63 protein-coding genes (1 of these 63 running past the window's edge) are annotated in these 57,671 nt (G+C 30.9%); 48 read left to right on the top strand and 15 right to left on the bottom strand.

All coding sequences use genetic code 11. The features are described 5' to 3' along the window. Nucleotides 1–535, top strand: partial view of a DUF4392 domain-containing protein gene (locus KPL51_RS10560; RefSeq protein WP_216160719.1) — the 3' portion only. The gene continues 356 nt to the left of window position 1, outside the view; 535 of the gene's 891 nt are visible here — the last part of the coding sequence; its start codon lies off the left edge, out of view; its stop codon occupies nt 533–535. A gap of 241 nt (nt 536–776) precedes the next feature. On the opposite strand, the gene KPL51_RS10555 is transcribed toward KPL51_RS10560, so the two are convergent. Beyond that, a complete protein-coding gene (locus tag KPL51_RS10555) occupies nt 777–1,292 on the bottom strand; it encodes a hypothetical protein (RefSeq protein ID WP_216160716.1) in 516 nt (171 codons plus the stop codon). Between the two features lie 281 nt (nt 1,293–1,573). Here KPL51_RS10555 and KPL51_RS10550 point away from each other — a divergent pair, with 281 nt between their 5' ends. Beyond that, nucleotides 1,574–1,765: a hypothetical protein gene (locus tag KPL51_RS10550; protein WP_216160713.1), complete on the top strand. Its 192-nt coding sequence runs from the start codon at nt 1,574–1,576 to the stop codon at nt 1,763–1,765. 306 nt (nt 1,766–2,071) lie between these two features. Beyond that, nucleotides 2,072–2,659 (top strand): hypothetical protein, encoded by a 588-nt coding sequence (locus KPL51_RS10545; RefSeq protein WP_216160710.1) that lies wholly within the window; start codon nt 2,072–2,074, stop codon nt 2,657–2,659. Between the two features lie 69 nt (nt 2,660–2,728). On the opposite strand, the gene KPL51_RS10540 is transcribed toward KPL51_RS10545, so the two are convergent. Further along, nucleotides 2,729–2,869, bottom strand: a complete 141-nt coding sequence (locus KPL51_RS10540; protein WP_216160708.1) for a hypothetical protein — start codon at nt 2,867–2,869, stop codon at nt 2,729–2,731. A 315-nt stretch (nt 2,870–3,184) separates the two neighbouring features. Between KPL51_RS10540 and KPL51_RS10535 the strand changes: the two genes are divergently transcribed. The 6 genes from KPL51_RS10535 (at nt 3,185) to KPL51_RS10510 (ending at nt 8,419) form a co-directional block, all read left to right on the top strand. Beyond that, nucleotides 3,185–4,027, top strand: a complete 843-nt coding sequence (locus KPL51_RS10535) for a 4Fe-4S binding protein (RefSeq protein ID WP_216160705.1) — start codon at nt 3,185–3,187, stop codon at nt 4,025–4,027. 294 nt (nt 4,028–4,321) lie between these two features. Next, the gene (locus tag KPL51_RS10530; protein WP_216160702.1) at nt 4,322–4,675 is read left to right on the top strand and encodes a hypothetical protein; all 354 of its coding nucleotides are present in this window, start codon (nt 4,322–4,324) and stop codon (nt 4,673–4,675) included. After that, nucleotides 4,665–5,855 (top strand): cation:proton antiporter, encoded by a 1,191-nt coding sequence (locus tag KPL51_RS10525; protein WP_216160698.1) that lies wholly within the window; start codon nt 4,665–4,667, stop codon nt 5,853–5,855. Before KPL51_RS10530 ends, KPL51_RS10525 begins: the two co-directional genes overlap by 11 nt. Before the next feature lie 77 nt (nt 5,856–5,932). Further along, nucleotides 5,933–6,442 (top strand): amidase domain-containing protein, encoded by a 510-nt coding sequence (locus KPL51_RS10520; protein WP_216160695.1) that lies wholly within the window; start codon nt 5,933–5,935, stop codon nt 6,440–6,442. Between the two features lie 100 nt (nt 6,443–6,542). Next, nucleotides 6,543–7,721: an MFS transporter gene (locus KPL51_RS10515; RefSeq protein WP_216160692.1), complete on the top strand. Its 1,179-nt coding sequence runs from the start codon at nt 6,543–6,545 to the stop codon at nt 7,719–7,721. A gap of 206 nt (nt 7,722–7,927) precedes the next feature. Continuing rightward, complete coding sequence (locus KPL51_RS10510) at nt 7,928–8,419, top strand: prolyl-tRNA synthetase associated domain-containing protein (protein WP_216160689.1); 492 nt, start codon at nt 7,928–7,930, stop codon at nt 8,417–8,419. 69 nt (nt 8,420–8,488) lie between these two features. Here KPL51_RS10510 and KPL51_RS10505 read toward each other — a convergent pair whose 3' ends face one another. Beyond that, nucleotides 8,489–8,701 (bottom strand): hypothetical protein, encoded by a 213-nt coding sequence (locus KPL51_RS10505; protein ID WP_216160686.1) that lies wholly within the window; start codon nt 8,699–8,701, stop codon nt 8,489–8,491. Nucleotides 8,702–9,007: 306 nt separating this feature from the next. Beyond that, entirely contained in the window at nt 9,008–9,523 is a 516-nt protein-coding gene (locus KPL51_RS10500) for a DUF2628 domain-containing protein (RefSeq protein ID WP_216160683.1), read from the bottom strand. Between the two features lie 436 nt (nt 9,524–9,959). Between KPL51_RS10500 and KPL51_RS10495 the strand changes: the two genes are divergently transcribed. Then, nucleotides 9,960–11,678, top strand: a complete 1,719-nt coding sequence (locus KPL51_RS10495) for a methyl-accepting chemotaxis protein (RefSeq protein WP_216160680.1) — start codon at nt 9,960–9,962, stop codon at nt 11,676–11,678. Between the two features lie 168 nt (nt 11,679–11,846). Here the strand turns inward: KPL51_RS10495 and KPL51_RS10490 are convergent, their stop codons facing one another. Then, nucleotides 11,847–12,287, bottom strand: a complete 441-nt coding sequence (locus KPL51_RS10490; protein ID WP_216160677.1) for a GNAT family N-acetyltransferase — start codon at nt 12,285–12,287, stop codon at nt 11,847–11,849. Between the two features lie 331 nt (nt 12,288–12,618). On the opposite strand from KPL51_RS10490, the gene KPL51_RS10485 reads away from it, so the two are divergent. The 4 genes from KPL51_RS10485 (at nt 12,619) to KPL51_RS10470 (ending at nt 15,216) form a co-directional block, all read left to right on the top strand. Next, the gene (locus tag KPL51_RS10485) at nt 12,619–13,080 is read left to right on the top strand and encodes a hypothetical protein (protein WP_216160674.1); all 462 of its coding nucleotides are present in this window, start codon (nt 12,619–12,621) and stop codon (nt 13,078–13,080) included. A gap of 5 nt (nt 13,081–13,085) precedes the next feature. After that, nucleotides 13,086–13,505 carry an HIT family protein gene (locus KPL51_RS10480; RefSeq protein WP_216160671.1) on the top strand — a complete coding sequence of 140 codons (420 nt, stop codon included), beginning with the start codon at nt 13,086–13,088 and terminating at the stop codon, nt 13,503–13,505. A 24-nt stretch (nt 13,506–13,529) separates the two neighbouring features. Continuing rightward, the gene (locus KPL51_RS10475) at nt 13,530–14,789 is read left to right on the top strand and encodes an MFS transporter (protein WP_216160668.1); all 1,260 of its coding nucleotides are present in this window, start codon (nt 13,530–13,532) and stop codon (nt 14,787–14,789) included. A 106-nt stretch (nt 14,790–14,895) separates the two neighbouring features. After that, nucleotides 14,896–15,216 carry a hypothetical protein gene (locus KPL51_RS10470; RefSeq protein ID WP_216160665.1) on the top strand — a complete coding sequence of 107 codons (321 nt, stop codon included), beginning with the start codon at nt 14,896–14,898 and terminating at the stop codon, nt 15,214–15,216. Between the two features lie 201 nt (nt 15,217–15,417). On the opposite strand, the gene KPL51_RS10465 is transcribed toward KPL51_RS10470, so the two are convergent. Continuing rightward, the gene (locus tag KPL51_RS10465) at nt 15,418–15,852 is read right to left on the bottom strand and encodes a putative immunity protein (protein ID WP_216160662.1); all 435 of its coding nucleotides are present in this window, start codon (nt 15,850–15,852) and stop codon (nt 15,418–15,420) included. 252 nt (nt 15,853–16,104) lie between these two features. Between KPL51_RS10465 and KPL51_RS10460 the strand changes: the two genes are divergently transcribed. The 3 genes from KPL51_RS10460 (at nt 16,105) to KPL51_RS10450 (ending at nt 18,351) form a co-directional block, all read left to right on the top strand. After that, on the top strand, nt 16,105–17,541 hold the full coding sequence (locus KPL51_RS10460; RefSeq protein ID WP_216160659.1) for a PH domain-containing protein: 1,437 nt from the start codon (nt 16,105–16,107) through the stop codon (nt 17,539–17,541). A 105-nt stretch (nt 17,542–17,646) separates the two neighbouring features. Further along, nucleotides 17,647–18,069 (top strand): hypothetical protein, encoded by a 423-nt coding sequence (locus tag KPL51_RS10455; RefSeq protein WP_216160656.1) that lies wholly within the window; start codon nt 17,647–17,649, stop codon nt 18,067–18,069. Between the two features lie 123 nt (nt 18,070–18,192). Next, nucleotides 18,193–18,351, top strand: coding sequence for a hypothetical protein (locus KPL51_RS10450; RefSeq protein WP_216160653.1), 159 nt, complete (start codon nt 18,193–18,195; stop codon nt 18,349–18,351). 57 nt (nt 18,352–18,408) lie between these two features. Here KPL51_RS10450 and KPL51_RS10445 read toward each other — a convergent pair whose 3' ends face one another. After that, nucleotides 18,409–18,987 carry a C40 family peptidase gene (locus tag KPL51_RS10445; RefSeq protein WP_216160650.1) on the bottom strand — a complete coding sequence of 193 codons (579 nt, stop codon included), beginning with the start codon at nt 18,985–18,987 and terminating at the stop codon, nt 18,409–18,411. A gap of 334 nt (nt 18,988–19,321) precedes the next feature. Between KPL51_RS10445 and KPL51_RS10440 the strand changes: the two genes are divergently transcribed. The 3 genes from KPL51_RS10440 to KPL51_RS10430 all read left to right on the top strand — a co-directional run bounded on the left by KPL51_RS10440 (nt 19,322) and on the right by KPL51_RS10430 (nt 20,453). Further along, entirely contained in the window at nt 19,322–19,477 is a 156-nt protein-coding gene (locus KPL51_RS10440; RefSeq protein WP_216160647.1) for a hypothetical protein, read from the top strand. Between the two features lie 129 nt (nt 19,478–19,606). Then, nucleotides 19,607–19,951: a DUF2628 domain-containing protein gene (locus KPL51_RS10435; protein WP_216160644.1), complete on the top strand. Its 345-nt coding sequence runs from the start codon at nt 19,607–19,609 to the stop codon at nt 19,949–19,951. Between the two features lie 31 nt (nt 19,952–19,982). Beyond that, nucleotides 19,983–20,453 (top strand): TM2 domain-containing protein, encoded by a 471-nt coding sequence (locus KPL51_RS10430; RefSeq protein ID WP_216160641.1) that lies wholly within the window; start codon nt 19,983–19,985, stop codon nt 20,451–20,453. Between the two features lie 248 nt (nt 20,454–20,701). On the opposite strand, the gene KPL51_RS10425 is transcribed toward KPL51_RS10430, so the two are convergent. Both KPL51_RS10425 and KPL51_RS10420 read right to left on the bottom strand, forming a co-directional pair. Next, nucleotides 20,702–22,792 carry a methyl-accepting chemotaxis protein gene (locus KPL51_RS10425; protein WP_216160637.1) on the bottom strand — a complete coding sequence of 697 codons (2,091 nt, stop codon included), beginning with the start codon at nt 22,790–22,792 and terminating at the stop codon, nt 20,702–20,704. A gap of 384 nt (nt 22,793–23,176) precedes the next feature. Continuing rightward, the gene (locus tag KPL51_RS10420) at nt 23,177–23,755 is read right to left on the bottom strand and encodes a nitroreductase family protein (RefSeq protein WP_216160635.1); all 579 of its coding nucleotides are present in this window, start codon (nt 23,753–23,755) and stop codon (nt 23,177–23,179) included. 179 nt (nt 23,756–23,934) lie between these two features. Here KPL51_RS10420 and KPL51_RS10415 point away from each other — a divergent pair, with 179 nt between their 5' ends. From KPL51_RS10415 to KPL51_RS10335, 17 genes are all read left to right on the top strand, one after another. Further along, nucleotides 23,935–24,291, top strand: coding sequence for a metallophosphoesterase (locus tag KPL51_RS10415; protein WP_216160631.1), 357 nt, complete (start codon nt 23,935–23,937; stop codon nt 24,289–24,291). Continuing rightward, nucleotides 24,242–24,721 carry a 5'-nucleotidase C-terminal domain-containing protein gene (locus KPL51_RS10410; RefSeq protein WP_216160628.1) on the top strand — a complete coding sequence of 160 codons (480 nt, stop codon included), beginning with the start codon at nt 24,242–24,244 and terminating at the stop codon, nt 24,719–24,721. The genes KPL51_RS10415 and KPL51_RS10410 overlap by 50 nt, the downstream gene beginning before the upstream one ends. Nucleotides 24,722–24,739: 18 nt before the next feature. Beyond that, entirely contained in the window at nt 24,740–24,997 is a 258-nt protein-coding gene (locus tag KPL51_RS24015; RefSeq protein ID WP_224854114.1) for a 5'-nucleotidase C-terminal domain-containing protein, read from the top strand. Between the two features lie 390 nt (nt 24,998–25,387). Continuing rightward, nucleotides 25,388–26,065 carry a VTT domain-containing protein gene (locus tag KPL51_RS10400; protein ID WP_216160625.1) on the top strand — a complete coding sequence of 226 codons (678 nt, stop codon included), beginning with the start codon at nt 25,388–25,390 and terminating at the stop codon, nt 26,063–26,065. After that, entirely contained in the window at nt 26,040–26,585 is a 546-nt protein-coding gene (locus KPL51_RS10395; protein WP_216160622.1) for a phosphatase PAP2 family protein, read from the top strand. Before KPL51_RS10400 ends, KPL51_RS10395 begins: the two co-directional genes overlap by 26 nt. Nucleotides 26,586–26,673: 88 nt before the next feature. Continuing rightward, nucleotides 26,674–27,690, top strand: a complete 1,017-nt coding sequence (locus KPL51_RS10390) for a phosphodiester glycosidase family protein (RefSeq protein ID WP_216160618.1) — start codon at nt 26,674–26,676, stop codon at nt 27,688–27,690. Nucleotides 27,691–27,736: 46 nt separating this feature from the next. Next, a complete protein-coding gene (locus KPL51_RS10385) occupies nt 27,737–28,765 on the top strand; it encodes a hypothetical protein (protein WP_216160614.1) in 1,029 nt (342 codons plus the stop codon). Nucleotides 28,766–28,862: 97 nt separating this feature from the next. Continuing rightward, nucleotides 28,863–29,846, top strand: coding sequence for a helix-turn-helix transcriptional regulator (locus tag KPL51_RS10380; protein ID WP_216160611.1), 984 nt, complete (start codon nt 28,863–28,865; stop codon nt 29,844–29,846). A gap of 289 nt (nt 29,847–30,135) precedes the next feature. Further along, nucleotides 30,136–30,711, top strand: coding sequence for a GGDEF domain-containing protein (locus KPL51_RS10375; protein WP_216160608.1), 576 nt, complete (start codon nt 30,136–30,138; stop codon nt 30,709–30,711). 379 nt (nt 30,712–31,090) lie between these two features. Then, nucleotides 31,091–31,273 (top strand): hypothetical protein, encoded by a 183-nt coding sequence (locus tag KPL51_RS10370; protein WP_216160605.1) that lies wholly within the window; start codon nt 31,091–31,093, stop codon nt 31,271–31,273. A gap of 157 nt (nt 31,274–31,430) precedes the next feature. After that, the gene (locus KPL51_RS10365; RefSeq protein WP_216160602.1) at nt 31,431–31,577 is read left to right on the top strand and encodes a hypothetical protein; all 147 of its coding nucleotides are present in this window, start codon (nt 31,431–31,433) and stop codon (nt 31,575–31,577) included. A gap of 216 nt (nt 31,578–31,793) precedes the next feature. Beyond that, complete coding sequence (locus KPL51_RS10360) at nt 31,794–34,874, top strand: PD-(D/E)XK nuclease family protein (RefSeq protein WP_216160599.1); 3,081 nt, start codon at nt 31,794–31,796, stop codon at nt 34,872–34,874. Next, complete coding sequence (locus KPL51_RS10355) at nt 34,864–38,289, top strand: UvrD-helicase domain-containing protein (protein ID WP_216160596.1); 3,426 nt, start codon at nt 34,864–34,866, stop codon at nt 38,287–38,289. Before KPL51_RS10360 ends, KPL51_RS10355 begins: the two co-directional genes overlap by 11 nt. Nucleotides 38,290–38,387: 98 nt before the next feature. Next, nucleotides 38,388–38,591, top strand: coding sequence for a hypothetical protein (locus tag KPL51_RS10350; protein WP_216160593.1), 204 nt, complete (start codon nt 38,388–38,390; stop codon nt 38,589–38,591). Between the two features lie 131 nt (nt 38,592–38,722). Beyond that, entirely contained in the window at nt 38,723–39,841 is a 1,119-nt protein-coding gene (locus KPL51_RS10345; protein WP_216160590.1) for a HipA domain-containing protein, read from the top strand. Nucleotides 39,842–40,045: 204 nt separating this feature from the next. After that, complete coding sequence (pknB, locus tag KPL51_RS10340) at nt 40,046–41,506, top strand: Stk1 family PASTA domain-containing Ser/Thr kinase (protein WP_216160587.1); 1,461 nt, start codon at nt 40,046–40,048, stop codon at nt 41,504–41,506. A gap of 163 nt (nt 41,507–41,669) precedes the next feature. After that, nucleotides 41,670–42,017, top strand: a complete 348-nt coding sequence (locus KPL51_RS10335) for a hypothetical protein (protein ID WP_216160584.1) — start codon at nt 41,670–41,672, stop codon at nt 42,015–42,017. Between the two features lie 153 nt (nt 42,018–42,170). Here KPL51_RS10335 and KPL51_RS10330 read toward each other — a convergent pair whose 3' ends face one another. From KPL51_RS10330 to KPL51_RS10320, 3 genes are all read right to left on the bottom strand, one after another. Continuing rightward, entirely contained in the window at nt 42,171–42,296 is a 126-nt protein-coding gene (locus KPL51_RS10330; RefSeq protein WP_216160581.1) for a MetS family NSS transporter small subunit, read from the bottom strand. 31 nt (nt 42,297–42,327) lie between these two features. Then, complete coding sequence (locus KPL51_RS10325; protein ID WP_216160578.1) at nt 42,328–43,869, bottom strand: sodium-dependent transporter; 1,542 nt, start codon at nt 43,867–43,869, stop codon at nt 42,328–42,330. A gap of 134 nt (nt 43,870–44,003) precedes the next feature. Beyond that, complete coding sequence (locus KPL51_RS10320) at nt 44,004–45,389, bottom strand: tryptophanase (RefSeq protein WP_216160575.1); 1,386 nt, start codon at nt 45,387–45,389, stop codon at nt 44,004–44,006. 474 nt (nt 45,390–45,863) lie between these two features. Between KPL51_RS10320 and KPL51_RS10315 the strand changes: the two genes are divergently transcribed. Continuing rightward, nucleotides 45,864–46,328: a GNAT family N-acetyltransferase gene (locus KPL51_RS10315; protein WP_216160572.1), complete on the top strand. Its 465-nt coding sequence runs from the start codon at nt 45,864–45,866 to the stop codon at nt 46,326–46,328. Nucleotides 46,329–46,333: 5 nt separating this feature from the next. Continuing rightward, nucleotides 46,334–47,212, top strand: coding sequence for a Gfo/Idh/MocA family protein (locus KPL51_RS10310; protein WP_216160569.1), 879 nt, complete (start codon nt 46,334–46,336; stop codon nt 47,210–47,212). 136 nt (nt 47,213–47,348) lie between these two features. Here KPL51_RS10310 and KPL51_RS10305 read toward each other — a convergent pair whose 3' ends face one another. After that, the gene (locus tag KPL51_RS10305) at nt 47,349–47,624 is read right to left on the bottom strand and encodes a hypothetical protein (RefSeq protein WP_216160566.1); all 276 of its coding nucleotides are present in this window, start codon (nt 47,622–47,624) and stop codon (nt 47,349–47,351) included. A 254-nt stretch (nt 47,625–47,878) separates the two neighbouring features. Between KPL51_RS10305 and spo0A the strand changes: the two genes are divergently transcribed. The 8 genes from spo0A (at nt 47,879) to KPL51_RS10265 (ending at nt 54,278) form a co-directional block, all read left to right on the top strand. Beyond that, on the top strand, nt 47,879–48,694 hold the full coding sequence (spo0A, locus tag KPL51_RS10300) for a sporulation transcription factor Spo0A (RefSeq protein ID WP_216160563.1): 816 nt from the start codon (nt 47,879–47,881) through the stop codon (nt 48,692–48,694). Between the two features lie 309 nt (nt 48,695–49,003). Next, nucleotides 49,004–49,147, top strand: coding sequence for a hypothetical protein (locus KPL51_RS10295; RefSeq protein ID WP_216160560.1), 144 nt, complete (start codon nt 49,004–49,006; stop codon nt 49,145–49,147). After that, nucleotides 49,144–49,401, top strand: a complete 258-nt coding sequence (locus tag KPL51_RS10290) for a hypothetical protein (protein ID WP_216160888.1) — start codon at nt 49,144–49,146, stop codon at nt 49,399–49,401. Before KPL51_RS10295 ends, KPL51_RS10290 begins: the two co-directional genes overlap by 4 nt. A gap of 516 nt (nt 49,402–49,917) precedes the next feature. Next, nucleotides 49,918–50,115, top strand: a complete 198-nt coding sequence (locus KPL51_RS10285) for an AAA family ATPase (protein WP_216160557.1) — start codon at nt 49,918–49,920, stop codon at nt 50,113–50,115. Nucleotides 50,116–50,921: 806 nt separating this feature from the next. Further along, nucleotides 50,922–51,062 carry a cell wall-binding repeat-containing protein gene (locus tag KPL51_RS24495; RefSeq protein ID WP_216160863.1) on the top strand — a complete coding sequence of 47 codons (141 nt, stop codon included), beginning with the start codon at nt 50,922–50,924 and terminating at the stop codon, nt 51,060–51,062. Beyond that, nucleotides 51,041–52,270: a cell wall-binding repeat-containing protein gene (locus KPL51_RS24280; RefSeq protein ID WP_312888576.1), complete on the top strand. Its 1,230-nt coding sequence runs from the start codon at nt 51,041–51,043 to the stop codon at nt 52,268–52,270. The genes KPL51_RS24495 and KPL51_RS24280 overlap by 22 nt, the downstream gene beginning before the upstream one ends. Nucleotides 52,271–52,300: 30 nt before the next feature. Beyond that, complete coding sequence (locus KPL51_RS10270; RefSeq protein ID WP_216160550.1) at nt 52,301–53,353, top strand: NAD/NADP octopine/nopaline dehydrogenase family protein; 1,053 nt, start codon at nt 52,301–52,303, stop codon at nt 53,351–53,353. 55 nt (nt 53,354–53,408) lie between these two features. Continuing rightward, nucleotides 53,409–54,278, top strand: a complete 870-nt coding sequence (locus KPL51_RS10265) for a DUF1002 domain-containing protein (protein WP_216160547.1) — start codon at nt 53,409–53,411, stop codon at nt 54,276–54,278. A 92-nt stretch (nt 54,279–54,370) separates the two neighbouring features. Here the strand turns inward: KPL51_RS10265 and KPL51_RS10260 are convergent, their stop codons facing one another. Next, a complete protein-coding gene (locus tag KPL51_RS10260) occupies nt 54,371–54,919 on the bottom strand; it encodes a biotin transporter BioY (RefSeq protein ID WP_216160544.1) in 549 nt (182 codons plus the stop codon). A gap of 15 nt (nt 54,920–54,934) precedes the next feature. Continuing rightward, complete coding sequence (bioB, locus tag KPL51_RS10255; protein ID WP_216160541.1) at nt 54,935–55,891, bottom strand: biotin synthase BioB; 957 nt, start codon at nt 55,889–55,891, stop codon at nt 54,935–54,937. 240 nt (nt 55,892–56,131) lie between these two features. On the opposite strand from bioB, the gene KPL51_RS10250 reads away from it, so the two are divergent. Further along, nucleotides 56,132–57,019 carry a fructose bisphosphate aldolase gene (locus KPL51_RS10250; protein ID WP_216160538.1) on the top strand — a complete coding sequence of 296 codons (888 nt, stop codon included), beginning with the start codon at nt 56,132–56,134 and terminating at the stop codon, nt 57,017–57,019. The last annotated feature ends 652 nt before the right edge of the window (nt 57,020–57,671 follow it).

Genomic DNA, 57,671 nt, shown 5'->3' with positions numbered 1-57,671 from the left:
ATTAAATAAATATAAACCTACACATATTGTTTCAATTGAGCGTCCAGGAAGAGCAGTGGATAATGAATGCTATAATATGAACGGTATAAAACTAACGGGATATGTTGCTGACTGTGATAATTTGTTTTTAATGGCACAAGAACAGGGTATAGTTACAATTGCAGTCGGTGATGGTGGAAATGAAATAGGCATGGGGAATATAGAAAATGATATAAAGAGGTATGTTAAAAATGGGGAAAAAATATGTGCAAAGAGTACCTGTGACTATCTTATTGTAGCGGGCACTTCTAACTGGGGTGCTTATGCAATTGTATCAGGGTTATCATTACTTTCGAATAAGAATATTTTTCATGACTATTATACAGAAATTAAAATGCTTGAAAAAGTAATTTCAGTAGGTGGGGTTGATGGATACACGGGCAAACCGAGTATGACAGTAGATGGCATAAAACTTAGTTACAATGTTCGGCAGGTGGTTAACTTTAATTTGATTGTAGAAAGTTATCTTTCATTAAATAGAAATAATGTAATTTAATTATAAAAAAAGGGCTGAAGCATAAAAACAAAAAAACTGTGACTATTAATCACAGTTTGTTATATTAAAGTAAAGGGGGACTTCGCTTTAATGAATATTTAATCTATATTTAAATAATAACATATAGTTGTGACAATAAAATGAATAAATTGTGTAGTATTTGTTAATTATTAAGAAATATCGGTTTTTATGGAAAAATAGCAAAAGTAACGTAAAAAAATGAGTACTCATTAATGAGTACTCATTTTTTTACATTAAATAATTTTTCTAAAATACCTTTTTTCCTATTTAGAACTACTTCTGCAGCTGCACTAACCCTTTGTCTTTCAAGAGTTTCAGTTAAGGTATTAAGCAATTGAATATCATGTTCTTTAATTGTTTCAGGTAATGATAATATGGCTTTATGTTTCTCTTGATCTTGTCTAAAAAGGACTTGTGTATTTTCTAATAATTTATTAATATCGTAGAGCTGTCCGTCTTTTACTGTTAACTGCTCTTTAAGAAACTCGATATTATTTTTAAGTATGTCAATCATATCTTCTTTTAATTGGGTTACTTCTGTAGCTGCAACTTCTTCTTCGGCTGTTTGATTATATTTTAGACATTGTTTAATTGCATCTAGGCCTTCGTCATCTACACATGTTTTCCCATTATGAAATATTAAAAAAGCTTTTATTTCAGGTAACTTCATCTTAGCATAAACAGTGACTGTACTTATTTTTAACTTTTTAGAAATTTTTAATGCATCATAGATCATGGTAATCGCCTCCTAAGTTTATTTAGAATATATTCTCCATATATTTCCAAATTCCTTTTTTTTTTGAAGTCAAATTTAATTAAATTCTTCTAAAATTTAATAAGAATTTAACTCAGCGATTAACTGAAGATATGGCAAACCTTTGAAACTATCAATTTTCATGGAGTTAAGGCTTGTTAATAATGTGTCAAATTTAATTGTTTTATTTATTATCAATATCAAAAATTATAATACATAAAAAAAGAGGTTTGTGGAAAAATAGCAATAGAGGAGTGATAAAAATGGAGATGAACACTAGAGACACTATTATGAAAAAATTATTAGATGCACAAGAAAATGTTAGAGACTATCAATCATTTTCAAGAGAAGTATCAGAAGAAGAAGTATGTAATACATTTAAAGAATTTGCAGAACAATCTGCAATGCAAGCTAAGAAATTACAGGAATTATTAAACATGCAAGATGGAAATTAAAATAACTATGTTAGGTAATTATTAATAATTCAATTATTATACGGTATATATATAAGAAGGTAAAGGCTACTTGTTTATAATATATATACTTGTCAAGGATATATTGATGCTGAAGAAGATGATTTCTGTTCAATGAACAAGAGTCATCTTTTTTTATTAAACATTAACTTTACAATATGGACATATGGGTTTATTTCTATGGTCAAGGTTACAAAAAAAGCAGATGGGGAATTGAATTAAATCTATGTAACACCTTCATATTATTAACATATAATAATAAGGTAATAAAACATATGGAGGCAGTATATGTACTATAGGCAAGATTCCGAAGAATATAATGAAAAAAATAATACTGACAGTTGCAATGAGCTTGATGAATATGAGGAACTTTTTATAAATATGCCCTATTATAGACAACAGACACTTAATTCACCTCAATATTATCAAATGGTACCATTTTATCCTCTAATGTGGAATATGCAAACCATTAAAGGTCAAGACAATAAATACCGTTATAAAGGGAATTATTCTACTGAACAGAATATGCCAATGAAGCATATGCATATGCTTGATGAAGAAGATGAAGATTTGAAAATGCTATATCCTAAGATTTATATTAGGATACAACCAATTGTAAAGCATCATTGTGACATGATGGTCACCATGTATGGTACTATGTATTGCCCTAGTAAGAATGAAATTGATCATATTTGCAAAGAAATGTGTGACAATTATGAAAAACATTATAGGGATGATGAAGATGACGATAATCTAAATGATGATGAATATAAGAGACAAAGACGACACTTCAATAGAAGACGGGGAAATCAGGATTTAATCAAAATACTGCTTATTAGAGAATTACTAGGAAGAAGACACGGTGGTGGATATTAAGTAATAATATAGAGTTAAATTGAGGACAGCATTCATGATATGAATGCTGTCTATTTTTTATTTAATCTCCTATTTAATCTCCTTTCTAACTGACTTATATTTAGATTTGTTCTTATCTTCAGGATCAATATATTCGTAATCATTTTGTTCGTTTTTCTTTATACCTAATGAAGCCATTTTATTTTTGGTTACAGTTAATTTATTGCTCATATTATCTCACCTTTCAGGCTAATATTTAATAGCACCTTCTAAAAACTATGAAAGAGTAATAGCACCACATTTTTATTTAGTATGTGTATATATCTTCGTCTTATTCTTATTCATTGTGATTTTATTTTTCAAAAAGTTGAAAATCTATAAGCAATCAAATATTGATTCACGTGAAGAGTTATTATTTACACCAGTAGTAGAAAAAACAGTGAAAAACTTAAACTGTATATTCCATGTAAACTATTAACACAAATATATGTTATATTTATATTATAAGAAAATATTATATTTTAGATAAGATGGAGGGGTTATGACATGAACAAAGAGAACCTACTTAAAATAGCATCAGAGTTTGTTTACAGGTCGAAAGAAAATTATATAATAAAAGAAATAGCTATTTCTGAAAACGTTGTGGGAATGAAGATTTTTGAAGCTCCGATTTTTGGATATGCTTCTTCAGAGGATGAGTGTTTTACATTATTTAAAAAGCCGTCTGTAATTGGAGAACACTTTTTGCTACCTAGAGAATGGTTACCTCAATCAAAGACTGTTATCTCATTTTTTTTACCCTTTAGTGAAGCAGTAAAAAGGGGAAATGGAAGGGATAGTGCATGGCCTTCTGAAGAATGGTTGCATGGACGTATTGAAGGACAAGCCTTTATAAATAAGTTATGTAAATACCTGAAAGCAGAGTTGATAAATGCTGGATATAATAGTCTAGTTCCTGCCTTAGAGGAAAGGTTCTGGGCAAAAACTGCATTAAAGGGTGGCTTAGTACATCCCGAAGCATCGTTTACTAGCAATTGGTCCGAAAGACATGCGGCCTTTGTATGTGGACTTGGAACATTTGGGCTATCGAAAGGTCTTATAACAGCAAAAGGTGTAGCCGGAAGATTTGGTAGTATTATTACAGAATTATATTTGCCACCGGATAAAAGAGAGTACGAAAACATCTATGAATATTGTTCAATGTGTGGTGCATGTGTAAAAAAATGCCCAGTTAACGCAATTTCCATAGAAGACGGTAAAAATCACATGATATGTTCTAAATTTTTAGATCAAACAGCTGAAAAGTATAAACCTAGATATGGTTGTGGAAAATGTCAGATAGGTGTACCTTGTGAAGGAAAAATACCTAAACAGCATAAAATAAAATAAAATAAAATGATCATTTTTGCGAAGAGAAATAATTTATGTGCATCAGATAATAGATTGTGATTAAAAAGTATTTAAGAATATAAAGGATTACAAATAACTATATCGAGTAAAATCGACATGAATTTGTAAAATAACAATAAAAGGAATATACTTATTGTATTAAGTAAAATTAGAACGAGCTAACAAGACCAAATAGTATACGGCTTTCATAAATACAAAAAATAGAAGGTGAGGTGAATACTGGTTTCTAAACTTAAATATTCAGATATGTTTAGGTTTAAGAAACCAGGAAATATGAAACTATTTTTCTTTATATTAAATAAAACAGAAAAATTAGATGCAGTCTTAACTGAGCTTGCCAGGATTGACATCAGTGGAGCAACTGTTTTGGACAGCATGGGTATGGCTAGATTATTAAGTGAAGAGCATGATGAAGGTGAAATCCCTTTTTTAGGATCTCTTAGAGCATTTTTAAACCCTGAAAGAGAAAAAAGCAAGGTAATATTTGCTGTTATTCAGGAACGGAAGATTCCTGAAGCTGTCATTGCTATTGAGTCTGTTGTTGGAGACCTTTCACAAGAGAATACTGGTGTAGTTTTTAGTGTGCCAATTGATTTTACGAAGGGACTTAGGAAAATTGGAGAGTAAGATAATTATTGAAGTTGCTATAATGCTGTTTGCCGGAATAGGTTTTGGTAGACTTGCTAAATTTGTTAAACTTCCCAATGTAACTGGTTATCTGATTGCTGGACTTTTATTAGGCCCATCCTTTTTTAACTTTCTTCCCGTTAATATGGTTAACAGTTTTTCTGTTATATCTTCTATAGCATTGGGTTTTATTGCGTTTTCAATCGGAAGCGAATTCAATTTAGCATATTTCAAAAAAGTTGGAATTTCTCCTGTGATAATAGCTATAACAGAGTCTTTTGGAGCGATTATATTGGTAACTGGAACTTTAATTATTTTTGGTTTTGATGCAAAACTTTCAATTTTATTAGGAGCAATTGCAGCAGCTACTGCGCCAGCTCAAACTATAATGGTTATAAATCAATATAAGGCTAAAGGATCGTTAACATCAATGCTTATGAGTGTTGTTGCCATTGATGATGCGGTTGCACTTATAGGATTTGGATTTGCAACTACTATAGTAGAAATGATGTCATCTAGTCTAAATACTAATATTTTCATATCAATATTAACTCCCATATATTCAATAGTGATATCCTTTATTTTGGGTGGAGTAGGGAGTATCCTCATGAAGTTAATATTTCGATGGTTTAAAAAATCATCAAATAGACTTTGTATTATTTTTGCATTTATCTTAATCACCTACTGGGTAGCAGAATCAGTTAATGGTTCGCCTTTGCTAGCTTGTATGGCACTTGGTGGTGTGCTTGTTAATATCTATGAAGATATTGAGAGTGTTATTAAAATTACGGATTCCTTTTCCCCGCCAATTTTCATGATATTTTTTGTTGTTTCTGGAGCTGGGTTTGAAATTTCTGCACTTAGCGGAATAGGAGTTATTGGACTTTTATATGTTGTTGTGCGTGTTATTGGTAAAATGCTAGGGGCTTGGCTTGGTGGAAAGATTACTAAACAAGAGGAGAAAATATGCAAATATTTAGGACCTACACTTATGCCTCAAGCAGGTGTTGCTTTAGGATTAATTGTAGTAGCCGGTAATCTCATACCAGAATATGCAGCACAAATCCGTGTTATTATACTATGTTCTACATTTATATACTCAATAATAGGACCAGTTGCTGCAAAGATTGCACTAGAGAAATCTGGTGAAATCATAGTTCCAAAGAAAATAAAAAGTTAAATTTATTTTAAATTAACTGGAAACAATCTATATGATTAGCATAATATATTTTAATAAAAATTTTTGAGGAGTAAATTATGCTAAATAAATATAATAGAATAGAAGCTGCGGATTATGCTATAAAATATGCCCTTGAGCCAAATAAAAAATATAAATATCTTTCAGTTATAAATGAAGACGGTGGGGATTGTACTAATTTTGTTTCCCAATGCTTAAATTCAGGGGGAGCACCCATGGATTACAATATTATTAGACCATGGTGGTATGACATAAAACAGAATAAAGGTTCAGTCTGTTGGACTGTTGCTCACTCCTTATATTGGTATTTAAAAGTAAATCAAAGGATAAATAGAAATGTGATTAAAGGTTTAGAAGTGGAGGATATAGCAAAGCTTGAAATTGGGGATTTGATATTTTATGAGAACCACCATAATACTATTTTTCATGCTGCAATAATAACTTCATTTATTGAAACTTCTGGGAGTAGAGAACCTCGTATATCACAACACACATATGATCAACTTAATGAGACTTACAAAAAGGACTATGATTATAAAAAAATGCATTTTCTTAAAATTATAATATAATAAAGGCAGGGATATTCCCTGCCTTTATTATATGTGAATAACCCAAGTTGTAAAATAAATATATGAATTTATTCAGTGAGAAACTGAAAATGGGGGTATTATGTTAACATTACTTTTGATTATTATTTATTTGGCATTTATTAGCCTGGGGTTACCTGATTCAATATTAGGCTCCGCATGGCCTGCTATGCAGACTGATTTATCTGTAGGATTGTCTAGTGCCGGAATAATATTCATGATTATTTCTGGAGGAACAATTATTTCAAGTTTACTCAGCGGTAAATTAATCAAACACTTTGGAACAGGAAAAGTGACATTTATTAGTGTAACCATGACGGCTCTTGCTTTATTTGGCTTCTCAGTTTCGAATTCTTTTATATGGTTATGTTTAATGGCTATACCCTTAGGACTTGGTGGTGGGTCAGTTGATGCAGCATTAAATAATTTTGTAGCATTACATTATAAGTCTAAACATATGAGCTGGCTTCATTGTTTTTGGGGAATTGGTGCAACTTTAGGTCCAGTTATTATGTCTTTATATATATCAAAAAACAATCAGTGGAAAAAAGGATACTTTACAATTTTTATAATCCAGATTTGTTTGGTAGTTGTGCTTTTTATAACATTATCATTATGGAACAAGATTGAAATAAAATGTGATAAAACTGATGAAAATGAGAAAAGTAATGATAATATCAGTGCTTTAAAATTGCCTGGTGTTAAATTGGCCTTGGTTTCTTTTGTATTTTACTGTGCCACAGAAAGTACAGCAGGATTATGGGGAAGCAGTTATCTAGTGAACTATAAAGGGTTATCTGCTGGCGAGGCTGCAAGATGGATTTCTCTATTTTATGCGGGAATTACCTTAGGACGCTTACTATCTGGGTTTCTTACAATGAAATTTAATAATAGAAAACTAATTAGACTAGGACAAGTTCTTTGTATTATAGGAGCAATTTCGTTGTTATTACCTCTACCGATTTATTTCTCAATGATTGGATTAATTCTTTTGGGGCTTGGTTGTGCACCAATTTATCCTTGTATGCTCCATGAAACACCGAAACGTTTTGGAAAGAGTGCGTCACAATCTATTATGGGATTACAAATGGGGTTTGCGTACATGGGAAGTATGTTTATGCCACCTCTTTTAGGATTTATTGCTTATAAAAGTAGTATTGCAATTTTTCCGTATTTTTTACTGTGCTGTATATTAATTATGTTGATGGGTTCTGAGAAAATCAACAGATTTATAAGCAAACCCAAGCTATATAAATACTAAATTAATAGGCTATTAACAATAGATGAAAGTCAATTTTCTTTAAATTATATTACAAAATGGCTGGAATTTTTCCTGTTTTTATTAATATGTTGTATAATTAGATAAGGATACAATTTATTAGAAAGAGTTAGCCTTTGAGGAAATAGTAAAAACACTGTTTAAGAAATATTTTTACTGTAAATAATAATATAGTAGGGGATGTTGAAATGTCAGATAATGAAAACAAGGTATATGAAGTCCTTAAAGAATTGAACATTAATTTTGAAAAAAGAGAACATCCAGCTGTATTCACATGTGAAGAGGCGGAAGAGTTTACTGGGGATATGAAAGGTGTACATACTAAAAATTTATTCCTTAGAAATTATAAAGGCAATCATCATTATCTAATTGTTACAAAAGATAGTAAAACATTGAATATTAAAGAATTTGAGAAAAAAATAGGCGAAAAAAATATGGGTTTTGCTTCTAAAGAACGTTTAATGAAATATTTAGGATTAACACCAGGGGGTGTTAGTATATTTGGGTTAATTAATGATGAAACCAATGCTGTAAAATTAATTGTTGACAAAAGTATTTTGGAAAATGAATTCATTAATTCTCATCCTAATGTTAATACTGCCACATTGAATTTATCCGTTGTTGATTTAAAGAAATTTATAAAATGGAGTGGAAATGAATTCGAATTTATGGAAATCTGATAAATATTGTATTAAAAAAGTAGTTAAGATATATATCTTAACTACTTTTTTATTTGGGGAATATTAATTTTATATTGATTGAGCTATATTGTATTTTATATTATTTTCGTTTTTTAAAGCTAATTTTCTAAAATGTTCTTTTAATCCTTCTTTAAAATTATTATCCATGTCAATTTTCTTTTCGTTTTTATAATGCTCATTTTTATTTATTATTTTATCTTCATTCTCTTTCATATATCTATATAAAATCGTACTTAATTTTTCACCTTTGTTGTTATTCATATATCACATCTCCATAAAAAATAATTAGTGCATTAAATTTAACTTATGCACTTATTATACACTATATTACACTAAACGACAAAGTATTTATTTTTTTTTATGATTAATTTAGTATAATGTATATTATAATAACTTTTAGTTTCGTTTTTTTAAACTATACAATGAAAAAAGTAACAATTTGTAAGAAAATGAGTATAAATATGTATATAATATTAAAATAAGGCAGAAAATATCCCTGCCTCTATCTATTATGATAATAATAATTTATTAATCTATGACTCTCTAAATGATAATGCTAATGATGAATTAAATAATACTTGTAATAATAACTTCAATGCCATAACTTAAAAAGGCATATCCAGTCATCATTAGAAAGGCGATCCCAACTCCACCCCAACTTCCGTTGCCGGCTTTTATTATTTCTTGATTAAGATTCTCAGAATATTGATTATTCATTTTAATTTTGGCTATTTTCTTCTTCATATAATTAAAATAAAAAGTATTTCCTAGAATACCTAATGCTATTGAAGAAGCCAATGAAAAACCTCTATTAAAATTGAATTTAATGAAAAGCTGGGTTACATCAATTACAATAAAAGCACAAAGAAAATACAAAATTATAGAATACATTTTTCTGTATCCTAACCAAAATGTACCACAAAGGCATGAAGCCCAATTCCATCCTGATTTTTTATCAGGTGCTTTAGAAGATTTCCATTTATCAAGGTAATAATCAGAATTTTTCCCAACAAAGAGTTTTGCTTCCTCCTCATTAAATCCTTCAAATGGTTTTTTTTCAATTTCTTTATAAGCGTTTTCCATGTTAATCCTCGCCCCTCCTAAATATATTGCGATGTTTTTCTTTAGATATTCTATTAGTATACACCATTTCTTGGATTAAAACTAAATATGGGCTGCTTGTGGTAGTGAAGAGTATTTTAAAATCTATTACTTATTCGAATGGGTCAAAAAATTATTAAAAATTTATTTAGCATACACTTGTCGAAAAAAAGGACATTACGTCTATAAGTTTGTTAAAAAAAATACAAAATAAAGTTGAATTATGATATAAATAAGGTTAAAATAAAATATGGTGTAAAATTGTAAATGATTCAAATAATGACAGGTTGAAACGGGGGCATCAATTGAAAAAATTAAAAGAATACAGATATGATAATCCAAGGCTATTATTATAGCAAACCACTTTTTATAAATGATCTTGAAGCATATATTATGAAAACAGAGGGGAAGCGTTAACGTGAATTTTTTTAAAAATCTAACTGTAAGGAAAAAACTTGTATCAGTATTTTCAGTAGTCTGTATTTTTATAATTTTAATAGGAGTAGAGGGGATAGTAAGTTCAGCCAAAATAAATGAGGGTTCTAAGGCTATATATAGTAATAATTTAGTATCCATTAAAGATTTGGAAGAAATCAAAGGAAATCTAAATGGAATTAGCTCGGATACACTTAAAATCGTTTTTGAAAGGGATAGATCAAAATTAGACGAGCAACTAAAGAATATAGATAAATTAGTAAATGACAATGTAAAATATGATAAGGAATATAGCAATCTAGCTACAACATCCATAGAAGAAGACAAGATTTATGAGGATTTCAACACTGATTTAGTAAAATATAAAGAAGTAGGTGTTAAAGTCATTGAGCTTGTAAAATCTAATAACTATGAGGACGCAGTTAAAGTTTTCAATTCAGAACTTGAGGTAATAAGAATTTCTATGCTTGAAAAAGCAGAAAAATGTATTGCTATAAATAATCAATCGGCGCAGCAGGTAAATTCAAATAATATAGCTCAATTTAACAAGGCTAAGAATGCAATTATAATTTATACAGCAATGGCATTTTTAATTATAATTCTTTTGGCTTACATATTAACTAAAAATATAATATATCCATTAAATAAAATAAAGGACCTAGCAGTTAGGTTATCTAGCTATGACCTTTCTGGAACAATGAGTATTACAAGAAAAGACGAATTTGGACAAACAGGTCTTGCGTTAAATACTGCACAGGAGAATATTAAAGAACTAATAAAAGAGATAATGAGTAATTCCTCTGATATGAGTGCATCTTCTGAAGAAATTTCTGCTGCGGTTGAGGAAATAACATCTAAGATAGAAATTATAGATAGTTCAACAATGGAAATAAATAGTTCGGCTCAAGAAGCCAGTGCTACATCAGAGGAAATATCTGCATCCGTTGAGGAAGTTAATGCAAGTATGGAGGAGTTATCTTCAAAGGCTATGGAGGGTGGCGATAATGCTTCTCAAATTAAAGATAAAGCAAGAAAAGTTCAAATATATACTAAAAATTCATTGGAGCAAACTAATAGTATTTATGAAGAAAGAGAAAAAAGCATTTTAAGAGCTATAGAAGAGGGAAAAGTTGTAGAGGAAATAAAAATTATGGCTGATGGAATTGCAGCAATAGCAACACAAACCAATTTACTTGCCTTAAATGCAGCTATTGAAGCCGCTAGAGCTGGAGAACAGGGAAAGGGTTTTGCAGTAGTTGCAGATGAAGTAAGAAAGCTTGCAGAAAAATCTTCGGAAACAGTAAATAGCATTCAAGGTACTATAGTAAAAGTACAAGATGCATTTAAGAATTTATCTGAAAATAGCAATGATATACTTAAATTCATTGTAGAAAATATTAAACCTATTTTAATACAATACTCAAAATCTGGAGTGATGTATGGTGAGGATGGAGAATTTGTCAGTGCTATGTCGGAAGAAATTGCATCGATGTCAGAGGAAGTTGAAGCCACAGTAAATCAGATTAGTACGGCAGTTCAAACTCTGGCACAAAACTCACAACTTTCTGCAGAGCATACATCAGATATTCAAATTAATATTGATGAAACCACAAAAGCTATGGAGCAAGTAGCACAAACCTCTCAAATTCAAGCAGAGCTTGCACAAAAACTTAATGAATTGGTATTGAAGTTCAAGATTTAAAGGGGCCTAGGCCTCTTTTTTTAGTCGTAAATTAGATGGAGGAATAATTCTACCCATTCTTATTGACTATTATTATGAAAGTACAAATGAAAAGTTAGGCATTTCAAAAAAAAATCGACATGGCATGTTGAGCCATATCGACCAAAGTGATTTTAGTATATACTTGTCCTACTTAATTTTAAAAACCATAACCTCTTCTTCATCTTCAATTTTACCTGTAAATTCAAAGCCAAAACTAGTATATAGGCCTTTAGCTATTGAATTTTCAGGTGCTTCACTAAGATATACTTGCTGGTAATCATAATTATTGACAATGTATTCAATTATTTTTACCAAGGCTCCCTTGCCATATCCTTTCCCTTGAAACTTTTCATCAATCATAAACCTGCAAATCCAAATTTTTTTGTCATCCACTTCTTCGTTAAGCATAACAAAGCCAACCATAGTTTTATCATTATAAATACACAGGGGTGTGCAATTAGGTTCATATTTTGATTGTGCCAAAGAAAATGAATTAGTTGCTACAAAATTCTTCTGAGTCTTTGCAACCTTTAAACTCACACATTCCATCCAGTTATCAGAGTTTACATCCACTAAAAAAATATTCATATAAAATTCCTCCATTCAATATCTAGTGTGCTTGCTAGTACACTGATTGATTTTTTATAGAAAAACAAGCTATTATCGTAATATTCTGCTTATGTACATTTTACCTCATTAGCTATATAAAATCCACAATTAAATTGACATATTGGACAAAGCTCCTTCTAAATTACTATATTTAAACGGTAACAGAAGAATGTATAAGAATTATCAAATGATTATGTGAGAAATATGGTAAAATAAAATAACAATGTAAGTTAATATATAAATTAATTTTACAAGATAATATAGAAGAAAAAATAATCATAATAATGAGAAAGCTAAAGGGGGGCAAATCATGAAAATTAAAGTTGGTTTATTAAAACAAATATCTTATATTTTACTGCTTGCGATTGGTTCAATGCCCATAAATGGTTGCGATGTGCAATCCAAGCAAGAAATGAAAAGTATTATTAGCAATATTAAGGAATCACCTGAAGTTATAGCTGTAAGGAAGTCTAAAATGGAGGATGGTGTAATCTTGGGTAACCTTATTGATGCTGGCATATCTGATACAGTTTGGAAAATTTATGACCCTGCTGAAGATGGGAATAAGTATGTTACAATCACGGGGAACGTTTTGTATCATGACACCCCGGTAGTTGTAAAAATTCAATATCGGATGTATGATGATGGAAAAATAGTATTTAAGGCTATGGAATATAATGATGTTCCACAAAATGATATTATCACCGCAGCTATGTTTAATTATCTTAATGATGAGTACGATGCTAAACTTAAAACTGAAAATAAAGATTAAAGACCATGGATTCATATCTTAATACCAAAATAAGGAGGACAAGAATAATGTCAGAATGTATATTTTGCGAGTATAGTAAATCAGAAATAATAGTAGAAAATAGATTGACCTATGCTATACTTGATCATTTCCCAGTAAATAATGGTCATTGTTTAATTATACCAAAGAGGCATTTCGCTGATTTTTTTGAGGCAACTGAGGAAGAAATTAAAGCAATATATAGCTTAATGCATGAGGCACGAGAAATGTTTGATATTCAATATGAGCCAGCAGGATATAATATAGGCATAAATGTAGGATCATATGCTGGACAAACCATAAATCATGTACATGTGCACTTAATTCCTAGATATATAGGAGATGTAACTGATCCAAGGGGTGGGGTAAGGAATTTAAAAGAGAGTTTGGTGGAGCATGATGGATAGGCACTTAGTGCTCAGGATAGAGCTATGAGAAAACAACACCCACTAATTTATACCTTAGTGCATCTAAAAGGCAACCCTAGAGCCTGTGTTTATACTGAACCACTATGGGGTATTCCTTTTAATTTATTTGCTCCTTATGTTTCTATATATATGTATACTTTAGGACTAACAGATAGCCAAATTGGTTTTACAGCCAGTATAGGAATGTTTTTTCAAATTATCTTTTCGCTTCTTGGAGGAGTGATTACAGACAAGCTAGGTAGGAAGAAAACTACTTTTATTTTTGACATTTTATCCTGGAGCATTCCCTGCTTAATATGGGCATTTTCAAGAAATTTCTCTCATTTTGTGCTTGCAGCTATTATAAATAGTATTTCACGTGTCACAATGAATTCATGGAGTTGTCTATTAGTTGAGGATTGTGATAAAGAGCAAATTGTTAATATTTATACCTGGGTTTATATATTAGGGTTAGGTGCTGCATTCTTTGCACCACTATCAGGATTTTTTATAGGTAAATTTGAGTTGGTACCAACCGTTAGAGTGCTTTATATTATTTCTTTTTTTATAATGACCTCTAAGTTTTTAATACTCAATAAGTATGCTAAAGAAACAGGTCAAGGCATGATTAGAATGGAAGAAACTAAGCACACAAATATTCCTAACCTACTTAAGGGATATTCCACTGTTTTTATACAAATACTCAAAACTCCAGAAACTTTGCTTACCTTAGGAATTATGCTTATTATGAGTATAATAGGAGTAGTTAATAATACTTTTTGGGCAATTATAGTAACTGAAAGAATTCATATACCAGCTAAATTCATAGGGATGTTTCCATTTATACGCTCCACCATTATGATTATATTCTTCTTTACCTTAGTTCATAAAATTAGAGCCTTAAAATTTAAGAAGCCTTTGATTATTGGATTTTCCTTGTTCATAATAAGCCAAATTCTCTTAATTGTTACCCCAGACAGTGGATATTTTATTCTTATAATAAGTATCATTTTAGAGGCTTGTAGTATATCCTTTATAAGTCCACTTTTGGATTCTATGCAAGTAATTCTTGTAGACCCACAGGAACGAGCTAGAATAATGGCTATATTATATGTAATCGTTGTTGCGTTTACTTCCCCATTTGGATGGATTGCAGGAATTCTTTCGGGCATAGATCGTAGACTTCCATTCACTCTAAATATTTTTCTGTTGCTTCTTGGGATTTTACTGACATATTTTAAATCAGATAAATCGAGGTATAAAGCCTCGCTTAAAAATATATAGAAATTAATTATGGTTTATATATCCATTTTATCTATAATATAGTACAATGAGATAAATGTTTTGTACAAGTAAGTACAGTAGATGTATTTGGGGGGAAGTAATAAAAATGAGTTTTTTATTTAAGGAACAAAAAACTAATAACCCAGTGGAAAAAAGTGAATTTGAGAAAATTGTAAATGTAGATAGATTAATTAGAAAGGAAGCAACCTTTAGAATATTAAATACCACAATTATATATAATGCGGAAGAAGAATATTATTATACATTGGCTACCTGCGTTAATGAAAATAATGTAATAGAAACAATAAGTATAGAAGGCTTTGACATACATGAAAATGTTATAGAGCTAAAAGGTGCATATATTGACTATGCAGAGTATGAAGAAGACTCAGAAATAAACTACACTGGAGTAATATATTATCTGTGATTTTATAAAGGATAGGCACTTAGTGCTTATCTTTTTTGTTGAATTAAATTCTAATTAAGATCTTGTTAAATTTAATTAGAATTTAATTAACACTTAACTCCGGAATCCAGTGATATGCTGGAAACATTGCCTTTGCAGAGTTAAGCCATAGTTAAAAACCTTGTCAAATTTAATTAGATTTACCCTAGTACATTGAATGTACTAGGAATTTTTTCTAAGGTCGAGCAAGTGTTGGTGTTGCCAAGTACGTTCCTTGGAAATGCTGGTGGCGGCATAATTAGCAGCATGAACAGCATGGCCAGCAACGTGGACGGTGGCAGCGGCATGACCAGCAGCACGAGCAACACTGCGAGCAACACCATCATCAGCATCCCTGGCAGCGGCATGAGCTGCAAAAGCAGCACAACGAGCTTCGCTTACAGATATCTTACCATGCACCCATGCACGGCCTGCTTCTATAGCTTTCCTTGGCCTATTATCTTCAGGATATTCTTCCTCAAAATGTGATAGCACATGCTCTGCACAATCAGTAGCCCAGATTACCAAAGTTAGCTGGTCCATCTTATCTGTAAGCTCTGCTATTTCATTCTTTAGGTCCTTATCTTCTTTTTTATCTAAGAAACTCATTTTTCCCATGTTAATCCTCCTAAAATTAGAATAAAGCTAATATAAGTTATATTGTTCTACTAATATTGTAACACCCATAATTGGTTACATCAACATTTGTTCTTAATTCATGCTATTGTCCTAATGTTCTAAATACTATGATAGAATAGGGGTAATAAGATTTTAAATTTAGTGGTTTATAATGGGATGATATTATTAGTAAATAAATACTGAAGTAATATAATATGTTAAATATAAAAAATATTGTTTAGGGGGGAGTAGATGAGAGAACTAAAAAATTCCCACAAGTTTATAATATTTTCAGAAACTTTTAAATTTATAAAAAATATAGTAGTCCCATTTGTTATATTTTTCATATTAATAGTATCAATAGGTTTTAAAGTTTCTGGGAAGTATGGAGGAAATTATACTGTAATTTCAGTAGTAATCATTGCTGTGCTCCTAGTTATTATTTTAGCCACAGTAAGATGGAAGAAAAATGGGTATTATTTAGATGATGATGTTCTGTCTATTAAACATGGAGTTTTTATGACCCATGAGAGAATGGTACCTTTTTCACAAGTACAAAGTGCAGATATATCATCTTCGGTAATACAAAGGTTATTTAATGTGCGCAAACTTGAAATTGATACCGCTAGGGGAGAAGATAGGATTGAAATATCTATTTTATTATCCAAGGAAGAAGCATTAAGAGTTAAAAGCATCATATTTAAAGAAAATAGAAATAGTGCTAACGTTGAAATTATGGAAGGCGCAAATATAAAAAAAATCAATTGTTCAGTAAAAGATTTATTTATGATGTCATTAATGTCTAGTGGTATTTTGGCAGGATTTTTTATGATTATAAACGCTTATTTTAAGATACAGGATATAGCATCTAAAGAGGTTATGAGAAAAGTTCAAGTATTTAGTGAAGATGCAATTAAAGGCATTAATACTACAAGTATGATAAAATATAGAGTAACACTTATTTTTATTATGTTGCTTATTTTATGGATGATATCTGTTATTGCAACTATAATAAAATATTACAAATTTACAGTTATAAGAAATGAAGATAATATTAAACTATCTTATGGATTATTTGATAAAAAAGAAGTAACTATTCCAGTAAAGCAAATTCAAAGTCTAACACTAGTAGAGGGAGTTATTAAAAAGTCATTAGGTTACTTTTCTTTAAAAGTTGACACTGCAGGTTATGGAGAAGTTGGAGAAGGTGGAGGAAGCACTGTGATTTGTCCTAGTGGGAAAAGAGAGGTGATCAATAAGTTCTTTCAGGATATTCTACCAGAAATGAATATAACTTATGACTTAATAAAGTCTCCTAGGGAAGCTTTAATGGGATTTCTTGTATTTAGATTATTAATTGAATGTGTAGTAATGAGCTTAGTAGCTATTTATGTTCCTTATGGATATTATATATTTATATTAGTACCTATTTTAGCGATTTGGCACTATATAAGTTTTATTGACAATGGTTTATATTCGAACAAAGACTTCGTTATCTTGAGATATAGAAATTTATCAAGAAAAACTGTTATAATAAAAAAAGATTGTATTAAGTCAATTCAAAAGGAACAAAACACTCTCCAAAAGAAAAAAGCTATTGCTAAATACAGAGTAATTATACCTGGAGATGGTTTTGGTAAATTATACAGTGTTGGTTATATGGATGAAAATTATGTTGAAGACATTTAAGACAGTTTATAAAACCAATGTAAAGGGAGTAAAATATAATAATTATGTTGCAAGAAAGATGTTAAACTAATTTGTTTTAGAAAATATAGGAGGTACATATGACGTATGAAAGTAGGAAATTTAGTTATAGAAGGAGAAAATATAAGAACAATAAGTGATATTTTATATAATAATCATAATGAATTTAAGCCTCATATTTACAGCGATGGAGATATAAGAATACTTATGAGGGAATCTTACTATGATAGGATTCAATCAACCCTTATGGCAGTTATTATCATGAAGTTTATAAATGACAATAAGGTAAAAATAGAATTGGTTGTTAGTGGGGGAAAGGATGGATTACTTATGTTGAGCTGGGGAGCTGAAAAAAGTGAAAATAGAGGAATGGTATATGAAATAATGAAGGTTTGCAGTGATAATTCATGGGAGATAACAAGTATGAAGCCAGACGATATCAAGGAAACGTTAACTGAATCTACTATAAATAAAATCAAAGAAATAATAAGGAATCCTTTTAAAAAGTAATCGCTTAAGTATATGGTTTATCTATAGGTAAAGTTAAACCCATATAAATTGTGAATTAGATTTAATAATAATTTTCTTATATAATTTTTTATGTTAAAGGTAAAAAATAGGAGGTATTATTATATGAGAGATAAAAAGGTCTTTATCACAATTTTTTGGGCAATATGTATTGCATTAAATATTGTACTTGGAATAATTACTTCAAGTTTAAAATTACCTTTATACTTAGATACAATAGGCAAATTCCGCATATTCTCATGCGGAGTTTATTTTTTTCACTAAAATAATATCTAAATAAATATATTTTGAAATATTAGGAAAGCGGATATGAATAGGTATTTATGGAATACTCAGTCTTTTACCTATTATAAATTTATCTTTATAATATCCAGTTAATTCAGAAATTTTTATAACATCATTTTCTTTCGGAGAATGTATGAACTTATTATTTCCAATATATATACCTACATGAGATACTTCATAGGGTAGAATTGGATTCGTCATAAAAAAAACTAAATCACCTATTTGAAGATTATTTATATTAACAGATGTACCCTTGTTTACCTGATCCATTGTTGTTCTAGGCAAAGATATGCCGAAGTTTTTATAAATATACTGCACAAACCCTGAACAATCAAAACCACCGCTTATATATTTCCCGGTAATATCCGATAGGGCTGGTGTTGTGCCACCCCATAAGTACTGCATTCCTAAAAATGTAGATGAATAGGAGACTAAATCATCTTTATTTATTAATATATCGTATTGAGGGCCATGTGAAACATATTGGGGCTTTTTTAATGGAGTTTCAAAGCTGGAGAAAATAGTGAAAATCATATATATTAGTATTAGTATAGAAAAAACAAAGGTTACAAATCTAAGATTTATTGAAGGTCTTTTTTTAAAGGTTGTTCTCATTATTTATCCCCCTGTAGTGATCAAAAATATCTTATAATAAACTACTATAAAAGTTCTAATAATATTCTATAATGTATATAAAAATTCATTTGAGTTTTATTAGAATCTTGTAAAACTTAACAAGAATTTATTTAAATTTAACAATAAAGTTACAATGCACAGAGGTATGATTGGTATATATTGGTATGTATTAGATCAAAATAAGGCTATATATTGAATACTGTAGTATAATGAAAATATACGATGGCTTATATGTGTTTTAACAATTTTAATATATCAATTGCAACATGCTTTCGGATACAAACATAGATAATATAGAGAGGAAGGTGATAGTATGAATAAATTAAAACAAAATAAAGATATGGATACTAGTTATAGTCAATCACAAGACACAAACAAATTGGTACACCATCAGTGGAAATTTGTTGTTTATCAAATTATTGCTCTTATTATAATTCTAAGTGGGGTTATTAAAATTGCATCCAAATAATTTCTATAATGTATCCTATTAAGCGCTGCAAGCACTAATTGTTTGTGGCGCTTTTATTTTATTGTGACTAATGGTCATAACTTAAGCATTTTTAGTTAAGATAAGTAAATTTGCGAGTAAATAAGAAAATTGTCGAAAAAACACATACTTAGAACCCCTTTTACTGCAGAAGTGATTTTCATAAACAATACTGCAAAGTTAGATGTATATCAAGAAGAGTTCCGTAAGATAGGAGAAAGCAACGAAACATATAAAGGAAAGTGGAATTGGAGTGCATTCTTTTTTTCATGGATTTGTGGATTTACAAAGGGATTATGGGGATTGTCTTTAGCGAGTTTAGCAGTGAATATTTTATTAACTAGTATGGATGTAACATGGATAGGTCTAGGACTCTCTATATATTGGGGTATAAGGGGTAATTATTGTTATTACAATTTAGAAAAAAACAAGACACAGTTTCCTAGTAAATTTTAGTTAGAATAAATATTTTGAAGGAGAGATTTCAATGAGTGAAAAGAAATGCCCAGCCTGTGGAGCGTCAATTGATTTAAATGCAACAGAATGTAAATACTGTGGCGAATCTATAGCCGCTCAGTCTGCACAACACCAAGTACAACAAACACAGCAATACCAATCACCACAGCCACCACAAGCACCACAATACCAATCCCAACAGTACCAATCTCCACAAGCACCACAATATCAGGAGCAGCAGTATCAATCACAACAAGCACCGCTTATGTATAATCCAGCAGGTTTTCCTGTTAAATATAAAAGTAAAACTACTGCTGGATTACTTGCCATTTTTCTTGGGGGTTTGGGAATACATAAATTTTATTTAGGCAAAAATGGAAAAGAAATTCTATATTTAGTATTTTGTTGGACTTATATACCAGCTCTAATTGGATTTGTTGAAGGAATTATGTATCTATCATCAAGTGATGAAAATTTTTACAACAAGTATGTTAATCGTTAAGTAATTATTGCCTTCTTTTAAACAAAAAAGCTGTGAATTGTTTATTCGCAGCTTTTTTAATTTAATTATAATTTAATGAATTTTAATAAGATTTTAACAAGAATTTAATTAACAGTTAACAAGGATATATACTAATCCACCGAAACTAAATACTTTTATTGAGTTAAGTTACGGTTAATATTGCTGTCAAATCTAATTAAATCTAATTAAGAGGAAGGCATATTTGTGATTAAAAATCCTATCCATATTTATTTGATTTTAAATCTACCTACTATTTTATCTAATACAACTACTAATTCCTTTAATTCTTCTACGGTTCCAGATACATTTTTAATAGCTGCTTCTTGCTGCTCCATAGTTGCAGCGACTTCCTCAGTTGATGCAGCAGCTTGCTCAGTTATTGCAGATATTCCTTGAATAGCTGAAACTATATCCTCTTTCTCACTATCTACTTTATTGATGCTATTTGCAATACTTTGTATTTTTAACTTAGTATTATATATTGCATTTCCGATAACTTCAAAGGCATCTGTTGATGTTAACATTACAAAATTCGCTTCCTTAACAGTATTTTTAGCTTCATCCATATTGTTCTTGCCCAAACCTATTTCACCTTGAATTTGTTTTACAATATCATCTATTTCATGTGTAGATATAGCAGTTTTTTCTGCTAGTTTTCTGATTTCATCTGCTACCACAGCAAAACCTTTTCCACTTTCACCTGCTCTTGCTGCTTCTATTGCCGCATTTAAGGCTAGTAAATTTGTCTGACTTGCAATAGATTGGATGGTACTTATAATCTCACCTATTGAGTTTGATTTATTTGATAGTACGTCTATATTATTAGCTACTTTTTCAGTAGCTTGTACATTCAATTGGAGTTTTTCATTAAGTTCTTTAATCGCTTTACTACCTTTATCTTGGATTTTTTCCATTTCTATTGAATATTCTTTAAGACTCGATACACTAGCCGCAACTTCTTCTATCTCACCCGCAAGTGTATTCAATTTATAAGCACCATCTTGTGCCTCCCTTGCTTGTTCAACAGCCCCCTTAGCTAATTCTTCAACAGTTTGAGAAACCACAGTAATGGAATAGGATGTTTCATCTGCATTTACAGAAATTGTATTTGTAGACTCTAACACATCAGCAGAATCCTTGCTTAATTCCTCAACTACCTTTATTAGTTCTTTCCTAAGTTCTATTAAACTATTTCCCATGATACCAATTTCATCTTTGCTTAAGAGCATTTGGTTAATGTTCTTATCATTATAAGTTAAGTCTAGCTTAGATAATTTGTCTATAAACCTGGTGGCAACTTCTATTGGTCTAGATATTCTTCTGCCAATAGCTAATGCTATAACAATTGAAACTATAATTCCAAGGGCTATTATTAAAATAATAATATATATTGAATTGTTTAAATCTTTAAATACTTCTGAGCTTGGCACATTAACTCCCATAATTTGACCATTATTTAAAGTATAATAGCCCATCATTTGTTTATTGCCTTCAAAGCTTGTCTCTAAGGCCATTGATTTTTTATTTTTCAACTCATCAGTTATAAATTTATATCTTCCGTTATCTAATGTATCTAGTTTTTCAGTCTCTTTTTTACTTGCATCAACTATAAAACTATAATCCTTATCTAATAAAAATGCAGATCCAGTATCATATATCTTTGTATTTAAAATTATCTTTTTTAAACTTTCGAAAGAAATATCAATACCAGCAACTCCAACTAATACATTGTTAGCATATACGGGCATGGTATAAGATATCATATTCATTTTACTAGCTGAGTCTATATAAGGTTTTGACCATAATCCTGACTTAGCTTTAATTGGAGCATAATACCAATTCTTGTTAACATTGTTTTCAACAAAGTCCTCTGAGTTCTCATCATCAAGAAAGATTTCGCTTTGTTTTTTCTGTTCATCATAATCATAATATATTTCGCGAATTTTACTTCCATCTGTGAATTTAGGATCGAAAGTCATATACATCCCTACAAGACCTGTGTTGCTATCTCCTAAACTCTTCATTAACGTACTAAAAGTTTTTTCATAGGTATCCATATATTTTTGATCTTTAGCCTTAGATAAGTCCATTGTTCCTAAAACTAGTCCGGATAACTCATTTAGAGTATTTTCCACTTTTGTAGTGTGTATTGTGTATTCATTGCCTCTACTAAAAGCTATGTTTAATAGTCTCTCTGTGGTTTCCTGCTTAATAATGCTCGTGGATTTAACAATGCTTGTGATTCCGACAATTGCTGATACCAAAATGGAACAACTCACTATGGCGATAATTATTTTAGTACTAATCTTAGTTTTCATTAAAAATCCTCATTGGTATAATTGTAAAATATATTAAATAATTGCATTACTATTTCATTATAATTTAATATAATACAATAGCTAATTATATTATCGGTTATTTTTGTGAATTGTTTATAGAAAAAAACAATTCACAGTATTTTTAGATAGAGTAGCTCTTGTTAAGTTTAACAGTGAGTGAGGTTTAATTTTGATAAATAGACAGATTTATACTATAATAAATGTTAAGTAGAATATGATTTTCTATGATATGACTTAAACTTTGCTTCACTGAAAATAAAACAGCAAATAAAAAGCTATGAAATATTTATTCATAGCTTTTTATGTTTATTATAAAATTTTTGTATATCCTCTTTAAATCGAAAATGTGAATTTGTTTTATTTTTATTTGTTGTTGCCTAAAATAATTTCATCTAATGATCTTTTAGGTACATGGTGTACTTCTTTTTCATCTCTCCAATACTTAATATCTGCAGGTAAACTCATTTCGTCAATAACAACGATTTCTCTAGGTTTTCCTAATGCTATGACTAAGTCAATTGCAAAATTTTCATCTAAGTTAAGAACAGAAGCTAGTTCTACCTTATTAATATTGGCCAGCATGCAACCACCTAAACCTTTTTCTACAGCTCCAAGTAGTATGGTTTGAGCTGATATACCTATATCTAAAGGCGGCTTTTTACTAATAGATAAGTCGTTAAGCATAACTATATATGCACTTGGTTTTTCACCTTCTATAGGACCATCCCAATCTTTTAGGTAACCAGCCCATCCTAAAGTTTTAAATATGCTCTCATTTTTAATTGAACCATTTGAAATAATGTACTTCAATGGTTGAAGATTTGCAGCTGAAGCCGATAACCTTGCAAGGCCAATTAATTCTTTTAAAGTACTTAATTCTATAACTTCATTCTGATAAAATTTTCTGTATGATCTATTTTTCAAAACTAAATCTTTAATCATTTTGCACCTCCATAAATTTAAATCTATTGCATACAGTATAGTCAAAATAAAAGTATATATCAACTAAAGTATGCAATAATAATAGGAAATTGTAACTTTTTACATTAGATATGATAAAATAAGGATATAAATTAATAAGATATTCAAATAGAAGATAAGCTTTGATTGGAGAGTTTAATATGTGTAATAACGAAAAATTTCTACTAACAATTTTAGAAACCAGCGATGTTCATGGGTATGTATTACCCATAAATTACTCGGATAATTCCTATGTAAACTGTGGCCTAGCAGCTTTATCTACTATAATTACTAAAGAGAGAGCAATAAATCAGAATACCTTACTTATAGATAATGGGGATATGCTCCAAGGTACTGCACTTACATACTTTCATGCTAAAATTAGTGATAATATACCAAATCCAATGATTCAATCTATGAATCTTATGGGATATGATGTTGCTGTAATTGGTAATCATGAATTTAATTATGGCAGAGATTATTTGGATAATGCATATAGAAGGCGGCATGGTTATTAAAGACCATTTAAATACAAGGCTTAAAGATAATGCTTATGCTGAGTTTATAAATAATGTTCAGATGGAAGCAGCTAAGGTTGAAATATCTTGTACCTCTATTTTTGATAATAACTGCAAGGGATTTAAGCATAATGTTACAATGCGAGATATCATATCAAATTATAAATATCCAAACACTCTAAAAGTAATAAGTTTAAAAGGTGTTGACATTAAGGCAGCATTAGAAAGAACTGCAGAATATTTTACTATTGTTAATGCGGAAATAGAGGTAAGCAAGACTGGTATTTATAATAAACTTCAACATTATAATTATGATATGAGGGAAGGAATAGATTATATTATAGATATTTTAAACGCAGTGGTATCAACACTTAGTATGTGTAATTTACTTATATTTTATACAATAATACTTAACACCACTAACTCATGACTGAAGTCACGAGAGTGCGTGGCGAAATCTTCAAAACCCATAAATTCAAGAATTACGAAAATCAATTATAAAAATTATCCTCTTAACATGGAGGAGAACTATGCTGTGGTAATGAATAATTACAGAGCCGGTGGCGGTGGTGATTATTTAATGTTTAAAGGTAAACCTATCCTTAAAGATATACCCATGGATATGGCTGAACTAATTGCAAATTATATTATTGAAAGAAAAACAGTTAAGGTAAAAGTGAATGATAATTGGAAAGTTATATGTTAGATTAGTTAGAAAACTTATATAAAGAAAATTTAAATAGAGATGGAATTAATAAAATGATTTTTCAAATAAGTTTTCAATGAAAATTATTTACGATAACCTATACAACTATATTCATGATAGAGATGGAAATGCATCAGAAAATATTTTGAAACAAGGAATAAAAGAAGTTGGTTGAGTATGATGGCTAGGCATTTAGTGCCTAGCCATTATTTTTTTGGTAATGAGCACTTGCCACGTGGGTGTCAACTTTTTTGCAACTATTTTATTGTTAGCTATCATAAAACTTAAGCTATATTTAAGTCCTTTTTAATCTATTTTTAATCTTACCAATATATAATATGAATTGTGGGAAAATATATAGAAGATTCATATAACGAAAGGGGAAAAAACATGGATATTCCAATCAGCTTTATAAATGGAATAATGCATATTGATAAGTATTTGACTTTACTAATACAGCAGTATGGGTTATTAACCTACATTATTATTTTTTTAATCATATTTATTGAAACAGGATTGGTTGTTATGCCATTTTTACCAGGAGACTCAATGTTATTTGCAGCAGGAGCACTGGCAGGAATTGGATCGATGAATATATTCACTATTTTTGTAGGAGTGTATCTTTCAGCAGTACTTGGAGATAGTACTAATTATCATATTGGTAAAAAGATTGGTAAAAAAATATTGGAGAAAAAAGAATTAAAGTATATTAACAAAGAGCATTTGGAAAAAGCTCAGGATTTTTATGAAAAACATGGTTCGATGACAATCGTAATCGGACGATTTATTCCTATAATTAGAACCTTCGTACCTTTTGTAGCTGGTATTGGAGAAATGAATTACTCGAAATTTATACCTTACAATATAATTGGTGGGGGTCTATGGGTAAGTTTATTTCTAGGTGGAGGCTATTTCTTTGGTAATCTATCATTTATAAAAGAACATTTTTCTTATATGTTAATAGCTATAATAATAATTTCTTTATTACCAGCAGTTATAATGTTTATAAAAGAAAAAAGAAAAAAAGGTGAAAATGATGAAAATGATATCCATAATACAGCGATTTGATTGTTTTATATTATTGTATATAAAAGATAATATGCATGGAACTATTATGGATAAAGTCATGGTTGTATCGTCATACTTAGGTGATAATGGAATGATATGGATTATAATATCAACTATTCTTATAATAAGTAAAAGATATAGAAAAATAGGTTTTATGGCTTTAGGAGCTTTAATATTAAGCTCAATTTTAGGAGAAGAAATATTTAAACATGTATTTAGGCGTATAAGGCCAGCAACACTTAACCTTTTAATAGCAAAGCCTGTGTCCTATTCATTCCCATCAGGGCACACAACTTCTTCATTTGCAGTTGCAGGAGTGCTAGCAAAATATTTTAAAAAGTATGCATTTTGGTTTTTAGGTCTGGCATTTTTTATATCTTTTTCAAGATTATATTTATATGTACATTATCCTACAGACATTTTAGCGGGCATAGTTTTAGGGCTTATATGCAGTAAAATAATAATTTACTCTTTTAATAAATCAAATGCTAATAATAGTGATAATAGGGCCAGCATTTAAGAGAAAGAGGCGGTAATGTGTATCTTAATATTGGAAAAAGAATAGATGAATTTGATTTAGTTATTTAATAAGAAAAAGGATGGTTCTTATGAAAGAAAAAGAGAAAATTAGAAAAACTAAAAGAAGTACAAGCACTATTGTTTTATTATTTATAATATTTGAATTAATTTTTACAACTGTTACAAGCCCATTTATGCTTTATTATGGACCATTTAAAAATGTGAAGAGTACAGTGGTAGGTGCAGCAATGACTACTTATACATTACAATGGCTAGCAACATCATTTATATCAGATAAAAAAATAAATAAAATTATGAGCGAACAAACAGTAGCTGTTATAGCTCAAGATAATTCAAAAGGAGTAAATTTCGGTGTAAATGTAAAAAGTAAAAATGATAATAGTATTGAAAGATATGATGTAACAGGTAAAAAGTTTAAAGGGTCTTTGCTAGTAATTAATGATCCAACTAGATTAAAAGTTGGTTACAGCAATAATCTGGGCAAGGAAGGTGAGCTCACTAGTGATATTGCAAAAGATAATAATGCCATTGCAGCTATTAATGGTGGTGGGTTTACAGATAAAGCTTCTGAATCGCTACAGACTGGAGTGGGGGCAAATCCTTCTGGAGTTATAATGTCCAATGGAAAAATTGTTTACAATGGTATGAAGAATGAAAATCAAAAGAGACAAGCTGTAGCCATTACTAAATCAGGAAAGCTGTTGGTTGGTGCTTATTCCATCAAAGAAATGAAAAGTATTGGGGTAACTGAAGCAGTATCATTTGGACCAGCTATGATAGTTAATGGTGAAAAAACTATAACTAAGGGTGATGGGGGATGGGGAATTGCACCTAGAACATGTATTGCACAAAGGAAAGATGGAGCAATACTATTATTAGTTATTGATGGGAGAGAGCTACAAAGTATAGGGGCTACTTTAAGAGAGGCACAGGACGTATTGTATGACAATGGTGCGTATAATGCAACTAACTTAGATGGAGGCTCTTCTTCTACATTGTTTTATAATGATGAGGTTATAAATAATCCTTGCGGTAAATCTGGTGAGAGAACTGTACCTTCAATTATCTATGTGGAAAAGAGATAATAATAAAATTTTATCAGGAATATCTAACATTAAAGGAGAAAGCATTATGAAATGGAAGAAAAGAATAGGTATATGGGCAGTAGTATCTTTATCTCTGCAATTTTTAGGACTCTTTTATATAAATAATTATTTTTTAGCAAATGATTCTAAAGTGGTTACGAAAGAGGTTGTTTACGATAAAAGTAAGATAATAAAAAATAAGGAGATTATTGTACCAGCAAATGCGAAAAATATATTAGTATCTTATGATGGTAAATATTTATCCTACTTTGAAAATGAGGAATTAAAAATTGTTAATTGTAGTGATGGAAAGATTCAAAATATAAAGGCGGAAGATGGAACTAAAATTTCTTTTCCCAAATGGCTCCCGGATAGGAATAGAATACTATTAGTAGAGAAAAAAAGTGATGCTAAATCTAGTGACTTAGTATTATATTCTTATGATGTACTAAAAAGGGAAAAAGCAAAAATAAAAGATTTAGCATTGGGCGATATAAACTCTGAAGTGAAAGATATTAAATTATCACCTTTAACAGGAGTTACTTATTTATTGGTGATAAGTGGAGATAAGAGTAGTAGCTTATATAGAATCGACAGAATGGGTGAAATGACAAAAACGAGCACAATACCTAGTTCTGTGGGTAATATGGCATCAGTGCGCCATGAAGATAAATTGGTGTATGAAGGGTTAACTTACAATAAAATATATGCTACAAGTGGTGATCAACCTATAAGTATTAAAGGTGTAGAAAAACTTACGCTAATTGGTAGTGACTTTGAGGATAACATGTACCTTGGAGAAGTGAAAAATAATTTGGTTACCAAAATTTATTATGGTAAAACATTAGAGAACACTGGGAAATGGAAAGTTTTAAATCTACCAATACCTTCTACAAAAAATGACTTATTTATTTCGCCTGATGGTAAAGTTTATCAAAATGATGAAGTGAAAAGTGTGATAAAAGAAGTTAATTCTGGAACTCAAACTAGCTATGAAGGAAAAGTATTACAATTGTATTCTAAAGGAATTGTAACTTTATTAAATAACAAAATATCTTTTGTTCCTTTTAAGTAGTTAATAACTTTAAACTATACGATACAAGTTATATGTAATATCAAAGTTTTTCTGATATAATCTATTTAGATAGACGTATTGGAAAGGACTTGATATTATGTTACCCTATAGTGATTATGGTAAAAGTAGAAGGTTACTCGAAACTTTTAGATTAATAAAAGCTGGAATAGCCAAAACACCAAAAGAAATAGCAGATATATTTGAAACTTCACCGGATAACATTCATAATTATGTGAAAGAATTAAATGAGGAATGGGAAACGGATATTATATATGATAAGTCAGAAAAAAGTTATAGAGTAAATGATGACGTTGATGTAAATGGGGATGGAATACTAGAGGCCAATAAATATGTACAACCTGTTACAGCTGAGGATGTAAATCTAATATTAGCCTCTTTAGTTCAATCTCAAACATTTATGGAAACTAAAATATCAGTAATAAAAAGCAGCTTACTCGCCTTGCTACCTAAAAAAGAAGCTAAAAAATTGACTGAGATGCTTCACTTTGAGAAATCTTCTAATATTGATCATCAATATATTGAATTCAATATTAAAAACTTAAGGAAGGCCATCTCTGAAGAGAAAAAAGTAAGCTTTAGCTATAATTCAGCTGTGGGAAATCATAAGACCCACACAATAATACCCTACAGCTTTGCTTGTGAACTTGGTAAATACTATATTATTGGATATTTAGAAAGAAAAGATTGCCTAATACATTTTAGAATTGATAGAATATCAAATGTAACCATTTTAGACGAAGAAGGAAAAAGAGACAGTAAGTTTAATGTCTATAACTACCTTAAAAGAACCTGGTATATGTATGGTGGTGATGAAACAAGAGTAAAGGTTAAGTTTAATAAACGCTGCTTTAAGGTAGTAACTGAAAAAAGTTTACTTGAAGGAAGTCTAGTTGAAGAAAATGAGGAATATTTTATATATGAGTTTGTTTGTAATGGTACATATGGAATAAAGCTATGGATTATGGGCTTTGGTGCAGATGCAGAGGTTATAGAACCGGTAATGTTCAGAGAAGAGATTAGAGACAGTGTAAGGGATATGAATAAGGTTTATGGGATATAGATTACAACTTAAAAATATTGTTTGAAAAACAAGGGCATTTTATTTAATTTCAGCTCCCCGTTAAAAGATGAGAACTCTGCATCTTTTAATTGGGAGTTTATTTTTGTCTGTCGCATGAAAAGATATATTATAATTTTAAAAAACATTATGGGAAGGAAAATTTTTCTAGCTGCTCAATTGTACAATTATATTATAGATATAAATATTAATTACGCAAGGCGCCTAAAAAGTATTCTATCCAGATTTAACTTATTATTTTTAAAAATGTTTAATAGTGGGGTGAAAGTATTTGAATTACAAAGAAGTTGGAAATGAAAGGCTTATAGAAATAATAGAGGAAAAAGATAAACTTATACTAGAACTTAAAAGCATGAAAATTGAATTGCAACATCAAGCAGGTTTGGATTATGTAACTGGAGTATTAAACAGGAGAGCAGGTTTGAAAATTTTAGAGACAACTATTGATGAGGCAGAGGGGCAAGGAGAAAATTTTATAATATGTTTTGCTGATATTGACGATTTTAAAAAAATAAATGACACTTATGGTCACAATGAGGGGGACAAAATTCTAACAGAAATTGGTAATATACTGAGAGCAAATATTAGAAAAACTGATACTGTATTTAGAATAGGTGGTGATGAGTTCGTAATTATATTCCCAAAAACAACATTAGAAGTGGCAAGAAGTATTTGTTCAAGGGTATGTATGAACATTTATGAAATGAAGAAAAGGGATAATTGTGACCACAGGCTAGGGTTAAGCTGTGGCTTGTCTGAATATAACACTAACAGTAAAATATCTGCTAGTGAATTAATAAGGCGAGCAGATGAGGGAATGTATGTTTGTAAGAGGTTGAAAAGATAATAGGAAATAATATTTAAGAAAAGAATGAAGATAGAAATAAAATAATGGAATTACCGGATGAAACTATAGAGATAATAGGAAATGATAAGTCATCTCAGGGGTTTTTACTCTTTTGTGCAAATAGGAGCATAGTTGTAGGACAGGGGATAATTAAGGAAAATATTTATTTTAAATGAAGGAATTTTAAAGTTTGTGTAGAATGTTATTATTTATATAAATTTAACAAAAATATATGTCAGAATTTAAAACTTGCTTTTGGGTATTAGATTCAAAAATATTTATTTTCTAAATACAAAGCTAAGGGTTTTAGCATGTTAATTTTTTGTAATTATTTGAAGTCAATAAAACTAGAAGATGATAAAAAAGGAGGATGTTTAAAATGGGATTAATAAAGTTAATTACAAAAATAGGTATTGGAGCAGGTGCAGCAGTAATAGCAGTAACTGCACTACCAATTGCAGGTGCAGTAGGAGCAATTACTGCTACTGGGGCAGGCGTAGCAGCAGTAGTAGGTGGAGTTGCGGCTACTATTGATCATGTAAATGAAAAAAATAAGGACTAAATAAATTGTAGATTGTTATGAATTTAAGGTAAGTACAAAACTTGCTTTTACAAATCATGTGCAATAATAGAATATTAAGGTTCTTGGAAGAGGAAAATTAATAAAAAGTAAGTTTGAGAAGAGTATAATATAAATTATTGAGATAGGAGGTCTACGAATGCCAAGTCCGAAGGATACGAATGGCCCTGTAGTTAAGACTGGGCCAACAGCAGGTCAAAACAGATCAAGAAATGTAGATGGTGAATGGAGAAAAAAAAGAGATGACGCGGGAAAGCCACGTCCTAAAATTGAGAGTAATAGATAGCATATTAAGAGCAGACGAGCTATATGATAAAACTAGAGATTAATATTTGATAATATTCCTATAATCTTTAATAGGTATTGTACAGTTAAGACAAGCAAGCCGTAACCACAAGTTACTGCTTGCTTTATTTATTTTGACCAAACTTATGATACAATATAATTAGTAATAAGTGATAATTTCCAATAAAAGTCTACCAACCATAGGAGATGTACCCCCATGAATAAGATAATATATTTTGAAAAACTATTTACAAAACGAAGAGAGAATCTTCTAGAATACTGCTCAGAACTTCAGAAATGTGGTAAAAACTTTATTTATATATTACCCTCTAGAGAAGCTATCATGGATGTTAGATATGCACTTATAGAGAAAAATAAAGGAATTATTAATTCATATATTATTACTTTTGATGAACTTGAAGAACTTATTGTAGACCCTTATATAAGTAAAGAAAGAATTATATATGAAGAGTTCGAGCAGATTTTAATACAAGGTATTTGTAAAAAATCTATAGATAATCTTACATACTACACGAAGATATGCACTAAGAAAGGCTTTATAGAAGAAATAAGAACTTTTATAAAAGCATTAAAAAGGCAAACTGTAACTGAAGATAATCTGTTAAATATAGTTAGAAATGAAGAAAATGAAATTTTAAAGAGTAAACTAGAGGATATTTATATCATTTATAAAGCTTACAATAAAAGTTTAAGTGAGAATAATGTCTATGATATAAATGATATATCTTTAAAGGCCGTTGAATTTGCGAAGAGTAGCAAGGTCTTTGATGAATTTGATGCAATTATAATAGATGGTTTTATTAATATAGATGTGGTTAATCTGGAGCTTATAAATGAAATATCAAAGAGCAAAGATATAGATATCTATGTAAATAGTTCCTTTAGAAATCATCTTATTGAGCCTTTTATAAGAGGTGAGATAGTTAATAAACTTAAAATTATGGATTTTCATATAGTAGAGGATATAGAGGAAGAGTACAAAAGTGATGAAAAGATAAAGCAGATATCAAAAATGTTGTACTCAGGAGAAAAGTTGAACATAGATGAAAATCCCAAACAAATTTGTAAGCACGATATAATGCAAAACTCTTGCGAAAAATTTAAATGCATAAAGATTAATAAGTATCCCTGCATAGAAGCAGAAGTTAGAGAAACTGCTAGAGATATCAAAAAATCCTTAATGAATGGTGATAAGGCTTCAGAGATTGCTTTGTTTGTAAATAAAAGCACTCTTTATTCCTCAATTATTATAAAGATATTTAAGGAGTTTAAAATTCCAGTTGAGATGATATATAAAATTCCTCTTACTGATTCATTAGAGGTTAGAAAAATCATTGCGAGCTTTGAAAAAAATGAAGAGGAAGATATAAAATCGGCCTCACAGTGGCTTAATATATTAGAGGAGAAGTTTTTGAGATATCATGAAATAATTAAACCGGTATTTTTAAATGGTCTTAGTAGTGATTTGTGCTTTGAGGACAAGGTATTACTAAAAGGCTATGAAGGTTTAAAAAGACTCCTTAAGAATCTAAGAAATAATTTTGAAATCTGCCACATGCTCGAAAATAATATGGAGAGTGTTATATTTGCTGATTTCTTAAAAGATTATGCACTAAATTCAACAATAACCATTGAAAATATGAATACAGATGGTGTTAAAATTTTAAATACTGATCTTGCTAAGGGAGTATTTTATAAGCATGTATATATACTTGGGTTAAATGAAGGAGAAGTACCAAAGGTAGTTCGGAATGCAGGTTTATTCACAGATATGGAAGTAGATAAGCTATATAAACAAGGCATTAATTATAGAAATTATAGATATGAGCTTTCAAGGGAAAAAATTAGATTTAATCTAACTCTAGCAGCTGCAAAAGAGACCTTAACACTGTCCTATAGAGGCGCAAGTGAAGAGGGTGGGTTTGCAATAGCTTCATCATTTGTGGATGAGATTAAGTTCTTAACTGGGATTAAAGAAGAAAGAGTTTTAACCATGAGAGATAGGTTCAATATAAATATAAACGAAGTTATGAGCGAATTAGAATTGAAAACAGTTGTTCTAAAGGATATATTTGAGAAATATTATAAAGGCTTCACTGATAAGAATATTGATAAGAGAATATCTTATGCTCTGGAATTTGAAGTAAATATAGTGGATTATTATGCAAAGTGCTTTGTGGAATATCATAGAGAAGTGCAGGCGGACTATAATAATTACGAGGGCTGGATTGGCAGTGAGTATGCACAGGGTAAGATTGAATATTTTAAACCATCAGCAGTAGGATCATATTTCAGATGCCCTTATCAATATTTTATGCAACAATTTTTTGGGATTAGGGATGTGGAAGAGAGTGAGAATGCGTTTAATAATCTTGAAATAGGGACCTTTTATCATGAGATTTTAAAAAGATATTATGAAAATACATCAATAGAGGAACTTTACTTGTTGGATAATGGGAAAATAGATTTGGTATTTAATGAGGACAAGTTTAATAAGATATTTGATGATGAAGCCCAAAATCTTAGAGTGTTAGACATAGAGGATGATAGGAAAGAAAACATCTTGGAAGGTTATAGGAATACATTGAATAACTTCCTTGAGCTTGATGTTAAAAGAATGAAAAAATATTTGAAGGATACAAAAAATATTCTTGTCCCATTTTTAATAGAAGAAAAAATTAAAGAGAAAGCGGTCTTTGGAATACCTATTTCCTGTGTGGTGGATAGGGTTGATTTGGAATTTGAATATGTGGACAATCAGTGGATGCCTACAGGTAAATATATGGTATATGATTACAAGAAGCGCTCCATTTCAGATATTGGAGCAATACTAGCAAGAGAGGATTGTCAAATTGTGATTTACTATTATATGGTGGAATACATTTTGAAAAACAGATTTAGTAAGCTATTTAAAAATAGAGAATTAGATTGCATGGGGCTTATTTATTTGAGCATAGAAAATCAGAATAAGACGGGCCTCGTTAAAGAAGGCTTATATAGAACTGAGTACAAAGCTTCAACTGATTTTGGAAGAAAGCATTTTGACGTAAATATAGATATGTTTAATATACTTACGGAGTATGTTAGAGATTTAGTAATAGAGGCAGCCAGTGATATAAAACAAGGTAAATTTAACTACAAGTCTAATTGTAGTTCCTTCGATGGAAAAAGTTTTGGTGGCTATAGTTGCTCGTTTAAGAATGTATGCAGGTATAACAAAAATAAGCTATTATTACAAAATACAGTTTTCAAAGGAGGTACTTCAGATGTGCATTAAAGAAAAATTTAGTTTTGCTAAATTCTTTGGACTGAATAGTGAGCAAAGCGAGGCTGTGGATGTTGAGAAAAATATATCTCTTTCAGCAGGCGCGGGCTCTGGAAAAACTAGAGTTTTGACTAGCAGATTTTTAACATTACTTGATAGTGGTACTTCTATAGATGAAATTGTAGCTATAACCTTTACTGAAAAAGCTGCACTAGAGATGAAAAGTAGAATTAGAGGCGGAATATTGGATAAGATTGCAATAGAAGATAAACAAAGCAGGCCATTATGGCAGCAGCAGTTAGATAATTTAAACAGAGCTAATATTACCACTATACATAGTTTTGCTGCAACAATTGTTAGAGAAAATGCTGCATTTTTGGGTATTGATTTTAATTTTGCAATAATAAATCAAATCCAAAAGAGTGTATTTTTAAAAGATAAGCTTAATGAAATAATTAACACTATGTTTTCTGATGAAAATTATATTAAAGAAGTTAATAGTCTTTATAATTTCTTTGAGAAAAAATATGTAGATGAACAATTATGTATTGATATATTAAAGCTTAGAGAAGATATAGCTGAAAGCAGTGAGAATATTCATGAAATTTTAGAAGGAGCTAAAGAAGATAAGTTAACTAGTTTTATTTTAATAATGGTCAAAGAATTAGATGATAGCTATTATCAGTACAAACTCTCAAAAGATATGTTTGATTTTGGAGATCTTCAGAAGAAGGCCTTTGAAATACTAGAAAGTAAGCTTATGTGTGATAATTATAAGGACAGATACAAGAACTTTTTAGTGGATGAATTTCAGGATACCAATGAACTTCAGAGAAAAATATTATACAAGCTTACAGCAGATGAGAATGGAAAATTAATACCAAAGAAACTCTTTGTAGTTGGAGATTTTAAACAGGCTATTTATGGTTTTAGGGGAACGGATTCTACTATATTTAAACGGGTATCTGAGGATATGGGGGAAAGTGGATTAAAGTCTCTTAATATATGTTATAGAAGTGAGCCTGAGATTATAAAGGGTATAAATGAAATATTTCAGTATCTTATAGAGGATTATCAACCGCTTAAGCATAAAGATGAGGATGATAATCAAAATAAGGTGGAATTAGAAACTGCAATAGGAACTATAAAAGTAAATAAAATAGAAAAAAGAATAAGCATAGTTACATATAGTGATGAAAAATCTGGCGATACTGACCTAATAAAAAAGGCAAAGGCAATTATAAAAGATAAAAGAGAAATTGAAGAATTTAAAGCAGTTCTAAATGAAATAAAAGAGAGTTTTGGAGTGGTTACCGAAAAGCCATCTAGTGGAGCGGAAACAGTAATAAAATCAATAAAGCTCTTGAGAGATAAGGGAATTAACTTTAAAGATATTTGTATACTTGTACGAAGTCGCGGGATAGTTCCAGATATTGAAGAGCAGATTTGCAAATATAAAATACCCTACTGCATAATAGGTGGAACTGGGTTCTTCGACAAGAGTGAAACAAAGAACATATTGAATTTATATGAGCTTGCTGTCAAGGGATTTAATGAAAAACAGACAGATAAGCAGTTAATTAAGCTTTTATCAGTACTGAAAAGTCCACTGTTTGAGCTTCCAGATGATGTGCTTTTAAAAGTAAGACAAACGCAACTAGAGCTTGTGGAGGTATCTTTTGTTGATGCTATGATTACAGCCGTGCAGGAGCTTTCAGATGATTATCAAAAAAGTAGTCTTATTAAGTCCTATGAGTACTTAAAAGAGTTGGAAGCTACAGCAAAAAAAATGAGTGTTGTAAGAATCTTAGAGAGTATAATAGAGGGCCGTGGAATTAAAGAAATATATCTTGCAAAAAAGAATGGGCCGCAAAAGCTACGAAATATAGAAAAACTTTTAAAACTTGCAGAGCAGTATGACAATGAAGAATTTTTTAGTAGTGAGGAATTCATAGAATACATTGAGTTTCTTAATGAAAACAATAATAATGAAGCTGAGGCAGCCCTTGATACTGAAGATTCAGAGGCAGTAAAGATAATGACAATACATGCTTCAAAAGGACTAGAATTTGAGGCTGTCATTGTGCCTAGTATTGAAAGAAATGTTATTAGTTTAAGCAAAAATCAAAATAATAAAGTTGGGTTTATACATTATAAAGATACCATACTTTCAAGATATAACATGAATGGAGAACAGTGTAGTGAATTTATAGATGTTCTAAATGAAAAATTAACAAACGAAATTCATGAAGAAATAAGAATACTATATGTGGCTATGACCAGAGCCAAACAGTACATTGTACTCACAGGTAAAGAAGAGGAGTATGATGGAAACTTTAAATTAAGTGAGGAAAACCTAGTAGAAAATTTAAATACTTATGAAAAAATGATAAAATATGCAACACTAGCAGATAGAGCAAATTTAGACACAATTGCATTTATGAGCTCAGAAGATCTTGTGCAAATTAAGGTGCAGGAACACAATATAGTGGAAGAGGCGCTACTGGATGATAAGGACATAAGAAATAGAATTTTATTTAAACCACAAATAAAGCCAAGGAACTATGCCAGCGCTTCAAAATACATGAGTTACAGTAACTGTCCAAGAAAATATTATTATGAAAATATTTTAGGGGGGAGATACGCGGACTATACCAAAATACTGGAAATGAAATTACAAGAAAAAACAGTAGATATAGCAAGTGGGATAAAAGCAACGGATAAAGGGGTAATTGTTCATAAGGTTTTAGAACATATGAATAAGCAGGGCAGCGAAAATTATGAAACTTATATTGAGGATATTTTAGATAAGACTTATTTAGAAGAAGCAGAGAAATTAATCCAGGATGACGATCCAAAGGAAGATGTGGATATTAAAAAAAGTTATAGAGATGAGGTAGAAGCATTACAAAATGAAATAAAAACCTTCGCAAACAACTATTTGGAAATGGAAGAAAAACAAAATAGTGAATGTGCTTATGGAGAACTTATAAAAAGCAGTAGCGAGGTATCCTATCTTCTTGCGCCTCTTGAAGATAAGAAAATGATGATAAATGGTTTTATTGACAGGTTGAAACTATATAAAAAAGGTGACAAGCGAATTGCTGTAATTATTGACTATAAAACCAACAAAATAAGCGGAGAATATAACGCAAAACATTTCAAAGAAGTATACTCTGATCAACTAATGATATATGGAAAAGCGGTAAAGGAACTATTGCAGGTTGATGAGATAAATTTAAAGCTATACCTTCTACAGACAGGAGAAGTGGTTTCTATTGAATATGATGAAAGTAAGGTAACTAAGCTTATGAAGACTATGGATGGAAGCTTCTATAAAATGAACACTGCAGTAAGTTTGGAGGATTATATGAAGGCTGAAAGTGAACAGTGTAGTTGGTGTAAGTATAGAAATGGTTGTTTGTAGGGGATTTTATTTAAAATGTTATAGAAGGAAAAATTTTTCCTTTGGCGAATGGTACTATGTAAATAGAATTACAGAAAAATATTTTAGGAGGAACTAAAATGAAATTTGGAATAAGGAAACCAAGCTTGAAGAAAATGATTAGCAGCAGGACGAGTCCCAAGAGAATAATAAAAAATAGCTTAGGTTTAAGAGCACCACGTGGGTTTGGCTGGATTACAAATCCTAAAAAAGCTGCTTATAACCGTGTATATAATCGTACTAGTTTTAGTATTTTTGATATATTAAAGAAACTTTTCAAATAACAACAAAGGTTTAGGAGAATATTGTAATGAGTTTAGAATGATGAGAAAATGGGTCGCTGTTTATAATGCAATGCTTGGTTATAATATATTATAAGAGAAGAAAAATACTGACTCAATTATGGAGGAGTTATATGGGAAAAATAGATTTGATAAACTTAGCAAATAAATATTTGAAAAATGAAGAATCTAATTTTACTGGGTATTTAATGTATAAGGACAAAAAGGTAGCTGAAATAAAAGACACAGAGTTTGTAAAATCTTTGGATGACAATTTATTACCAGTAATAATGATAAATAAGAATGCAGGATCCTTAGAAGTGTGGCTACAAACTAGAGTAATAGATACTCATAGGACTAATTCAAGGCAGGTAAGGCGTAGATTAAGTGTTAGGTCAGAGGTTCCTAAGGAAATAGTTATTAAAGCTAGAGCTATATGTATTACAGATAGCTATTGGTTAAAATGGATAAATGAAGATATAACTTATAAAGAAGTAAGAAGTAGATTATCTGATGGGCTAAATACTGTTGCTTTATACGGCAATGCTTCAGAAATAAATTTTAAGGATCTAGATATAAGTCCTGAATTAACCAACATCGGAAGTTTTGAGAAGTGCTGGAAGCTCATTGAGGGATGTTGGTATATGATAAAAAAGGGTACTTATAAGGAAAATTTTGCGGAAGTATTAATAGCAAACATTGCTATTAATCTTGGATTTGATGCGGTTAAATATGAAGCTATTGAAGATGGTGTATTAGTTAAGTGTAAAGACTTTACTAATAATGGAGAAGTCGACTTCGAGCCAATGTTCAGCTTTGTTCGCGATTATTGGGAAATAGATGATTCTATAAGTATTATAAAAGAACTTGGTTACATAGAAGAGTTCTTGAACATTACATTTATGGATGCGCTGTGCTATAACATAGATAGACATACATTTAACTTTGGAATATTAAGAAAGGATGGAGAACCAGTAGGACTTGCACCAAATTTTGATAATAATTTAGGCTTATCAGGAGTTCTTAATAATAGTGGTTTAGAAAGTACATGGTATTCAACATCATTTACAAGAAATAATTATAAGCCAATATTAGATGAGTATAATTATAATGTACCTAAGATTGATTTAGAAGAGATAAAAGTAATTATAAATAATACATTAAAAGGATTTCCGTCGCTAAAGTCGGAATCTGGATTTAGTGAAGTGGTATTTAAAATAATAAAAAATAATTATGAAGAAATATTGAAGTAAGAAAATTAGATGATGTTCATTTAAGCTATGAAAATGTAATAGACATTTTTATAGCTTCTATTATTTTTAATTTTACAAGATAAATTTTTGTCTTTGGATTCAAGGGCTGCTAGGCAATCTACTTCTCAATAGAAAAATTTAAGTAATAGCTTCCTTGGCTGTGATATAATGTGAAAGGAATATTCTTCAAGGAGGAAAAAATATATGATAGGCAAATTGCTTTTAAATAGATATGAATTATTAGAGAAAATTGGCGAGGGCGGCATGGGTACTGTCTATAAAGCAAAGTGCCATTTATTAAATAGATTTGTTGCAGTAAAAATATTAAAAACAGAGTTAAATAATAATGAAGATTTTGTTGCTAGGTTTAAAAGGGAAGCTACTTCTATTGCGAGATTGTCGCATCCGAACATAGTGAATGTTCATGATGCTTCTGAAGAAGAACATATTAATTTTATAGTTATGGAATATATCGACGGAAAAACATTAAAGAAAGTAATAAAGGAAAATGGCAGGCTTAGCTCTGCAGAGACAGTAAATATAGCTTTCCAAGTAGCAAAGGCACTTGAGTGTGCTCATAAAAGCAAGATAATTCATCGAGATATAAAACCAGATAATATTATGATAACGGAAGATAATATGGTTAAGGTTATGGATTTTGGGATAGCTAAAGTTGATGATGCAAGAACCGCAACTAATTCCAATAATGTTATGGGCACCGTACGCTATTTTTCTCCAGAACAAGCAAAAGGAAATATTGTAGATTGTAGAACAGACATATATTCCTTAGGTGTTGTGATGTATGAAATGGTGACGGGGCAAGTACCTTATAATGCAGATAGCGCTATATCCATAGCTATGATGCATATCCAAGAACCGGTTATTCCACCAAAAGAAATTATTAAAGATATACCTGAAAATGTAAACGGAGTAATTCTGAAATGCATGGAAAAAGAACCAATTAAAAGATACCAAACAGCTAGGGAAACGGCAGCTGTTTTAGAGAAAATCAAGGAACATTCTAATTTTGAAACCGAAATGTATAGTAGTCAAGACGATGCTACAATGTTTATGGGCGCAGCGGTGGGCTTAGATATAGCAAATGATTTAACAACAGTTATGAGTAAAGCTTCAGAAGATGAAAACACAATGATGAATACAGATAAAGAAGTATTACCTACAAATAAGAAAATAAGTAAGAATAAAAAGGCAATGATAATTATTGCATCACTTATTTTGATTATGATTGTTGTAATTCTAGGAAAACTTCTATCCAATGGGACGTCTGGTAATAAGCAACCTGCCATTGTAAAGACTACTGCTCCAACAGAACCAGTGATAGAAAAAAAGTTTGTTCCTTCACTTATTGGAAAAACTCAAGATATTGCCGAGAAAACTGTTGCTACTAATGGATTTATACTTGATAATATAACAAATGATTATAGCGATAGTATCCAAAAGGGATTAGTTATTAGTCAAACACCTGTGGTAAATACATCCTACGAAAAGGGTGGTAAAATAGCCTTGGTAATAAGCCAAGGTAAAAAAATTGTTCAGACTACTAGTACTCAAGTATCACCAACAGCACCGGTAGCACCAAAAGCTCATAAAACACCAACAGCACCAGTAAAGAAGGAAAAAGGTGGGAAAAAGAGTAAACACTAGCCTTACCAAATTTGAGAATTAACGAATCCTTATCAATCAAACAGAATATGAACTGGATGAACAAATTCGAAATTGCGTTATACTTTAAAAATTCAACATAATATGGATTATGCTATTAGCGAAATAGTACTAAATAACAAAAAAAGGTTAGGTGTGAAATTAAATGTCAGATAAATATAGGTTAAAAAAGAAATATACACATAGTGCAGAGATGGTATTTAGGGTATGGATTAAGGCGACATATGGGGAAGCTAAGATAGTAGGTACATACAATGAGTACACCAGGGATGAATTTGAGAATAACATAATAAATGAGTTGCAAGAATTAGTAAGTGATGAAAAATACAAGTGTGGAAAGCTAGAAGAACTGAAATATAAACACTTAAGTTTACCGGAATGTAAAGAAGGGCACTGTCATTCATTGTTAACTTTAGATGTTGTAGCTGTGGGCAGAACAGGTATTTTGTATGACGTAATAATAAAAAAAATAGACAAAAACATAAGAGCATAAACATCTCACCACTAACTATCTTATTCGAAAGTGGTGACTAAATACAAAGATACAAATAAAGGGTTGAAAGCATAATAAGGGTATTTTAGGCATGAAACATGATGCTTAAAATACCCTATTATTTGTAATAATTATATTTCTCTTCTTATTTAACTAGTTTACCTTGGTTGGTAAGGCATTTTTCTTTTCTACTGCCAATGCGATAACAATTGCAACTATTGTTCCGCCCCAAACCGTTCCGCATCCTATGATCATCATAACTATAGCACTTGTTGACATATGAATCCCTCCAATTATTCATTCATTTTATTTAGAGATTTACTTTTTTATCATTTAAAGTTGGAGCTACTTCTTGTGCTTTTGCAGTCCATTTTTTCTTGTAGAATACAAAGGAGGCAATAATCATTATAATTACAGTTCCCCAACCAAATACGATGTTAGAAACTACTCCCGCCGTATCCTTTTTTAGCAATTCAGTAATTATATTGAATAGATTTGTTATTACAACAGCTCCCAGTAATAATGGAGTAAAGTATTTTAGTAGATAATCCCACCATATGCCAACTTTAAAATCTGAGTAAGCATTTGCTTCCTCTCGTAGCTTACTTGTTCCATAAATGTAACTAACTAAAATAACTTCTGCAAGGCCCAAGCCTGCAATTACAATGTTCCCCACATAAGCATCTACTATATCTAATATATAGTTAAATCCAGCATAGCTTGCAAAACATGCACTGCCACAGAATCCAACAATGGAAATAATTGAAACAAGTTTCTCTCTAGAAACATCAAATTTATCTAACGCAGCAGTAGTAAATGATTCCAGCATTGAAATACTGGATGATAAGCCAGCGATAAATAGACAAAAGAAGAAGAGAAAACCGAGCAATCCTTGGATTACAACATTTGTTGACATGGTTGAAATAGCAATTGGGAATGCTATAAATGCAACACCTGCACCTGTACCAAATGATGTAAATTCTACACCCATATTACTAACTAAGTAACCCAATGTTGAAAATACTAACACACCAGCAATGAGATCAAAACTTGAATTTGCTAAAACCGTAATAATTGCGCTGTTTACAATATCTGCTTTATCATCTAAATATGAACCATAGGCGATCATAACACCTACAGCCAAAGTTGTTGAAAAAAATACTTGAGCATAAGCCGAAACCCAAATGCTGGGAACTAGAATTTTTGAGAAATCAGGTTTAAACAGTGCTTCAAGACCTATTGCGGAACCTTTTAAACGAACCGCATTAATCATAAATATGATCATTAGTACCATTAATAAGGGTGTGAAAATCATTGACATTTTTTCTATTCCGCCAGAAATTCCTTTTTTAACAATAAGCCAGTTACAAATCCAAACTACAATAACAGCGATCAAAATATAAATACTCATGCCAGCACCTAAGTCTAAAGCATTTTTTGCACTTCCTGTAACCATACCCATAATAGGTCCTGGATCTGAAAGCCAGTTAATAATGCCAAACGCATGTCCCAAGGAAAAAACCATAAATACTACTGCTACAGCAATAATTGCAGAATAATAAGTCATAACTATTATAGGTACCATTACTTGGATCCACCCAACAATTTCTAATTTCTTTTTTAATTTCGAAAATGCCTTAACTGATCCTCCACGAATCTTTCTACCATAAGCATACTCCATAATCATTAAAGGTATTGCGCAAGTAATCAATGCTACAAAGTATGGTAAAAGGAATGCTCCTCCACCATTTTTATATGCTTGAAATGGAAATCGCCATAAATTGCCCAGACCTATTGCAGCTCCTGCTGCTGCAAAAATAAATCCTTTCCTGCTTTTCCAATTTTCTCTCATTGCTAGCTTCCTCCTTTATAATATAATAGTCTCTGGGTTGATGTTTAAGCTTAACAGTAAATAATAAACCTCTGAAATCATAGTCACAACCTCAGAGGCTATAACAGAAACATAAAGTTTCTGATTGTCATTTCTTATATTTCTACTGGTTCAAGACTTGCTTGGAAGTGTCTAAGAACAGCTGGCTCCCAGGTAATTCTATAACCATGTATTTCACTCGCTCTTTCTTTTATTGAAATTAAAGCATCAGCCATAACATCGAAATGAGATTGAGTATAAACACGACGTGGAATTGCTAGACGTGTAAACTCAAATTCTGATTTTATTTGTTTTCCTGTATCAGGATCATTTCCCATCATATAAGACCCAATATCGCACGAACGAATTCCAGCTTCGATGTAAAGTTCAATTGCAAGAGCTTGTGCTGGAAATTCATAGAACGGAATTTGAGGTAGCATCGCTTTTGCATCTACAAATACACCATGTCCACCTACTGGTGATTGGTATGTGATACCTGCTTCATCAAGTCTAGACGCAAGATATTTCATTTGTCCAATACGATATTTCAGGTAATTTTCATCAAGTCCCTCATAAAGACCAATTGCTAAACTCTCAAGATCACGACCCGATAAACCACCATAAGTAATGAAACCCTCGAATAAAATCGTACGCTCTTTACAAGCTTGGAATAATTTTTCATCGTCTTTAACACCAATTAATCCACCCATATTTACAATTGTATCTTTCTTAGCACTCATCGTGAACATATCTGCATATCCGAACATTTCTTTTACAATTTCTTTTATTGATTTATCTGAATATCCTTCTTCTCTTTCCTTTACAAAGTAAGCATTCTCTGCATAACGTGCAGCATCAATGCACAACTTAATACCATGGTTTTTACAAATTGCTGCTGTTTCTCTTACATTTTGCACAGATACTGGTTGACCGCCCGCTGAGTTATTTGTAATTGTCATAACAACAAGACCAACCTTATTATCGCCGTACTCTTTAATCAATGATTCTAATTTTTCAACATCCATATTTCCTTTAAAAGGGGCTCTCTTTGCTGGATCTTTAGCCACTTCAACAACACAATCAATGGCTCTTGCACCTGTGGCTTCTACGTGTGCTCTTGTTGTATCAAAGTGAGTATTCGAAATGGAGTATTTATCTTGTCCCAATAATATTCCAAACATAACCTTCTCTGCTGCACGGCCTTGATGAACTGGTTGGATATATTTATAACCAAAAATGTCTTGCGCTGCCTCCACAAGTTTAAAGTAACTTGATCCGCCAGCATATGCCTCATCACCTCTAATTACACCAGCCCATTGCTCTTGACTCATGGCATTTGTTCCACTATCAGTTAATAGGTCAATATAAACATCTTCACCCCTAAGGTTAAACATATTATATTTTGCTTCAGCAATCTTTTGTTTTCTTTCTTCACGAGTAAGCATTTTAATTGTTTCTACCATCTTAATTCTAAATGGTTCAGGTATATATTTTGCTCCCATAACAAAAACCTCCATTTTTATTTTTTTATTTATAATATAATTAAATATTATCATCGAAAGAATTTTCAGTCAATGGCTTTACTGTAAATATTTATATAAATATATTTTATTGTAAGATGTGGTCATTTTAAAGTTCTTACCATTTTTAAATGAAGTAACATCTGAATTTTTATTATCACAATAATAATTTTTTATTGATATTCTTTTGTTATCGTGATAATCTATATTGTATATATTTACAACCTTTGGATATCGTTTATGAGATTTCTTAACAAAATATTGGGTATAATACCAACTATATAGTTGCCATTGCAAGTGGTAATATTTGTGAACGAAGCAGTAAAACAACTATATTCTTCAGATCCTAGCATATATCGATATCTCAGCATGCTCAATAGTGATAATGATCATGATTAATCGCAATAAGGACATAAGGGTACAATTGTATGAAATTATTATGGAGAGGTGTTAATAATGGAATTTGAAAATATTATTGTTAGAAGATTTAAGAATATGGATAGTTCAAATGTATGCGAAATTATAAAGCAAAACTTGATTGAAATAAATAGCAAAGATTATCCAGAAGAAATTATTAATGATATGTGTAGGCTATATATACCTGACTACATGATAGAAAAAGCTAAAAAACGTGATATATATGTTGCTGAATTAAATGGAGAAATAATCGGCACTGCAAGTTATGAAAACAATATTATTTATACAGTCTTTGTAAAATGCAGTTATCATAAACATGGTGTTGGTAGAAAACTAATATCTTTTATAGAAGATAAGGCTAAGAGAAATTTAGTCAATTCAATACAGATATCTTCAAGTCTAACATCACTGAATTTTTATTATGCATTAGGGTATAAATATGTTAATGAAGTGGAAGTCCCTAATTTAGGAAAAAGTATTATAGTTAAAAAACAATTAGTTTAAGTAACATGATTGATTTCAATCATGTGAGGCTCACAAAAGAAACAGCTTGGTCTCTGATTGGGGCCTATTCCCCAACTGAAACTAGAAGAAAAGAAATTTGTAAGGGGTATCGTATTAATGATTTTGCAAATTTATCCGATCTAATTAAAGAATGTGATGCAATTTTCGTTCATAGTTCAACGGCCACTCATTTTGAAATTGTATCAGAAGCACTAAGAAAAGGAAAAGACGTTTACGTAGATAAGCCTTTAGCATCTACCTTGGAGGAAGCAGAAAAGATTGCAGAATTGAGTATAAAATATGGAAGAAAAGTAATGGTAGGCTTTAATCGAAGATTTGCGCCTATGTATGTAAAGGCAAAGCAGGAAGGAAATAATGCTGCTTGGGTACGTATTGAAAAACACAGAGTAAATGGAATTGGACCCAAGGATTTCGATTTTACCTTGCTTGATGATTATATTCACTTAGTTGATACTGCCCGTTGGATTGGAGAACCAGTCGGGAGCATAAAGGGCTGGAGCGAAGTTAATGCTGAGAATCAATTAATCTATGCTCAACATTTTTATAAAAGCCAAAATAATAAACAGATGTTTGTAGGCATGCACAGGAATACGGGATCAAATTTGGAACAGCTGGAGTTTGTAGCTGAAAATTCCATAATAAGAGTTAAAATGGATACAATGGAAGTTGAAAAGGATGGAAAGTTAATAACAAGTGCATCTGCTTCTTGGGATACAATTTTAAAGCGCAGAGGATTTGAAGATGCTGTGATGCATTTTATTAAATCAATAATTGGCGATACGAAGCCAAGTATTGATGCTGTGGAGGCTCTAAAAACTCAAAAACTTGTTTATGACATCATTAAACAGATAAAAATGCAATAAAATCACTATCTACTTACATTTCATATTTTTGGTGAGAAATTAAATTAATTGTTCATGTATGTCGCTGAAAGCAAAACCATATCAACTAAGATATGGTTCTTTTTAGTGTGACAAGCATTGCAATTAAATATTACAATTAAACAAAATTTTTACAAACTAATATAGCAGGTGATAATAATAATCCTTCCGTTACAACTTTAAGCATTATAGTGTTAAATGAAATTTTGTTTTCTAAATTGATCTTATTATTTACCAATATTTTAAATTCCTTGTAAAAGTCAGTTATATCAGGTTCATATATGTACGATATATGTGGTATTTCATGCCATGATGTGGTAGTTATGTGTGAAACTGCTCTTCTTTGTAAATCGAACCTTTCAGAATGTTTAAATTTATTTGTTTTTAATTTCATTTTCTAACCTCCACATTAATAGTTATACTATGCAAATTTGTTCAACAATATAACACAAACTCATTCGCATTAATAAAAAAATAGAGAAGTTACGTGTAAACGGTTAAATTATTAATATTAAAAAGATATTGTTATCATGCTATAGAATATGGTAATATAAACATTATAAGTATATTTTGCAATGTATTTGAATTATCAAGATGAAATTTATAAATGTTAAAATATAGAGCTGAAGGGTGGAGGAGATTATAAATATGGAAGAAACTAAAACAAAAATAATTATAGCTGATGACAACAGAGAATTTTGTGATATTCTGAAAGATTACATATTAACGAAAAATGATATGGTTGTTACTGGCATAGCAGAGAATGGAATAGAAGTATTAAGATTGATTGAAGAAAAAAAACCTGATTTAGTAGTACTTGATATAATTATGCCTATTCTTGATGGGCTGGGAGTTCTAGAGAGACTAAATACAATGGATTTAGATCCAATGCCTCATATAATAGTTTTATCAGCAGTTGGACAAGATAGAATAACACAAAGAGCCATGGCACTAGGAGCTGATTATTATGTTGTTAAACCTTTTGACATGGAAATACTTATTAGAAGGATAAGACAGCTGTCAAATAAAACCATAGATAGTGTTGATGTAAAAGCAATGCCTAATGTTGATAATACCAAAATTAAAACAAATAGAAATCAACCAGTTGATGCTGATATGATAGATCAAATAACTAATATTATGCATGAAATTGGAATACCTGCTCATATAAAAGGGTATATGTTTGCAAGGGAAGCTATAAGCATGGTATTGAATGATACTGAACTTTTATCAGCGGTAACAAAAGAGCTGTATCCATTAATAGGTGAAAAATTTAATACCACTCCTACTAGAGTAGAGAGAGCGATAAGACATTCAATAGAAGTTGCATGGGGCAGGGGTGAAATAGAAACTATTAATAAAATTTTTGGATATTCTATTCGTAATGGAAAAGCAAAGCCTACTAATTCAGAATTTATAGCTATGGTAGCTGATAAACTAAGATTACAAAATAGGGTTAGTTAGGAGTATTTATTGATTATTAGGTGTGGATTTACTTTTAGTGATAAACTATTATGAAGGTAAGTCCTTTTTTTATTTAAAACTTTTTAGAAGGTAAAACTTTTTCCTTGGCGAATAGTATTATATAAATAGGATTATAGAAAAACAAAATCTGAATAAAAAGATATGGAGGTCGGATTTTAATATGGATAAAGAGCTATTGCAATGCATGGGTAGCATTATGAGGGTGAGTATTATTGGAATGTAAGTAGAATGAAGAACTCCGCCATAAGATAACTATAATTTATTACAAAAGATAATGGGAGGAATAAAATGAAGGATAATGAATTTCCCAAAAATACATATGGAGACGGAAATATTGAAGAATATAAGGATGATGATGAAGTGGCAGGAAGCAGTGTTAGTGTACAGCAGAATGCTGTTTCATTATTAGAATTACAAGAAGATATGGTTTGATAGAGTATTCACTTCATGATTTTGTAAGACCTATTCAAAAACATTTCAAAAATAACACTCAAAAAGTTAAAGCATCTCAATATAGTTATTTCACAGGCGAATATAATAAAAAAGAATTAAAAGATAGATGGAATAAAGATATTCAAATTCAAAGGGATTGTTATTCTGCTTTCCTTATTATGAATGTGGAAAATGATTTAGAATTAATTAATAGGGAGTTATGCAATAAAACTTATGATAATTTTATTGCATGATGTTGAGATTAATAGATTAAGAAAAATAAAAATAAGTGGAATTAAATTAATATCAAGTATGGGGATTTAAGTAAGTCAATACGGTTTTGAAGTGAGCCGTTATGCTATCGTTAATGGGTACGTAGGTATCTTTGGTAGTAAAATTCTTAGGGAAAATAATTAGTGTTAGTGTGTTGTAGGTATAAGCATTTAGAAATAATGTAAGTCTTTTAGTGAGAGCATTAAAGAAAGTTATTTAGTAATTAAGAACCCCATGCATTTATGCGTAGGAGTTTCAGAAACAATGAAATATATGTTGACAGTGAATAAAGAAAACCTACGCGTTTAGCTTTAGAAGGTCAACACAAAAAACATTTATGTTTTTTGTGTTGACTTTTTTTTGTTATAGAAAACTTATTTAATGGAAACCCGGCACGGCTATAATAAAGATATGACCACCAAATAGGGAATTTGATATTACATATTCAAATATTATTTTAGAATTTTAAAGGGGTGTATTAATTGGAGGAGAACAAGATGGATATTTCTAAGCTTTCAGCAATTACAGATCAATTGATTTATGAGGTAGAAAAAATAATAGTAGGCAAAACGGATCAAATACGGATGCTTTTAATGGCGGTTTTTTCAGAAGGCCATATACTTCTCGAAGATATTCCGGGCGTGGGTAAAACAACACTTGTAAAAACATTGTCCTATGTATTAGGTTGTGATTAATCAATATGCGTTTGTTTTCTGAAAATGCACAGGAGATAGATATTTCAAAGATGCGTAGAGGCATTTTTCTCATAGCTGGTTTTGTAATACTGATAGGAGGAATAACAGGAATTCTAACCTATGTATTGTCGGCCTTCAAAGGTTTTGTCTTAGAAGTCATTACAACAGTAAAAGGAATTATTAATCTGTTTTTTTCGTTTATACTTGTCCATACATATGAGACATACACCCCAAGGACTATTTTTTATGATTGAACACTGGGGGCGGCACAAAGATTTTCCTCGTAAGGTGTGCGAAACCCCCGGAACTTATTTAAACAGGCTGATGGACTGCAAAGAGTGTAACAAGGGCTTAAAGGACACTCATACAAAAGAAATGGTTCATCACTTGATTAAAGAATTGGAATGGAAGTTTTACAGCAAGGGTGGAAGCACTATCATCTCCCAGATTTTGTGTGATATGATAGTGCTACAATAGATAGATGGCTTAAGTAAAATAAGTATTTCGCAAAATAAACATTGCAAAATTTCTCCGAATAAAGAATAATAAGGTATCAGATAATACAATATAGAATTATTTTTAGGTTAAAAGATAGTTTAATTGAACTTGAAAATTTCATAATGCTACAAGGGGGAACATATGAAAATTAAAATAAAATCTTTACTAATAATTTGCTGTAGTGTTTTTTTAACATTCGCAGTGATAAATGATGCGAATGCTTCTGAATCAAAAGTAAGAATTGGGGGCAAAGATAGATATCAAACTGCTATACAAATATCTAAAGCAGGTTGGGTGGACAAGTCTAAATCTGTTGTTTTAGCTACAGGGCAGGATTTGATGCCATATCAATATCCTCTATTGCAGCACAAAAGGGAATGCCTATTTTACTTACTGGGAAAAACAACTTACCTAGTGGTGTAGCACTATATCTAAAAACAATGCTATAGAAACTACCTATGTAATAGGAGGAAATGATGTTGTAAGTGATGGGTTAGCAAGTAACTTCCCAAATGTTGAACGTCTACAAGGTCATGATAGATATGATACCAATGTAGTAGTTCTAAATAAATTTTCACAGGAAATAGATTTTAAATCTATTTATGTTACAACAGGTAACAACTATCCCGATGCTTTGGCAGCTTCTGCGCTCTCATGTCAATCAAAATCACCTGTTTGTTTAGTGAGTAATGGATCAATAGATAAACTAAAAGGTAATATAGCATCAAAGCTTCAGGATACTACGGAGGTAAAGGCTGTGGGACAAGTAGATGTGGTATCTGATGATATTGTTGAAGAGATACTACAAAAGTATGGGAATACAAATGGAAACTTGCAGAGTGGGGGTGACAATCCTTTGGGGTGTGTGACTACTCAAGGTGCTTTTGACTATTATTATGTACAAGGCATAAATAACTACAGTGGAGTTATAAGTTATGGTGGACTTTATAAAATAAAAAAGAATAGCAATGAAAGCATTGTAGTAGATAAAGATTCCTATTCTAGGTCTACCACTAGTGGTTATTGCACAAAATCAAATATAAATGTTTATGGGGAATGGATTTATTATGAAAATATTGCAAGAGCTTGGATGGGTGGTGAAGGGGAGGAAGAGTACACAGAAGGAATTTATAAATTAAAAACAGATGGAACAAGTAAAATAAATTTTTCTGGAAACTACATTTATTACCTTAAATATGACGATGTTGCACAGACAAATATGAAGTCTCTTTACAGAATAAAGGTTGATGGAACGGAAAATATGAAAATACCTTATGCTGAGAAAATCAAGTCCCTAGTTGTTGAAGGAGATTTTACTTATTACTCAAGCTATATTGATGAGAAAGATGTTCTAAAAGGAGTGAGCATCTTTAAAATGAAAACAGATGGCACTGAAAAAGTTAAGTTATGTGATGCTGAATTTATTAATTCCTTCAACGTTTTAAACGGGAACTTATATTATTGGGGGGATTATACAGTAGATAAAGCTACATTTCTATATAAAATATCCATTGATGGTAAAATCAAAACAACTAAATTTAACCAAATAGTTGGGTATAACTGGATAGTTAGGAACCAAATTTATTATAACAATATATATAGAATTAATATGGAGGGGACTAATAAGCAGTTTATAAACAAAACTACTACCAAGTAGTATAAATAATTTAGACGAGGGAGTATTATTATGGCTACAAATGTTTGTATTATGGGCGGTGGGAATGGTGCATTTGCAGCTGCGGCGGATTTAAGTCTTAGAGGTTATCGTGTTACGATTTATGAGAATGAATGCTTCAAGTCGAATGTTTTTGATATAATGGAGACAGGCATTATTCATTGTGTTGGAGTAGGTCCTGTAGGCGATGCTAAAATATATAAAGTAACTTGCGATTTGGCCGATGCACTTAGTGATGTAGATGTTATCATGCCTATCGCTCCGGCATATGCACAGGAGGATATGGCAAAAGCTTTGCTTCCATATATAAAATCAGGTGACAAAATCGTACTTACACCTGGGAGCACTGGTGGTGCTCTTATATTTGCGAAGGTACTCCATGACAATGGTAAACTAGATGGCGTGAAAATCGCAGAAATGCATACACTACCTTATGCTACAAGGAAAGTGGATAGCTGTACGGTGAATATTATATTGATGTGCAAGATGATATTTTTTGCTGCATTTCCTGCAATTGAACTGGTCACAGACGTTCTAGAGACAAGTCTGAATAACGGGAATGCTGTGAGTCATCCAGCTCCAGTGGTTTTAAATGCGGGTAAGATTGAATATTATGGTAAACATTATCATTATAAAGAAGGAATTACTCCCTCTGTTGCAAAGGTTAATGAAAAGATTGATGAGGAACGTCTCGCAATTGCATCTGTGTTTAGATATACACCTGTGAATGCAAGGGAACGACTTTATAGGATGGGATATTGCCCTATGAAGAACACACTATATGAAAGTTATCAAGGAAGTATTGATGTATTTATTCCTATAGAAGGGCCTGATGATTTAGGTAGCCGCTATCTGACTGAAGATGCACCATGTTCATTGGTCGCTATGGCGGAAATTGCCAAGTTGGTTGGAGTTGCCACTCCAGTCATGGATTCTATAAAAGTTCTCGCTTCAACACTCAGAAGTGAGAACTTTTGGACAACTGGTAGAACTTTAGAAAAAATGGGATTGAACGGTATGGCCGTTGATGAAATTAAAGAATTAGTGCAGAGGGGCTATAAATAGCTAAAATTGCTTTTCCAAAGGAGCAAAAACTTAATATAATAAGGAGTCTTGTTAAATGAATAAGAAATTAGTCTTAGGTGTAATGGTAACAGCAATTCTGTTTGCAACACCTATAAACAATGTATATGCTGATTCATATAAGAGTGTTACTATAGGGTCTGATTTGACTAATCAACAGGAAGAGGACATGCTAAAGTATTTTGGTGTAGATAAGAATAGTGCCAGCGTTGTTGAAGTTACAAATAGTGAGGAGAAGAAATATCTAGGAGATACAGTGTCTAAAGATCAACTAGGTAATAAGGCCATATCATGTTCATACATTGAGCCAACAACTAATGGTGGGTTAATAGTAGATACACATAATGTAACTTGGGTAAATGGTAATATGATAAAAAATGCTCTAATTACAGCAGGAATTGAGAATGCTAATGTTAAAGTTTCTGCACCATTTGCGGTATCAGGTACGGCAGCTATGACTGGCATACTAAAGGGATTTGAAAATAGTAAAGATGGTAAAAAATTAGATGAAAATACAAAAAAAACAGCTAATGAAGAGGTGGCAGTAACAGGTGAGCTAGGTGAAAAAATTGGACAAGATAAAGCTGCGGGATTAATAAATGAAGTAAAGAGTGAGGTTATAAAAGACAAACCTAAGACCGAGGAAGGTATAACCGAAATAGTAAATAATGTAACAAATAATTATAATTACAATTTGTCGAAAGATGATGTAACTAATATTGTTGGGTTAATGACAAAAGTAAATAAATTAAACTTGGATTATAGCAAAGTAAAAGGACAGCTTGAGGATGTAGCTAGTACAATGAAAAATACATTAGAAAGTGATAAGACTAAAAGTTGGTTCGCAGGTGTGTGTGCTTCTATTGGAGATTTCTTCAAAGGGATAGCAGATAGTTTAAAATCATAAAGCAGATAATCATGGAGGCATAAGTTAGTGGGTGAAATAATTAAGGGCAAAGAGACAGAGTAGTATATAATCCCCTGTCTCGATGTTATTAATTAATATAATCCAGCACTTATAAGCCTCTTTTTAATTTGAGGTCCAACCAATGCTGCAATTACCATTTTTGCTAGGTCTCCAGCAATAAATGGAAGAACTCCTATTGCTAAGGTTGCATTAAATGTTAGATTTGCTTGATAGGCTAACCATGCTGTTCCAAGTATATATGCAACAATGGTACCTATTATCATTCCTAAGAAGCACATATAAATTTTGTTTGAAAATTTGTCAATGAAAATACCACTAATAAAGGCCATAAAAATAAATCCAATTAGGTAACCACCTGTTGGCCCAAATAATTTAGTAAATCCTCCAGAAAATCCAGAAAAGACTGGTAACCCTATAAGGCCTATGAGTAGATAAACTATATAACTAAGGGTGCCTCTCTTTTGTCCTAGTACATATACTGAGAAATAAATTACAAGATTAGTTAATGAAATTGGCACTATTCCAATAGGCAATGATAGTGGCCCTAATATACAAGTAACCGCCGCCATAACCCCAATCAACGTTAAGTGATGAATATTAATTTTTTTTGTGTTCTCCATAACTTCATGCTCCTTCTATTTTTGAATATCAAAACCAAGCGCTGTAAGCATAATTTTATCTTGCTCAGTATTATTTCCTACAGTAGTTAACATATCACCAGTAAGTGTTGCATTGGCTCCAGATAGAAATATTTTTGAACCTCCATCTGCAAAATAAGTCCTGCCGGCTGCCATACGAATATAAGCTGTTGGATTTAAGTAACGAAAAATTGCTATTGTCCTCAAAATATCTTCCTCAGAAATTCTTTCCAAATCTCCAAATGGAGTACCTTTTATTGGCATTAATACATTAATTGGAATTGACATAATTCCAAGTTCTGATAAACTAATAGCCATATCAATTCTATCTTCCCATGTTTCGCCCATTCCTATAATTCCACCTGAACAAACATTAAGTCCTGCTCTCTGAGCAAGTTTAATTTCTTTGATTTTATCTTCATAGGTATGTGTAGTGCAGATATTATGAAAGTTTTTTTTAGAAGTTTCAATATTTTCATGATACATAGTAACACCAGCTTCTTTTAAGCGTATAAATTCTTTTTCTGTCAAAATACCATGGGATGCACACAAGTTGATTTTACATTCGTCATGCATCTTTTTATAGGCTTTTATTGCTTTATCAAAATCGGTGCCAGTTAAGGATCTTCCAGCTGTAACAATAGAGTAGCGATGTACACCATTTGCCTCATTTTTTTTACAATCTTCTAATATTACATCTGGTTCTAAGAATGTATATTCTTCAATTCTTGTATTATGATGAGAAGACTGAGCACAAAATTTACAGTTTTCACTACATTTTCCGCTCCGTCCATTAATAATTGTACAAAGATCTACTTTTTTGCCACATAATTTTTCACGAATAATATTAGCGCCTGCGCAAAGTTCTTTTAAATTTGCAGTTAATAAAAATTCTAAATTATCATTTCTTGCTAGACGTTTTCCAGTAATAATTTCTTTAGCTAGTTTTTCCATAGAAGTTTACCCCCGTAAATTTAAAAATAAATATTTATTAAGTATAAAATTTATTCCGTGAAATGTCAACCTAAATTTTAAAAATGGTTTACAATCATTCGGGGGAGTTCTTGGCGCACTTTGCTTTTCAAAAAGAGATTAATGAAAAGTTTATATAAAATCTATAGCTATGAGAGCTTGTAGTGCTATAATTAAATTAAACATAATATTCAGTTAATAACAATGAAAGGGGATAATTATATGAATCAGGAACAAATGGATCGAATCCATGCTGGAAAAGGGTTTATCGCTGCATTAGATCAGAGTGGGGGTAGTACTCCAACTGCACTTTTGCAGTACGGCATTTTGAAAGACAGTTATTCAAATGACGAGGCGATGTTCAATTTGGTACACGAAATGAGAACTCGTATTATTACTAACCCCGCATTCAATTCGGAGCACATTTTGGGTGCCATTTTATTTGAAAACACTATGGATCGTAAGGTTGGTGATCAATTTACCACAGATTTTCTTTGGGAGAACAAAAGGGTTGTGCCTTTTTTAAAGATCGATAAAGGGCTGGCTGAACTTGAAAATGGTGTTCAACTCATGAAACCCATTCCCAATTTGGAAGAACTTTTAAAACGGGCGGTTGAAAAAAACATTTTTGGGACAAAAATGCGCTCAGTTATTAAAGAAGCCAATCCAGAAGGAATTCGAAAATTAGTTGAGCAACAGTTCGATATTGGCAAGAAAATAGCTGAAGCTGGACTTCTTCCAATTATTGAACCTGAGGTTGATATCCACAGCGTGGATAAGGAAAAATCAGAAAAACTATTAAAAACTGAAATATTAAGTCAATTAGCTGCCCTTGACGAAGACGTCAAAGTCATGCTTAAACTTTCAATACCAACAGAAGATAACTTCTATGATGATTTGATGGATGATCCGCATATTGTGAGGGTTGTGGCTTTATCAGGAGGATACACTCAAAGTGAAGCAAATGAAAAACTTGCGCGCAATCACGGACTGATAGCTAGTTTTTCCCGTGCCTTATCGCAAGGACTTACCGCCGGGCAAACAGACAGTGAATTTAATTTAATGTTAGCTAATTCAATTCAGACAATTTATGAAGCATCAATCAAATAATGTAGATTTTTATTCTGAAAGAATTATATAAATTAGATTAATCTTCTATAAGAGTATAATGAATAATTCACATTTTTTTATATTGGGCAATTAAGACTGTACTTAAAATAGTGCAGTCTTTTGTTATTATTTATCCTTTAAAAAGACTTAAGCTACATTGGTAAATCAAATTATTGGATAACAAATCCCTTTTTAAAGGGAAAAAATATAAAAGTAGAAATAGGTGAAGGAGATGCACTTGTTTTGATTCACAGTGGTTATACTGATATTATAGAAATCATTGGCTTGTGTTATAATTAAGGAAAAAAGTAAATATAGAGGTGGGGCTGTTATGGAAAAAGTGGCTTTATTAAAATGTACAGATTATAACATACTGCTATTTACAAAGAAAACAATTATAGTATTCAGAATGCCAACTAAAATAGTAATAAAAAACATGTGAGCCTCTATATGAAAGTTTTAAAGTGGGTTAAATAGTTCATTTAAGTTGATGTATCACAAACTTTATTAAGAAAATGAAAATTATTGATAGTATAATCTATTCAGAGTTGTTTCACAGTAGTAAAAAAGTGCGTACTAAATTATAAAGATAATTAAAAGGGGGCGATTATTATTAATAAGAAAATTGGATTAACAATTTTCTGTTTGTTAA

This window comes from Clostridium bowmanii (assembly GCF_018861315.1).
Classification (GTDB): domain Bacteria; phylum Bacillota; class Clostridia; order Clostridiales; family Clostridiaceae; genus Clostridium_AD; species Clostridium_AD bowmanii.
The sequence above is the reverse complement of the archived record's forward strand: the minus strand, read 5'-3'. Positions and strand labels throughout refer to the sequence as shown.

Excerpts from the sequence above, each read along its gene's own strand:
- KPL51_RS10555 (WP_216160716.1), bottom strand. The coding sequence starts at position 1,292 with ATGATCTATGATGCATTAAAAATTTCTAAAAAGTTAAAAATAAGTACA.
- KPL51_RS10550 (WP_216160713.1), top strand. The coding sequence starts at position 1,574 with ATGGAGATGAACACTAGAGACACTATTATGAAAAAATTATTAGATGCA.
- KPL51_RS10545 (WP_216160710.1), top strand. The coding sequence starts at position 2,072 with ATGTACTATAGGCAAGATTCCGAAGAATATAATGAAAAAAATAATACT.
- KPL51_RS10540 (WP_216160708.1), bottom strand. The coding sequence starts at position 2,869 with ATGAGCAATAAATTAACTGTAACCAAAAATAAAATGGCTTCATTAGGT.
- KPL51_RS10535 (WP_216160705.1), top strand. The coding sequence starts at position 3,185 with ATGAACAAAGAGAACCTACTTAAAATAGCATCAGAGTTTGTTTACAGG.
- KPL51_RS10530 (WP_216160702.1), top strand. The coding sequence starts at position 4,322 with ATGAAACTATTTTTCTTTATATTAAATAAAACAGAAAAATTAGATGCA.
- KPL51_RS10520 (WP_216160695.1), top strand. The coding sequence starts at position 5,933 with ATGCTAAATAAATATAATAGAATAGAAGCTGCGGATTATGCTATAAAA.
- KPL51_RS10515 (WP_216160692.1), top strand. The coding sequence starts at position 6,543 with ATGTTAACATTACTTTTGATTATTATTTATTTGGCATTTATTAGCCTG.
- KPL51_RS10510 (WP_216160689.1), top strand. The coding sequence starts at position 7,928 with ATGTCAGATAATGAAAACAAGGTATATGAAGTCCTTAAAGAATTGAAC.
- KPL51_RS10505 (WP_216160686.1), bottom strand. The coding sequence starts at position 8,701 with ATGAATAACAACAAAGGTGAAAAATTAAGTACGATTTTATATAGATAT.
- KPL51_RS10500 (WP_216160683.1), bottom strand. The coding sequence starts at position 9,523 with ATGGAAAACGCTTATAAAGAAATTGAAAAAAAACCATTTGAAGGATTT.
- KPL51_RS10490 (WP_216160677.1), bottom strand. The coding sequence starts at position 12,287 with ATGAATATTTTTTTAGTGGATGTAAACTCTGATAACTGGATGGAATGT.
- KPL51_RS10485 (WP_216160674.1), top strand. The coding sequence starts at position 12,619 with ATGAAAATTAAAGTTGGTTTATTAAAACAAATATCTTATATTTTACTG.
- KPL51_RS10480 (WP_216160671.1), top strand. The coding sequence starts at position 13,086 with ATGGATTCATATCTTAATACCAAAATAAGGAGGACAAGAATAATGTCA.
- KPL51_RS10475 (WP_216160668.1), top strand. The coding sequence starts at position 13,530 with ATGAGAAAACAACACCCACTAATTTATACCTTAGTGCATCTAAAAGGC.
- KPL51_RS10470 (WP_216160665.1), top strand. The coding sequence starts at position 14,896 with ATGAGTTTTTTATTTAAGGAACAAAAAACTAATAACCCAGTGGAAAAA.
- KPL51_RS10465 (WP_216160662.1), bottom strand. The coding sequence starts at position 15,852 with ATGGGAAAAATGAGTTTCTTAGATAAAAAAGAAGATAAGGACCTAAAG.
- KPL51_RS10460 (WP_216160659.1), top strand. The coding sequence starts at position 16,105 with ATGAGAGAACTAAAAAATTCCCACAAGTTTATAATATTTTCAGAAACT.
- KPL51_RS10455 (WP_216160656.1), top strand. The coding sequence starts at position 17,647 with ATGAAAGTAGGAAATTTAGTTATAGAAGGAGAAAATATAAGAACAATA.
- KPL51_RS10450 (WP_216160653.1), top strand. The coding sequence starts at position 18,193 with ATGAGAGATAAAAAGGTCTTTATCACAATTTTTTGGGCAATATGTATT.
- KPL51_RS10445 (WP_216160650.1), bottom strand. The coding sequence starts at position 18,987 with ATGAGAACAACCTTTAAAAAAAGACCTTCAATAAATCTTAGATTTGTA.
- KPL51_RS10440 (WP_216160647.1), top strand. The coding sequence starts at position 19,322 with ATGAATAAATTAAAACAAAATAAAGATATGGATACTAGTTATAGTCAA.
- KPL51_RS10430 (WP_216160641.1), top strand. The coding sequence starts at position 19,983 with ATGAGTGAAAAGAAATGCCCAGCCTGTGGAGCGTCAATTGATTTAAAT.
- KPL51_RS10425 (WP_216160637.1), bottom strand. The coding sequence starts at position 22,792 with ATGAAAACTAAGATTAGTACTAAAATAATTATCGCCATAGTGAGTTGT.
- KPL51_RS10420 (WP_216160635.1), bottom strand. The coding sequence starts at position 23,755 with ATGATTAAAGATTTAGTTTTGAAAAATAGATCATACAGAAAATTTTAT.
- KPL51_RS10415 (WP_216160631.1), top strand. The coding sequence starts at position 23,935 with ATGTGTAATAACGAAAAATTTCTACTAACAATTTTAGAAACCAGCGAT.
- KPL51_RS10410 (WP_216160628.1), top strand. The coding sequence starts at position 24,242 with ATGGCAGAGATTATTTGGATAATGCATATAGAAGGCGGCATGGTTATT.
- KPL51_RS10400 (WP_216160625.1), top strand. The coding sequence starts at position 25,388 with ATGGATATTCCAATCAGCTTTATAAATGGAATAATGCATATTGATAAG.
- KPL51_RS10395 (WP_216160622.1), top strand. The coding sequence starts at position 26,040 with ATGATATCCATAATACAGCGATTTGATTGTTTTATATTATTGTATATA.
- KPL51_RS10390 (WP_216160618.1), top strand. The coding sequence starts at position 26,674 with ATGAAAGAAAAAGAGAAAATTAGAAAAACTAAAAGAAGTACAAGCACT.
- KPL51_RS10385 (WP_216160614.1), top strand. The coding sequence starts at position 27,737 with ATGAAATGGAAGAAAAGAATAGGTATATGGGCAGTAGTATCTTTATCT.
- KPL51_RS10380 (WP_216160611.1), top strand. The coding sequence starts at position 28,863 with ATGTTACCCTATAGTGATTATGGTAAAAGTAGAAGGTTACTCGAAACT.
- KPL51_RS10370 (WP_216160605.1), top strand. The coding sequence starts at position 31,091 with ATGGGATTAATAAAGTTAATTACAAAAATAGGTATTGGAGCAGGTGCA.
- KPL51_RS10365 (WP_216160602.1), top strand. The coding sequence starts at position 31,431 with ATGCCAAGTCCGAAGGATACGAATGGCCCTGTAGTTAAGACTGGGCCA.
- KPL51_RS10360 (WP_216160599.1), top strand. The coding sequence starts at position 31,794 with ATGAATAAGATAATATATTTTGAAAAACTATTTACAAAACGAAGAGAG.
- KPL51_RS10355 (WP_216160596.1), top strand. The coding sequence starts at position 34,864 with ATGTGCATTAAAGAAAAATTTAGTTTTGCTAAATTCTTTGGACTGAAT.
- KPL51_RS10350 (WP_216160593.1), top strand. The coding sequence starts at position 38,388 with ATGAAATTTGGAATAAGGAAACCAAGCTTGAAGAAAATGATTAGCAGC.
- KPL51_RS10345 (WP_216160590.1), top strand. The coding sequence starts at position 38,723 with ATGGGAAAAATAGATTTGATAAACTTAGCAAATAAATATTTGAAAAAT.
- pknB (WP_216160587.1), top strand. The coding sequence starts at position 40,046 with ATGATAGGCAAATTGCTTTTAAATAGATATGAATTATTAGAGAAAATT.
- KPL51_RS10335 (WP_216160584.1), top strand. The coding sequence starts at position 41,670 with ATGTCAGATAAATATAGGTTAAAAAAGAAATATACACATAGTGCAGAG.
- KPL51_RS10330 (WP_216160581.1), bottom strand. The coding sequence starts at position 42,296 with ATGTCAACAAGTGCTATAGTTATGATGATCATAGGATGCGGAACGGTT.
- KPL51_RS10325 (WP_216160578.1), bottom strand. The coding sequence starts at position 43,869 with ATGAGAGAAAATTGGAAAAGCAGGAAAGGATTTATTTTTGCAGCAGCA.
- KPL51_RS10320 (WP_216160575.1), bottom strand. The coding sequence starts at position 45,389 with ATGGGAGCAAAATATATACCTGAACCATTTAGAATTAAGATGGTAGAA.
- KPL51_RS10315 (WP_216160572.1), top strand. The coding sequence starts at position 45,864 with ATGGAATTTGAAAATATTATTGTTAGAAGATTTAAGAATATGGATAGT.
- KPL51_RS10310 (WP_216160569.1), top strand. The coding sequence starts at position 46,334 with ATGATTGATTTCAATCATGTGAGGCTCACAAAAGAAACAGCTTGGTCT.
- KPL51_RS10305 (WP_216160566.1), bottom strand. The coding sequence starts at position 47,624 with ATGAAATTAAAAACAAATAAATTTAAACATTCTGAAAGGTTCGATTTA.
- spo0A (WP_216160563.1), top strand. The coding sequence starts at position 47,879 with ATGGAAGAAACTAAAACAAAAATAATTATAGCTGATGACAACAGAGAA.
- KPL51_RS10295 (WP_216160560.1), top strand. The coding sequence starts at position 49,004 with ATGAAGGATAATGAATTTCCCAAAAATACATATGGAGACGGAAATATT.
- KPL51_RS10285 (WP_216160557.1), top strand. The coding sequence starts at position 49,918 with ATGGATATTTCTAAGCTTTCAGCAATTACAGATCAATTGATTTATGAG.
- KPL51_RS10270 (WP_216160550.1), top strand. The coding sequence starts at position 52,301 with ATGGCTACAAATGTTTGTATTATGGGCGGTGGGAATGGTGCATTTGCA.
- KPL51_RS10265 (WP_216160547.1), top strand. The coding sequence starts at position 53,409 with ATGAATAAGAAATTAGTCTTAGGTGTAATGGTAACAGCAATTCTGTTT.
- KPL51_RS10260 (WP_216160544.1), bottom strand. The coding sequence starts at position 54,919 with ATGGAGAACACAAAAAAAATTAATATTCATCACTTAACGTTGATTGGG.
- bioB (WP_216160541.1), bottom strand. The coding sequence starts at position 55,891 with ATGGAAAAACTAGCTAAAGAAATTATTACTGGAAAACGTCTAGCAAGA.
- KPL51_RS10250 (WP_216160538.1), top strand. The coding sequence starts at position 56,132 with ATGAATCAGGAACAAATGGATCGAATCCATGCTGGAAAAGGGTTTATC.